The organism is Streptomyces sp. NPDC053513 (assembly GCF_044544765.1).
GTDB classification, from domain to species: Bacteria; Actinomycetota; Actinomycetes; order Streptomycetales; family Streptomycetaceae; genus Streptomyces; species Streptomyces litmocidini.
The window spans coordinates 170,984-227,574 of the sequence record NZ_JBITXP010000011.1; the positions used below are offsets into that span (position 1 = coordinate 170,984).

At 73.0% G+C, this 56,591-nt stretch carries 51 protein-coding genes (2 of these 51 running past the window's edge); 30 read left to right on the plus strand and 21 right to left on the minus strand.

Annotated elements, in window-relative coordinates:
• Positions 1–95, plus strand: the end of a protein-coding gene (locus ACIGW4_RS21160; RefSeq protein WP_399582247.1) for a dihydrofolate reductase family protein. Its footprint begins 553 nt before the window's first position; the window shows 95 of its 648 coding nt (coding positions 554–648); the start codon falls outside the window, past its left edge; its stop codon occupies positions 93–95.
• A 431-nt stretch (positions 96–526) separates the two neighbouring features.
• Here ACIGW4_RS21160 and ACIGW4_RS21165 read toward each other — a convergent pair whose 3' ends face one another.
• The 5 genes from ACIGW4_RS21165 to ACIGW4_RS21185 form a co-directional block, all read right to left on the minus strand.
• Positions 527–1,666, minus strand: coding sequence for an LOG family protein (locus tag ACIGW4_RS21165; RefSeq protein WP_399582249.1), 1,140 nt, complete (start codon positions 1,664–1,666; stop codon positions 527–529).
• A 49-nt stretch (positions 1,667–1,715) separates the two neighbouring features.
• A complete protein-coding gene (locus tag ACIGW4_RS21170; RefSeq protein WP_123455629.1) occupies positions 1,716–2,867 on the minus strand; it encodes a hypothetical protein in 1,152 nt (383 codons plus the stop codon).
• Complete coding sequence (locus ACIGW4_RS21175) at positions 2,849–3,577, minus strand: ABC transporter ATP-binding protein (protein WP_398713317.1); 729 nt, start codon at positions 3,575–3,577, stop codon at positions 2,849–2,851. Before ACIGW4_RS21175 ends, ACIGW4_RS21170 begins: the two co-directional genes overlap by 19 nt.
• Before the next feature lie 262 nt (positions 3,578–3,839).
• Positions 3,840–5,219, minus strand: a complete 1,380-nt coding sequence (locus ACIGW4_RS21180) for an aspartate aminotransferase family protein (protein ID WP_185094644.1) — start codon at positions 5,217–5,219, stop codon at positions 3,840–3,842.
• Positions 5,204–5,695: an Lrp/AsnC family transcriptional regulator gene (locus tag ACIGW4_RS21185; protein ID WP_030690618.1), complete on the minus strand. Its 492-nt coding sequence runs from the start codon at positions 5,693–5,695 to the stop codon at positions 5,204–5,206. Before ACIGW4_RS21185 ends, ACIGW4_RS21180 begins: the two co-directional genes overlap by 16 nt.
• A gap of 205 nt (positions 5,696–5,900) precedes the next feature.
• Between ACIGW4_RS21185 and ACIGW4_RS21190 the strand changes: the two genes are divergently transcribed.
• From ACIGW4_RS21190 to ACIGW4_RS21205, 4 genes are all read left to right on the plus strand, one after another.
• Entirely contained in the window at positions 5,901–7,337 is a 1,437-nt protein-coding gene (locus tag ACIGW4_RS21190; protein ID WP_123455632.1) for a gamma-aminobutyraldehyde dehydrogenase, read from the plus strand.
• Between the two features lie 142 nt (positions 7,338–7,479).
• A complete protein-coding gene (locus ACIGW4_RS21195; protein ID WP_399582253.1) occupies positions 7,480–8,643 on the plus strand; it encodes a spermidine/putrescine ABC transporter substrate-binding protein in 1,164 nt (387 codons plus the stop codon).
• A 12-nt stretch (positions 8,644–8,655) separates the two neighbouring features.
• Positions 8,656–9,186, plus strand: coding sequence for an HXXEE domain-containing protein (locus ACIGW4_RS21200; RefSeq protein WP_359589252.1), 531 nt, complete (start codon positions 8,656–8,658; stop codon positions 9,184–9,186).
• A 63-nt stretch (positions 9,187–9,249) separates the two neighbouring features.
• The gene (locus ACIGW4_RS21205) at positions 9,250–9,786 is read left to right on the plus strand and encodes a hypothetical protein (protein ID WP_359589251.1); all 537 of its coding nucleotides are present in this window, start codon (positions 9,250–9,252) and stop codon (positions 9,784–9,786) included.
• Here ACIGW4_RS21205 and ACIGW4_RS21210 read toward each other — a convergent pair.
• The 6 genes from ACIGW4_RS21210 to ACIGW4_RS21235 all read right to left on the minus strand — a co-directional run bounded on the left by ACIGW4_RS21210 (position 9,768) and on the right by ACIGW4_RS21235 (position 15,396).
• Positions 9,768–10,928, minus strand: a complete 1,161-nt coding sequence (locus tag ACIGW4_RS21210) for a serine hydrolase domain-containing protein (RefSeq protein ID WP_399582255.1) — start codon at positions 10,926–10,928, stop codon at positions 9,768–9,770. The two genes, ACIGW4_RS21205 and ACIGW4_RS21210, sit on opposite strands and share 19 nt — an antisense overlap.
• Positions 10,929–11,024: 96 nt before the next feature.
• Complete coding sequence (locus tag ACIGW4_RS21215; RefSeq protein WP_123455637.1) at positions 11,025–11,729, minus strand: response regulator transcription factor; 705 nt, start codon at positions 11,727–11,729, stop codon at positions 11,025–11,027.
• Positions 11,726–12,874: a sensor histidine kinase gene (locus ACIGW4_RS21220; protein WP_399582258.1), complete on the minus strand. Its 1,149-nt coding sequence runs from the start codon at positions 12,872–12,874 to the stop codon at positions 11,726–11,728. The genes ACIGW4_RS21215 and ACIGW4_RS21220 overlap by 4 nt, the downstream gene beginning before the upstream one ends.
• Positions 12,874–13,659 (minus strand): SAM-dependent methyltransferase, encoded by a 786-nt coding sequence (locus tag ACIGW4_RS21225; RefSeq protein ID WP_123455639.1) that lies wholly within the window; start codon positions 13,657–13,659, stop codon positions 12,874–12,876. Before ACIGW4_RS21225 ends, ACIGW4_RS21220 begins: the two co-directional genes overlap by 1 nt.
• Positions 13,656–14,345, minus strand: coding sequence for a glycerophosphodiester phosphodiesterase (locus ACIGW4_RS21230; RefSeq protein WP_398713328.1), 690 nt, complete (start codon positions 14,343–14,345; stop codon positions 13,656–13,658). The genes ACIGW4_RS21225 and ACIGW4_RS21230 overlap by 4 nt, the downstream gene beginning before the upstream one ends.
• Positions 14,346–14,364: 19 nt before the next feature.
• Positions 14,365–15,396: an adenosine deaminase gene (locus tag ACIGW4_RS21235; protein WP_123455641.1), complete on the minus strand. Its 1,032-nt coding sequence runs from the start codon at positions 15,394–15,396 to the stop codon at positions 14,365–14,367.
• A gap of 75 nt (positions 15,397–15,471) precedes the next feature.
• Here ACIGW4_RS21235 and ACIGW4_RS21240 point away from each other — a divergent pair, with 75 nt between their 5' ends.
• Entirely contained in the window at positions 15,472–16,152 is a 681-nt protein-coding gene (locus ACIGW4_RS21240; protein ID WP_123455642.1) for a DUF4190 domain-containing protein, read from the plus strand.
• Between the two features lie 132 nt (positions 16,153–16,284).
• On the opposite strand, the gene ACIGW4_RS21245 is transcribed toward ACIGW4_RS21240, so the two are convergent.
• Complete coding sequence (locus tag ACIGW4_RS21245; protein ID WP_123455643.1) at positions 16,285–16,833, minus strand: NADAR family protein; 549 nt, start codon at positions 16,831–16,833, stop codon at positions 16,285–16,287.
• Positions 16,834–17,008: 175 nt separating this feature from the next.
• Here ACIGW4_RS21245 and ACIGW4_RS21250 point away from each other — a divergent pair, with 175 nt between their 5' ends.
• The 8 genes from ACIGW4_RS21250 (at position 17,009) to ACIGW4_RS21285 (ending at position 26,672) form a co-directional block, all read left to right on the plus strand.
• Positions 17,009–18,523: a gamma-aminobutyraldehyde dehydrogenase gene (locus ACIGW4_RS21250; RefSeq protein WP_359589245.1), complete on the plus strand. Its 1,515-nt coding sequence runs from the start codon at positions 17,009–17,011 to the stop codon at positions 18,521–18,523.
• Between the two features lie 49 nt (positions 18,524–18,572).
• Positions 18,573–19,820, plus strand: a complete 1,248-nt coding sequence (locus tag ACIGW4_RS21255; RefSeq protein WP_123455645.1) for a PotD/PotF family extracellular solute-binding protein — start codon at positions 18,573–18,575, stop codon at positions 19,818–19,820.
• Positions 19,821–19,863: 43 nt separating this feature from the next.
• Entirely contained in the window at positions 19,864–21,012 is a 1,149-nt protein-coding gene (locus ACIGW4_RS21260; RefSeq protein WP_123455646.1) for an ABC transporter ATP-binding protein, read from the plus strand.
• Positions 21,009–21,935, plus strand: coding sequence for an ABC transporter permease (locus ACIGW4_RS21265; RefSeq protein ID WP_123455647.1), 927 nt, complete (start codon positions 21,009–21,011; stop codon positions 21,933–21,935). Before ACIGW4_RS21260 ends, ACIGW4_RS21265 begins: the two co-directional genes overlap by 4 nt.
• Positions 21,935–22,729 (plus strand): ABC transporter permease, encoded by a 795-nt coding sequence (locus tag ACIGW4_RS21270; RefSeq protein ID WP_123455648.1) that lies wholly within the window; start codon positions 21,935–21,937, stop codon positions 22,727–22,729. Before ACIGW4_RS21265 ends, ACIGW4_RS21270 begins: the two co-directional genes overlap by 1 nt.
• A 37-nt stretch (positions 22,730–22,766) precedes the next feature.
• On the plus strand, positions 22,767–24,185 hold the full coding sequence (locus tag ACIGW4_RS21275; RefSeq protein WP_123455649.1) for an FAD-binding oxidoreductase: 1,419 nt from the start codon (positions 22,767–22,769) through the stop codon (positions 24,183–24,185).
• 113 nt (positions 24,186–24,298) lie between these two features.
• Positions 24,299–24,769 carry a hypothetical protein gene (locus tag ACIGW4_RS21280; protein ID WP_399582268.1) on the plus strand — a complete coding sequence of 157 codons (471 nt, stop codon included), beginning with the start codon at positions 24,299–24,301 and terminating at the stop codon, positions 24,767–24,769.
• A 97-nt stretch (positions 24,770–24,866) separates the two neighbouring features.
• A complete protein-coding gene (locus tag ACIGW4_RS21285) occupies positions 24,867–26,672 on the plus strand; it encodes a chitinase (protein WP_399582271.1) in 1,806 nt (601 codons plus the stop codon).
• On the opposite strand, the gene ACIGW4_RS21290 is transcribed toward ACIGW4_RS21285, so the two are convergent.
• A complete protein-coding gene (locus ACIGW4_RS21290) occupies positions 26,638–27,372 on the minus strand; it encodes a phosphatase PAP2 family protein (RefSeq protein ID WP_399582272.1) in 735 nt (244 codons plus the stop codon). The genes ACIGW4_RS21285 and ACIGW4_RS21290 overlap by 35 nt on opposite strands.
• Positions 27,373–27,472: 100 nt before the next feature.
• Complete coding sequence (gene gabT, locus ACIGW4_RS21295; RefSeq protein ID WP_399582274.1) at positions 27,473–28,807, minus strand: 4-aminobutyrate--2-oxoglutarate transaminase; 1,335 nt, start codon at positions 28,805–28,807, stop codon at positions 27,473–27,475.
• Between the two features lie 650 nt (positions 28,808–29,457).
• Here gabT and ACIGW4_RS21300 point away from each other — a divergent pair.
• The gene (locus ACIGW4_RS21300; RefSeq protein ID WP_399582277.1) at positions 29,458–31,848 is read left to right on the plus strand and encodes an ATP/GTP-binding protein; all 2,391 of its coding nucleotides are present in this window, start codon (positions 29,458–29,460) and stop codon (positions 31,846–31,848) included.
• A gap of 342 nt (positions 31,849–32,190) precedes the next feature.
• Complete coding sequence (locus ACIGW4_RS21305; protein ID WP_123455654.1) at positions 32,191–33,744, plus strand: PucR family transcriptional regulator; 1,554 nt, start codon at positions 32,191–32,193, stop codon at positions 33,742–33,744.
• Between the two features lie 3 nt (positions 33,745–33,747).
• Here the strand turns inward: ACIGW4_RS21305 and ACIGW4_RS21310 are convergent, their stop codons facing one another.
• The gene (locus tag ACIGW4_RS21310) at positions 33,748–33,951 is read right to left on the minus strand and encodes a hypothetical protein (RefSeq protein ID WP_123455655.1); all 204 of its coding nucleotides are present in this window, start codon (positions 33,949–33,951) and stop codon (positions 33,748–33,750) included.
• Positions 33,952–34,295: 344 nt separating this feature from the next.
• Between ACIGW4_RS21310 and ACIGW4_RS21315 the strand changes: the two genes are divergently transcribed.
• The 3 genes from ACIGW4_RS21315 to ACIGW4_RS21325 all read left to right on the plus strand — a co-directional run bounded on the left by ACIGW4_RS21315 (position 34,296) and on the right by ACIGW4_RS21325 (position 38,202).
• Complete coding sequence (locus tag ACIGW4_RS21315; protein WP_398713341.1) at positions 34,296–35,273, plus strand: EamA family transporter; 978 nt, start codon at positions 34,296–34,298, stop codon at positions 35,271–35,273.
• Positions 35,274–35,332: 59 nt separating this feature from the next.
• Positions 35,333–36,598 carry a PQQ-binding-like beta-propeller repeat protein gene (locus tag ACIGW4_RS21320; RefSeq protein ID WP_398713343.1) on the plus strand — a complete coding sequence of 422 codons (1,266 nt, stop codon included), beginning with the start codon at positions 35,333–35,335 and terminating at the stop codon, positions 36,596–36,598.
• Positions 36,599–36,756: 158 nt separating this feature from the next.
• A complete protein-coding gene (locus tag ACIGW4_RS21325) occupies positions 36,757–38,202 on the plus strand; it encodes an aldehyde dehydrogenase family protein (RefSeq protein WP_398713344.1) in 1,446 nt (481 codons plus the stop codon).
• Between the two features lie 117 nt (positions 38,203–38,319).
• Here ACIGW4_RS21325 and ACIGW4_RS21330 read toward each other — a convergent pair whose 3' ends face one another.
• Positions 38,320–38,622 (minus strand): putative quinol monooxygenase, encoded by a 303-nt coding sequence (locus tag ACIGW4_RS21330; RefSeq protein WP_359589237.1) that lies wholly within the window; start codon positions 38,620–38,622, stop codon positions 38,320–38,322.
• A 132-nt stretch (positions 38,623–38,754) separates the two neighbouring features.
• Here ACIGW4_RS21330 and ACIGW4_RS21335 point away from each other — a divergent pair, with 132 nt between their 5' ends.
• A complete protein-coding gene (locus ACIGW4_RS21335; RefSeq protein WP_398713347.1) occupies positions 38,755–40,677 on the plus strand; it encodes an acyl-CoA dehydrogenase family protein in 1,923 nt (640 codons plus the stop codon).
• Between the two features lie 29 nt (positions 40,678–40,706).
• Here ACIGW4_RS21335 and ACIGW4_RS21340 read toward each other — a convergent pair whose 3' ends face one another.
• Positions 40,707–42,236, minus strand: a complete 1,530-nt coding sequence (locus tag ACIGW4_RS21340) for a DHA2 family efflux MFS transporter permease subunit (protein ID WP_399582284.1) — start codon at positions 42,234–42,236, stop codon at positions 40,707–40,709.
• Between the two features lie 117 nt (positions 42,237–42,353).
• Between ACIGW4_RS21340 and ACIGW4_RS21345 the strand changes: the two genes are divergently transcribed.
• From ACIGW4_RS21345 to ACIGW4_RS21380, 8 genes are all read left to right on the plus strand, one after another.
• Entirely contained in the window at positions 42,354–42,920 is a 567-nt protein-coding gene (locus ACIGW4_RS21345) for a TetR/AcrR family transcriptional regulator (RefSeq protein ID WP_123455662.1), read from the plus strand.
• A gap of 626 nt (positions 42,921–43,546) precedes the next feature.
• Entirely contained in the window at positions 43,547–44,782 is a 1,236-nt protein-coding gene (gene aroA / locus ACIGW4_RS21350; RefSeq protein ID WP_359589235.1) for a 3-phosphoshikimate 1-carboxyvinyltransferase, read from the plus strand.
• A 34-nt stretch (positions 44,783–44,816) separates the two neighbouring features.
• On the plus strand, positions 44,817–46,067 hold the full coding sequence (gene dxr / locus ACIGW4_RS21355) for a 1-deoxy-D-xylulose-5-phosphate reductoisomerase (protein ID WP_399582287.1): 1,251 nt from the start codon (positions 44,817–44,819) through the stop codon (positions 46,065–46,067).
• Positions 46,064–47,371 (plus strand): M50 family metallopeptidase, encoded by a 1,308-nt coding sequence (locus ACIGW4_RS21360; protein ID WP_399582289.1) that lies wholly within the window; start codon positions 46,064–46,066, stop codon positions 47,369–47,371. Before dxr ends, ACIGW4_RS21360 begins: the two co-directional genes overlap by 4 nt.
• 103 nt (positions 47,372–47,474) lie before the next feature.
• Entirely contained in the window at positions 47,475–48,632 is a 1,158-nt protein-coding gene (gene ispG, locus ACIGW4_RS21365; protein WP_123455666.1) for a flavodoxin-dependent (E)-4-hydroxy-3-methylbut-2-enyl-diphosphate synthase, read from the plus strand.
• Positions 48,633–48,762: 130 nt separating this feature from the next.
• Positions 48,763–49,608, plus strand: a complete 846-nt coding sequence (locus tag ACIGW4_RS21370; RefSeq protein WP_399582293.1) for a GNAT family N-acetyltransferase — start codon at positions 48,763–48,765, stop codon at positions 49,606–49,608.
• Positions 49,609–49,650: 42 nt separating this feature from the next.
• Positions 49,651–50,196, plus strand: a complete 546-nt coding sequence (locus tag ACIGW4_RS21375) for a GNAT family N-acetyltransferase (protein ID WP_123455667.1) — start codon at positions 49,651–49,653, stop codon at positions 50,194–50,196.
• Between the two features lie 71 nt (positions 50,197–50,267).
• The gene (locus ACIGW4_RS21380) at positions 50,268–51,971 is read left to right on the plus strand and encodes a proline--tRNA ligase (protein WP_123455668.1); all 1,704 of its coding nucleotides are present in this window, start codon (positions 50,268–50,270) and stop codon (positions 51,969–51,971) included.
• A gap of 567 nt (positions 51,972–52,538) precedes the next feature.
• Here ACIGW4_RS21380 and ACIGW4_RS21385 read toward each other — a convergent pair.
• The 4 genes from ACIGW4_RS21385 to ACIGW4_RS21400 are packed head-to-tail and all read right to left on the minus strand — an operon-like array spanning position 52,539 to position 55,554.
• On the minus strand, positions 52,539–53,498 hold the full coding sequence (locus ACIGW4_RS21385; protein ID WP_398713354.1) for an SPFH domain-containing protein: 960 nt from the start codon (positions 53,496–53,498) through the stop codon (positions 52,539–52,541).
• 45 nt (positions 53,499–53,543) lie between these two features.
• Entirely contained in the window at positions 53,544–54,443 is a 900-nt protein-coding gene (locus ACIGW4_RS21390) for an aminoglycoside phosphotransferase family protein (protein ID WP_399582297.1), read from the minus strand.
• 44 nt (positions 54,444–54,487) lie between these two features.
• Positions 54,488–54,904: a ferritin-like domain-containing protein gene (locus ACIGW4_RS21395; protein ID WP_123455671.1), complete on the minus strand. Its 417-nt coding sequence runs from the start codon at positions 54,902–54,904 to the stop codon at positions 54,488–54,490.
• Entirely contained in the window at positions 54,901–55,554 is a 654-nt protein-coding gene (locus tag ACIGW4_RS21400) for a hypothetical protein (RefSeq protein WP_399582300.1), read from the minus strand. The genes ACIGW4_RS21395 and ACIGW4_RS21400 overlap by 4 nt, the downstream gene beginning before the upstream one ends.
• Before the next feature lie 167 nt (positions 55,555–55,721).
• On the opposite strand from ACIGW4_RS21400, the gene rimP reads away from it, so the two are divergent.
• Positions 55,722–56,219, plus strand: a complete 498-nt coding sequence (gene rimP / locus ACIGW4_RS21405; RefSeq protein WP_398713361.1) for a ribosome maturation factor RimP — start codon at positions 55,722–55,724, stop codon at positions 56,217–56,219.
• Between the two features lie 2 nt (positions 56,220–56,221).
• Positions 56,222–56,591 carry the start of a transcription termination factor NusA gene (gene nusA, locus ACIGW4_RS21410; protein WP_123455674.1) on the plus strand. The gene runs 626 nt beyond the window's last position, so 370 of the gene's 996 nt are visible here — the first part of the coding sequence; its start codon is at positions 56,222–56,224; the stop codon falls past the right edge of the window.

Consider the following 56,591-nt stretch of genomic DNA (forward strand, 5'->3'; position numbering starts at 1 on the left):
GGGACTCGCCCGAGGAGCTGCTCGACCGCTTCCACTGTGATGTCGTGCCCAGCCCGAGCGGGAAGGTCACGCACCACCTGTACTGGCGGAAGTGACACCCCACCGGACCGTCGCCCTTGCCCGTGCGGGGCCCGCGTCCACCGGACCGGCGCCCCCGCCCGTGCGCGCCCGCGCCCTGTGGGGCGGCTCTCCCGCCCACCCCCCCCGTGTGGGCAATCGTCCCGCTGGGGCGGGACGGGTGGGCACACGGGACGGCGCCCTCCAGCGGCGCCTCCGCGTCCCGCGCCTGGACCCGCACCACCAGCGAGCTGTGCACGGGGTGCGGGTCCAGGCACAGCAGCCTCGGGCGCCGGCAGGGCGCGGGTCCGTTGTGCCCACCCGTTCCGCCCCAGCGGAACGATTGCCCACAACGGGGTGGGCGCCCGCGACGGGGGCGCGGGGGTGGGCACCGCACCGGTGGGACGACTGCCCGCAACGGGGGGCGTCGCCCGGTGGGTGTGGGGGCGTGAGGAGTGGTGGGGGACGGTTACTTGCCGAGGCGTTCCAGGGCCTCCGGGGCCTCGTCGATCGAGTCGACCAGAGCGATCCGGGCCGCCATCGGGCGGTCTGCGGCGAGGGCCTCCAGGAGGGGCCAGGCGGGGAGGCGGGTGGTCCAGTGGGCGCGGTTCACCAGGACCATCGGGGTCGGGGCGCCCCGGGACCCGTAGTAGTTCGGGGTCGCGTTGTCGAAGATCTCCTGGACCGTGCCCGCCGAGCCCGGCAGGAAGACGATGCCCGCCGTCGAGCGGGCCAGGAGGCCGTCCTCACGGGTGGCGTTGGCGAAGTACTTGGCGATGTGGCCGGCGAAGGGGTTCGGCGGCTCGTGGCCGTAGAACCAGGTGGGGATGCCGACCGAGTCCCCGCCGCCCGGCCACCGGGCCCGGACCGCGAAGGCCGCGCGGGCCCAGTCCGTCACCGACGGGGTGAAGGACGGGGCCCGGGCGAGCAGGTCGAGCGCCGAGGCGAAGGCCGCGTCGTCGAAGGGGGCGAGGTACGCGCCGAGGTTCGCGGCCTCCATCGCGCCCGGTCCGCCGCCGGTCGCCACGGTCAGCCCGGCGCGGGCCAGGGTCCTGCCGAGCCGGGCCGCGCCCGCGTACGCCTCCGTGCCCCGGCCCATCGCGTGTCCGCCCATGACGCCGACGACCCCGGCCCCGTCGAGGAGTTCGTCGAGGGCGTCGGAGACGGCGTCGTCGTGCAGGGAGCGGAGCATGGAGGAGAGGATGTCGCCGTCGGCCCTGGTCCGGCCGAACCAGGCGTACGCGAGGAAGTCGGGCGTCGCCTCGTACCCGGTCTCGGCGATCCCCTCGAAGAGTTCCTCGGGCGTGTAGAGCCGTGCCCGGTAGGGGTCGAAGGGCAGCTCGGGGACGGGCGGGAAGACGAGGGCCCCGTCGGCGCGGACCTTGGCGGCGGCCTCCGGCTCCATGGGGCAGCCGAGGAAGACGGCGTCGGCGGTGACGGCGGCGAGCAGGGCGAAGGTCCGGTCGGTGAGGTCGACGGACTGGATCCGCAGGCCGGCGAGCGAGCCGGACCGGGCGAGCGCCGCGTCGAACTCGGCCAGGGTGTGGACCTCGTGTCCGTGCCCGCGCGGTCCGGGGGGCGGGCGGTGTGCCGGGGGGAGCGTCGCCATGGGCCCACGATAGGGGCCGCCGCGGCGGGCGGCCCCTCGCGCGGGCGGTTCAGCCCGTCAGCGGCAGCGCCGCCAGTTCCGCGACCGCCCAGGTCAGGGGGAGGAAGACGGCGAGCAGGGCGGCGGCGCGCAGCAGGGCCGCCGTGCGGAGGACGGTGGGCGGGGCGCCGATGCGCAGGAGCGCCTCGGTGGTGTGGGCGCGGCCCTGCCGGGACTCCAGCGCGGCGGTCAGGAGGGTGGCGGTGGTGCAGGCCAGGATCAGGGCCGCGCCGAGGCCGGTGAGCGGGCCGAAGGCCTCGGGGTCCCCGTCCGACGCGTACAGTCGCGACGCCGCGAGGAGGCCCGAGAGCACCGCGCTGACCACCCCGAGCGGCCGGCCGATGCGGCGGGACTCGTCCATCAGGACGCGGCCGGCGAGCAGCCGGGTGGCGCCCGGCCGGACGGCCTGGAGGAGCCGGCCGCAGCCGTGTGCGAGGCCCGGCCCGGCCAGGGCGAGGCCCACGGCGGTGAGGACCCAGCCGGCGAGGACGCCCGCCGGGTTGCCGTCGAAGTCGCCCGGCAGCGGGAGGCCGTTCCCGGAGCCGCTCCGGCTCGCGTACGTCTCGGTCGCGAGGCCGACCGCGACCAGGGCGACCCCCCAGGGCAGGCCGGACGGCATCGTCTTCTCGACGCCCTCCGGCGCGGCGGGCGCGGTGCGGGGGCGCAGCGCCAGGCCGGCGGCCGTGGCGGCGGCGACCGGCAGGACGGCGAGCAGGGTGAGGGCGGCCGCGAGGGGGACCGGCTGGTCGGCGGCGAGGAGCCCGGCGGCCGCCCCGTCGAAGGGCAGGCCGGTGATGTCGCCGCGCAGGTGCAGGTAGAACAGGAGCGCGACCGTGGAGCCGAGGGTGCAGGCGACGGCCGTCGAGGCGGCGGCGATCGCGGTGAGCCGGGCGGGGCCGAGTCCGACGGCGGAGAGCCCGGGGCGCGGCCGGGTGCTGGGGTCGGTACGGGCGACGGCGACGGCGAACTGGACGGTGGCGGCGAGCGGCAGGGCGCACCAGAGCAGCCGCAGCACCGAGGCCGAGGACTGCTCGGGGTGCCCGACGGCGTATCCGAGGGTGCAGAGCAGGAGGAAGCCCACCCCCGCGGCCGCGGCGGCGACGAGGAGCCGGCGCGTCAGGACGAGGGGGTGGGTCCCGCGGGCTAGACGGAGAGCGAGCACGCGGCGACGCCCTCCGCCCCTGACGCCGGGGGTACGGCGGCGACTCTCCGCCCGTCGAGGAGGGTGACGGTGCGGTCGGCGAGTGCCGCGACCTCGCCGTCGTGGGTGGCGAGGAGCACGGTGATGTCGTGCGAGCGGGCCGCGGCCGTGAGGGTGCGCAGGACCTGCGCGCCGTCGGCCCGGTGCAGGGTGGCGGTCGGTTCGTCGGCGAAGAGGACCGACGGGGTGGTGACCAGGGCGCGGGCGATCGCGATGCGCTGGCGCTGGGACTGGGTGAGGGCGTGCGGCCGTTTGCGGGCGCAGCCGCCGATGTCGAGGCGTTCCAGCCATTCCAGGGCGGCGGTCTTCGCGGCCCGGTGGGAGGTGCCGCGGAGCAGCAGCGGCAGGGCGGTGTTCTCCCAGCCGGTGAGTTCGGGGACGAGGCCGGGTTCGGGGTCGATCCAGCCGAAGCGGTCGCGCCGGAGCCGTTCGCGCTGGGCGGGGCCCAGGGTGTGCACGGGGGCGCTGTTGAACCAGACCTCGCCCTGCTGGGCGACGAGCTGGCCGGAGAGGCAGCGCAGGAGGGTGGTCTTGCCGCTGCCGCGGGGGCCGACGACGGCGAGGATCTCGCCTTCGCGGACGCCGAGGGAGACGCCGCTGAGCGCGTCCGAACCGCCCAGGGCGCAGTGCAGGGAACGCGCCCAGAGCACGTCGTTGTCCGGTGGGGCCATCGCGTACACCTCGATGTCGGATCCGATACTCGCTCAGGGCCTGTCTCACGGATCAGGCCCTACCCCCGTCCGGGGGAACGAAGGGACGGGCCTGTCGGTCACTCGGCACCGTAAGGATCCATATCCGGTTGTACGGACAGCACACGGCCCGGGCCGCCGCCATCCACTCGGATGGCGGCACGCCCGGGCCGTGGGGGTCACGCCGTGAGGGCGGCGTGATGCTCTGGGGGACCGCCGTGGTTCGGTCCTCGCAGCTCCGTGTTTACAGCTTGGTCCACGCCTCGGTGAGCACGTTGCGCAGGATTCCCTCGATCTCGTCGAAGGTGCCCTGGTCGGCGATCAGCGGCGGGGCCAGCTGGATGACCGGGTCGCCACGGTCGTCGGCACGGCAGTACAGGCCGGCGTCGTACAGCGCCTTGGAGAGGAAGCCGTACAGGACGCGCTCCACCTCCTCGTCGTTGAAGGACTCCTTGGTGGCCTTGTCCTTGACGAGCTCGATGCCGTAGAAGAAGCCGTTGCCGCGGACGTCGCCGACGATCGGCAGGTCGTGCAGCTTCGACAGCGTCGAGAAGAAGGCGCCCTCGTTGTCCAGCACGTGCTGGTTGAGGCCTTCCTTGTCGAAGATGTCGAGGTTCGCCAGGGCCACGGCCGAGGAGACCGGGTGGCCGCCGAAGGTGTAGCCGTGCAGGAAGGTGTTGTCGCCCTTGTAGAACGGCTCCGCGATGCGGTCCGAGACGATGCAGGCGCCGATCGGGGAGTAGCCCGAGGTCATGCCCTTGGCGCAGGTGATCATGTCCGGCACGTAGCCGAACTTGTCACAGGCGAACATCGTGCCGAGGCGGCCGAAGGCGCAGATCGTCTCGTCGGAGACGAGCAGCACGTCGTACTGGTCGCAGATCTCGCGGACGCGCTGGAAGTAGCCGGGCGGCGGCGGGAAGCAGCCACCGGCGTTCTGCACCGGCTCCAGGAAGACGGCCGCGACGGTGTCGGGGCCCTCGAAGAGGATCTGCTGCTCGATCTGGTCGGCGGCCCAGCGGCCGAAGGCCTCGGGGTCGTCGCCGTGGATCGGGGCGCGGTAGAGGTTGGTGTTCGGCACCTTGTGCGCGCCGGGGACCAGCGGCTCGAAGGGGGCCTTGAGGGCCGGGAGGCCGGTGATGGACAGGGCGCCCTGCGGGGTGCCGTGGTAGGCGACCGCACGCGAGATGACCTTGTACTTGGTGTGCTTGCCCTGCAGCTTGAAGTACTGCTTGGCGAGCTTCCACGCGGTCTCGACGGCCTCGCCGCCACCGGTGGTGAAGAAGACCTTGTTGAGGTCGCCCGGGGCGTAGCCGGCCAGGCGCTCGGCGAGCTCGACGGCCTTGGGGTGCGCGTACGACCACACGGGGAAGAACGCGAGCTCCTGGGCCTGCTTGTACGCGACCTCGGCCAGCTCCTGGCGGCCGTGTCCGGCGTTGACCACGAAGAGACCCGCGAGACCGTCGAGGTAGCGCTTGCCCTTGTCGTCGAAGATGTAGGTGCCCTCACCGCGGACGATGGTCGGGACGGGGTTGTTCTCGTACGACGACATGCGGGTGAAGTGCATCCACAGGTGGTCGTAGGCGGTCTTGGAGAGGTCCTGGGTCACGGTTATCGAGTTCCCCACATATAGGTCTGCTTCTTGAGCTTGAGGTAGACGAAGCTCTCGGTGGAGCGAACGCCGGGGAGGGTGCGGATGCGCTTGTTGATCACATCCAGCAGGTGATCGTCGTCCTCACAGACGATCTCCACCATGAGGTCGAAGGAGCCCGCGGTCATCACCACGTACTCGCACTCGGCCATGGCCGTCAGTGCCTCCGCGACCGGATCCAGGTCACCCTCGACGTTGATGCCGACCATCGCCTGCCGTCGGAAACCCACGGTGAGGGGGTCGGTGACGGCGACGATCTGCATGACGCCCTGGTCGAGCAGCTTCTGGACGCGCTGCCGCACGGCCGCTTCGGAGAGGCCGACGGCCTTTCCGATGGCGGCGTAGGGGCGACGGCCGTCCTCCTGGAGCTGCTTGATGATCGCCAGGGAGACGGCGTCGATCGTCGGGGACGAACCGGTTCCGGTTCTGGGGTCTGTGCTTCGACTGGCCACGACTTCACTGTGCACCGAGATTGTCAGTCGTGCAAGCCCAGACTGATGAAATTCGTTGTGAAGCGCTCTGGATCTTACTGAATCCGAAGTTGAGGAGGGTCGGGGCTGTTGAAAGCGTCAGTGAACCGATTAGGCTGGGGTGTCTCGCCCATCGGGACACCGCACGAAGGTGTGCGAAGACAGAACGTGACAGGAGGGGTGGCAAGTGACCACCGAGCTGCGCCGGCTGCGTAACTACATCAACGGGGAGTTCCGCGACGCGGCCGACGGCCGCACCATCGACGTGGTCAACCCGGCCACCGGTGAGGTGTACGCCACCTCCCCGCTTTCGGGACAGGCCGACGTCGACGCCGCCATGGAGGCCGCCGCGACCGCCTTCCCCGCCTGGCGTGACAGCACGCCGTCCGAGCGCCAGAAGGTGCTCCTCAAGATCGCGGACGCCTTCGAGGAGCGCGCCGAGGACCTCATCGCCGCCGAGGTGCTGAACACCGGCAAGCCGACCGCCCTCGTCGCCAGCGAGGAGATCCCGCCGATGGTGGACCAGATCCGCTTCTTCGCCGGTGCCGCCCGGCTGCTGGAGGGCAAGTCCGCCGGCGAGTACATGGAGGGCATGACCTCCATCATCCGCCGCGAGCCGGTCGGCGTCTGCGCGCAGGTCGCGCCGTGGAACTACCCGATGATGATGGCCGTGTGGAAGTTCGCCCCGGCGCTCGCCGCGGGCAACACCGTCGTCCTCAAGCCCTCGGACACGACCCCCGCGTCGACCGTCCTGATGGCCGAGATCATCGGCCAGATCGTCCCCAAGGGCGTCTTCAACGTCGTCTGCGGCGACCGCGAGACGGGCAAGGCCATGGTCGAGCACCCGACCCCGGCGATGGCCTCCATCACCGGCTCGGTCCGCGCCGGCATGCAGGTCGCGGAGTCGGCGGCCAAGGACGTCAAGCGCGTCCACCTGGAGCTGGGCGGCAAGGCCCCGGTCGTCGTCTTCGAGGACACCGACATCGAGAAGGCCGTCGAGGACATCTCGGTCGCCGGCTTCTTCAACGCCGGCCAGGACTGTACGGCCGCGACCCGTGTCCTCGTGCACGAGTCCATCCACGACGAGTTCGTCGCCGCCCTCGCCAAGGCCGCCGCCGAGACGAAGACGGGTCAGCCGGACGACGAGGACGTGCTGTACGGCCCGCTCAACAACGCCAACCAGCTGAAGCAGGTCGCCGGCTTCATCGACCGCCTCCCGGCGCACGCCAAGGTCGAGGCCGGCGGTCACCGCGTCGGCGACAAGGGCTACTTCTACGCCCCGACCGTCGTCTCCGGCCTCAAGCAGGACGACGAGATCGTGCAGAACGAGGTCTTCGGCCCGGTCATCACCGTCCAGTCCTTCACGGACGAGGCCCAGGCCCTGGAGTTCGCGAACGGCGTCGAGTACGCCCTCGCCTCCTCCGTCTGGACCAAGGACCACGCGCGCGCGATGCGCATGTCCAAGGCCCTCGACTTCGGCTGCGTGTGGATCAACACCCACATCCCGCTCGTCGCCGAGATGCCCCACGGCGGCTACAAGAAGTCCGGTTACGGCAAGGACCTCTCCGCCTACGGCTTCGAGGACTACACCCGCATCAAGCACGTCATGACCTCCCTGGGCTGATCCGCCCCGGACCCCCGCGCGGCCCCGACACCTTGATCGACAGGGTGTCGGGGCCGCGCGCCGTCGCTCGACGGACCGTCCATTGCCGCAGGTCGCGGCGGGCCGGGATGCTGCCCGTGTGAGAGCGACAGCCAGGAAACACATGTCCCGCCGGTCCCTGCTGCGCGGCATCGGCGGTGCCGGGGCCGGGGCCCTGCTCGCCGGGTGCGGGGTTCCCGCCGCCTACGTCGAGGAGGGCGACCGGGCCGGCCGGGACCTCTCGGCGCGCGACCGGATCCTCGACTTCGCCAACTGGCCGCTGTACATCGACACCGATGACGACCACGCGTCGAAGCGGCCGACCCTCGACGCCTTCCGGAAGCGGACCGGGATCTCCGTGCGGTACACCGAGGAGATCAACGACAACGACGAGTTCTTCGGCAAGATCAGCCCGTCCCTGATGAACCACCAGGAGACCGGGCGCGACCTGATCGTCGTCAGCGACTGGATGGCCGCCCGCTTCGTCCGCCTCGGCTGGGTCCAGGAGATGGACCGCACCGCCCAGCCGCACGTCACGCGCCACCTCGACCCGCAGCTGAAGTCACCCGCCTTCGACCCCGGCCGGCTGCACAGCGTGCCCTGGCAGTCCGGGATCACCGGCATCGCGTACAACCGGAAGAAGCTCGGCCGCGAACTGCGCTCCACGAGGGAGCTGTGGGCCGACGACCTGCGCGGCAAGGTCACCCTGCTGTCCGGGCTCGACGAGTCCTTCGCCCTGCTCATGCTGGGCAGGGGCGTCGACGTGACCAGGTGGACCGGCGACGACTTCCACGGCCTGTGCGAGCAGATCGAGGGACTCGTCCGGAAGAAGCACATCCGGCGCTTCACCGGGAACGACTACATCAAGGACCTGTCCACCGGCGACGTCCTCGCCTGCCAGGCGTACTCCGGCGACGTCATCCAGCTCCAGGCCGACAATCCGGACATCGAGTTCGTCGTGCCCGAGGAGGGCGCCGAACTGTGGGCCGAGTCCCTCATGGTCCCCAACCTCGCGCAGCACAAGTCCAACGCCGAGAAGCTCGTCGACTACTACTACGAACCCGAGGTCGCCGCCGAACTCGCCGCCTGGGTCAACTACGTCTGCCCGGTGCCGGCCGCGCAGGCCGTCCTCGCGGACTCCGGCGACGAGGAGCTCGTGGCGCTCGCCGAGGACCCGCTGATCTTCCCGGACGCCGGCATGCGCGGCCGGCTCGCCATCGCCCGGGACATCACCACCGAGGAGCGCCAGGAGTTCGCGAAGCGGTGGAACTCGATCGTGGGCCTGTGAGTTGGACCGATCATGACGGACACGCGCCTCGATCCGCTGGTCACCTACGGTCTGTTCCTCGCCTGGGCCGTGCACGACGCCGAAGAACTCGTGCGTGGCCCGCGCTGGCTCCGGGAGAACCTGCCGGGACTGCGTGAACGCTTCCCCGGCGTGCCAGAACGGGTGTGGAAGGCCGTCGAGTCCGTCGACGAGCGTGAATTCACCGCCGCCGTCGGGGTGATGGCGGTGATCGTCGGCGCGGCGGCCGTGGCGGGCGCGCGCTCCGGCGGCCGGTCCGGCCTCTACCAGGGGGCGGTGACCGGCTTCGGGCTGCACGGGCTCGTGCACCTCGCGCAGGCCGCCGTGGCGCGGGGCGCGACGCCCGGCGCGCCGACCTCGCCGCTCGTCGTCATTCCCTTCTCCCTGTGGGCCCGCCGCCGGCTGCGGCGGGCCGGGGTGCTGCGGCCGGTCACGGCCGGGGGAGTGGCGGCGGGGCTCGCGGTGGCGGCGGGCGCGACGGTGGTGGCGCACGGGGTCGGCCGGAGGATCGCGGCGCGGTTCTGAACGCGCTCAAAAACATGGGGCCCTGACTTCTGAACGCGTTCAAGAGGAGCGTACGCTGGCCCCATGAGCGACCCGAACGGGCCGAGAGCCCTTCTCGCGCGCATCCGCGTCTGGCTGATCGTCTTCGTCGTCTGCCTGGTCCTGAGCGGGGCCACCGCCTTCCCGCTCGTCACCGAACTCCGCCTGCTCGACTCCGCCCTGACCGGGTGGGCCTCGCCCGTGGCCGACCTCCTCCCCGGCCTCGCCGAGTGGATCCACCGGGTGCGGGAGGGACTCGCGGCCGCCGACGCCCGGTCCCCGTACCTGCTCTACGGCACCGACTGGCTCGCCTTCGCGCACCTCGTCATCGCGGTCGCCTTCCACGGCCCGTACCGCGACCCGGTCCGCAACGTCTGGGTGATCGAGTTCGGCATGATCGCCTGCGTCGGCATAGTCCCACTGGCCCTGATCTGCGGACCGATCCGGGACATCCCCTTCTGGTGGTCGGTCGTCGACATGTCGTTCGGCGTCATCGGCATCCTGCCGCTGCTCCACGTACGCCGGCTGATCAAGCGGCTCGAAGCGGCCCGGCCCGAGACCGCTCACTCCGGCAGGCCGTAGGCCGCCACCATCAGGCGCAGGGCCGTCGGGTTCATGTCCTGGCCCTTGGCGTCCGTGGAGTTGACGCTGTAGACGAGCGTGCGGGCACCGTCGCGGGTCGACGCGATGGCCGCGTTGTAGCCCCAGCGGCCACCCGTCTTGCCCCACACCTCCCGGCCGCCGAGCCTCTTCATCGACAGCCCGACGGAGTACGCGGCCGGGTCGCCGGTCTTCAGGTCGGGGACCTTCGGGAGGGTGAACATCTCCTCCAGGAGCGGGCCCCGCACCACCCCGCCCGCGAACAGGGCCCGGGTGAATCGCTCCAGGTCGATGGTGGTCGAGAGGAGGTCCCCGGCCGCCCAGCCGTCCGTCGTCCCCCACACCGAGACGTCTCGCAGGCCCGTCGTGCCGTCGTCGAGCCGCATCGTCTGGTAGCCGTGGTTGTACGGGCCGGTGATCTCGGCCGCCCCGCGCGGGAAGTACGTGTCCCGCAGCCCCAGCGGCCGCAGGATCCGCCGCTCCACCTGGTGCTCGTACGAGTCGCCCGTGACCCGCTCCACGATCAGGCCCGCGATCGTGTACCCGATGTTCAGGTAGTGCTGCCTCGTGCCCGGCCGGAACTCGCGCGGCCGCGCCGTCGCCGAGCGGACCAGCTCCTCCGGGGTGTGGACGGCGAAGCGGTTCGCGTACCACTCCTCGACCGTCTCGCCCGGCATGTCGGCGGCCGGGATGCCGTGGGTGTGGTTCAGGAGCTGACGCACGGTCACCGTGGCGTAGCGGCCGGGGATCAGGTCCGGGAGGTACGCGCGGGCCGGCCGGTCCAGGTCGATCCGGCCCTCCGCGGCCAGCTGGAGGACGGTCGCCGCCGTGAACACCTTCGTCACCGAACCGGCCCGGAAGCGGGCGGCCGGGTCCGCCGGGGCGTTCGTCTCCAGGTCGTGCACGCCCGCGCTGCCCCGCCAGGAACCCTCGGTGCCGCCGACCCGGACCAGCGCCGCCGTCGCGTCGGCGCGGGGGAGGCCCGCGACGACCGCCGACAGGTCGGGCGTCGAGGCCTGTGCCACCGACGGGGTCGTGGCCGCGAAGGCGGGGGTGAGGGCCGGGCCGGCGGCGACGCCCAGGACCAGGGCGGCGGCGAGCAGGGCGCGGGTGGACTTCCGCATGGTCAACTCCGGTGGTGTGAGCCGTTGTTCTCGATGGCTCCATCCTGCTGACCGGGGACGATCGGCGGATCGCCCGCACCGGCGGTCTTCGGCGGGTCAGTTCCTCCCCGGCGCGGGGGAGGGGCCGGGCCCCGCGCCTCCCCCGGGCGGGGGAGAGCCCGCCGCGACCAGACCCGTCTCGTACGCGCAGATCACCGCCTGGACGCGGTCCCGCAGCCCCAGCTTGGCCAGCACGTTGCCCACGTGCGTCTTCACCGTGTGGTCGCTGACCACCAGCTCCGCCGCGATCTCCGCGTTCGACAGGCCCCGCGCGAGCAGCAGCAGGGTCTCCCGCTCCCGCCCGGTGAGGACGTCGAGCCGGGGATCGGTCCTGCGCGGCCCGCCCGTCGTGTACTGCTCCACGAGCCGCCGCGCCACGGACGGCGCGAGCAGCGAGTCGCCCGCCGCCACCACCCGCACCGCGTGCACGAGGTCGTCCCGCCGCACGTCCTTGAGGAGGAAACCGCTCGCGCCCGCGTGCAGCGCCTCGTACACGTACGCGTCGGTGTCGAAGGTCGTCAGCATCACCGTCCGGCAGCCGGACTCCGCGCTGATCACCCGGCAGGCCTCGATGCCGTCCGTCCGGGGCATCCGGATGTCGAGCAGCGCCACGTCCGGCGCGAGCCGCCGCACCGCCTCGACGGCCTCCGCCCCGTCCCCGGCCTCCGCCACCACCTCGATGTCCGGCTGCGCGTCCAGGATCATCGCGAAGCCGCTGCGCACCAGCTCCTGGTCGTCCGCGACCACCACCCGGATCGTCATCCCTTCCCCTCCCCCACGGGCAGCAGGGCCCGCACCTCGAACCCCCGGCCGCCCGGACCCGGGCCCGCCTCCGCCGTCCCGCCGTGCGCGGCGGCCCGCTCCCGGATGCCCACCAGGCCGTGCCCGCCCGGACCGCCCTGCGGGCCCCGCCCGTCGTCGGTCACCGTGACCCGCAGGACGCCGTCGGCGTGGGCGAGCCGGACGTCGACGGTGCGGGCCCGCGCGTGCTTCACCACGTTCGTCAGCGCCTCCTGCACGATCCGGTAGACGCTCGCCCCGGTCGCCGCGGGCAGCGCCCGCACCCCGCCCTCCGTCGCGTACCCGACGGTCAGACCGCCCGCCCGCACCCGCTCCAGGAGACCGGGAAGGTCCGCCAGGTCCGGCTGCGGCTCGCGCGGCGCCGCCGTCTCGCCGCCGTCGCGCAGCAGCCCCAGCATCTGCCGCAGCTGGACCATCGCCTCCCGGCCCGTCTCCGAGATCGCCTCGAACGCGGCCTCCGCGCGCTCCGGCGCGGCCCGCACCGCGACCGGACCCGCCTCCGCCTGCACCACCATCAGGCTCACCGCGTGCGACAGGACGTCGTGCATCTCCCGCGCGATCCTGGCCCGCTCCCGCGCCGCCGCCCGCTCGGCCTCCACCCGCTGCGTCCGCTGCCGGGCGTCCGTGAGCCGACCGAAGACGTAGGCGGCGCCGAACACGAAGAGGGAGAAGGTGAGTTCGCGCGCCGACTGGGTGTTGAGCCACACCGAGGCCGGCACCGCGACCAGCATGAGCCCCGCCGTCGCGAGCCGCTTCCACCCCGGCGACAGCGCGGCGATCGTGTAGACGCCGACGAGCCCGGTGTACGGCAGCGGCTGCCCGGGACCCTCCAGGGCCAGCCGGTACAGCGCGCTCGCCGCCAGGATCGCGAACAGCACGGCGAGCGGCGCCCGCCGCCGCCAGACCAGCGGCACCACCGTCAGCGTCGTCAGCCCGTACGCCGGCCAGGTCGCCGGTTCCAGCTCGGGCCCGCGCGGCACCACGAACGGCATCGTCATCGCCGCCTGCACCAGCAGCGCGATCCCGACGTCCACCGCCCACGGGTTCGCCGCGGCCCAGGCCCGCGCCCGCACCCACCCGCCGCGCACGTCCCCCCGTACGCCCATTACGGCTTGCGGCCCACCGCGCCGAACTGCGCCACCACGTGCGCCTCCCCGGAGGAGGGCCGCCAGCGCGAGCAGGAGACGATGCCCGGCTCCAGGAGGTCGAGGCCCTCGAAGAAGGAGGCGAACTCCTGCCGGGAGCGGGCGGTGATCGGCGGGGTCGCGTTCTCGTTCCAGAAGGCCATCGCGGCCTTGTTGCCCTCGCCGCCGAGCTCCGGCTCCAGCGTCGGATGGGTCACCACCAGATGGCTGCCGGAGGGCACGGCGGCCATCAGGGTCCGCACGATCGACCGGGCCTCGTCGGTGTCCAGGACGAAGTTGAGGATGCCGAGCATCATCACCGCGACCGGGCGGGACAGGTCCAGGGCCCCGGCCGCCGCCGCGACGATCCGCTCCGGGTCGTGGGCGTCGGCGTCCACGTACTCGGTGACGCCCTCCGGCGCGCCGGTCAGGAGCGCGCGGGCGTGCGTCAGGACGATCGGGTCGTTGTCGACGTAGACGATCCGGGCGTCGGGGGCGATCCGCTGCGCCACCTCGTGGGTGTTGTCCGCGGTCGGCAGGCCCGTACCGATGTCCAGGAACTGGCGGACGCCCGCCTCGGCGGCCAGATGGGTCACCGCCCGCCCGAGGAACGCCCGGTCCGCGCGCGCCACTTCGCCGATGCTCGGGTAGAAGCCGGTGACGGTGTCGCCGACCGCGCGGTCCACCGGATAGTTGTCCTTGCCGCCCAGCCAGTAGTTCCACACCCGGGCGTTGTGGGCGATGTCGGTCCTGATCCGGTCGTTCACGCGCGAGCCTTTCGCAACAGGGCGGCGAGGGTGTCGACCCGATTCGTGGTGATCGCGTCGACCCCGGTCAAGATCAGCTTACGCATGGTGCGCGCGGTGTCCGCCGTCCAGGTCGAGACGAGCAGCCCGTCCCGGTGGACCCGCTCGGTCAGCTCCCGACTCACCAGACCGAAACGGTAGTTGAGCCACCGCGGCCGCACGGCGTCGAGCAGCACCGGCCGGGGCGGGGCGAGCGTGGTCCAGGTCAGGGCGATCTCGGCGGCCGGATCGGCGGCCCGCACCTGGAGCATGGCGACGGCGCCCGCGCAGTAGTAGACGCGCTCCCCGGCCCCGCACTCGCGGACCGTGCCGACGATCCGGCGGACCGAGTCCTCGTTCCCGCCCGGCAGGTCCAGCATCAGCCGGTGGTCCCCCGCGACGAGCAGCGCGTCGCGGAGGGTCGGCACCTCGCCGCGCGTCAGCTCGCGCAACCGCTCGTGCGTGAGGCCGGCGAGCGGCCGGTCGTGCCCCCACAGGCGCTTCAGGGTGTCGTCGTGGAGCAGGACGGGCACCCCGTCCTGCGTCAGCCGGACGTCGACCTCGACGGCGTCCGCCCCCCGCTCGATCGCCGAGGCGATCGAGGGGAGCGTGTTCTCGCGGACGCGGTACGGGTCGCCGCGATGACCTACGACAGTGACGGAGCGCATGGCCCCATTCTCGCCGCCGTCAGCGCGCCAGCCAGTCGTTCGTGTACGTGTCGATCTCGGCGGCGATCCGGGCCTTGCCGGCCGCGTCGAGGAAGGAGGCCTCCACCGCGTTCTTGGCGAGGGCGGCGACACCGCGCTCGTCGAGGCCGAGGAGACGGGCGGCGACGGCGTACTCGGTGTTGAGGTCCGTGCCGAACATCGGCGGGTCGTCGCTGTTGACGGTGACGAGCACCCCGGCGTCGACCATCTGCCGGATCGGGTGCTCCTCCAGGGTGGCGACGGCCCGGGTCGCGATGTTCGACGTCGGGCAGACCTCCAGGGCGATCCGGTGCTCGGCGAGGTACGAGAGCAGCTCGGGGTCCTGGACGGAGCTGGTGCCGTGGCCGATGCGCTCGGCGCCCAGCTCGCGGATCGCGTCCCAGACGGTCCCGGGCCCGGTCGTCTCGCCCGCGTGCGGGACGGAGCGCAGGCCGGCCGCGCGGGCCAGGTCGAAGTACGGCTTGAACTGCGGGCGCGGCACGCCGATCTCCGGGCCGCCCAGACCGAAGGAGACCAGGCCCTCCGGGCGCAGCCCGTCGGTGGTGGCGAGCCGCGCGGTCTCCTCGGCGGCGACGAGGCCGGCCTCGCCGGGGATGTCGAAGCACCAGCGCAGGATCGTGCCGAACTCGGCCTCGGCCGCCTTGCGGGCGTCCTCGATCGCCGCCATGAAGGCGCGCTCGTCGATGCCGCGGCGGGTGGAGGAGTACGGGGTGATGGTCAGCTCGGCGTAGCGGATGTTCTGCCGGGCCATGTCACGGGCGACCTCGAAGGTCAGCAGCCGGACGTCCTCGGGCGTGCGGACCAGGTCGACGACCGACAGGTAGACGTCGATGAAGTGCGCGAAGTCCGTGAACGTGAAGTAGTCGGTGAGGGCCTCCGGGTCCGTGGGGACCTTGGAATCCGGGTGCCGGGCGGCGAGCTCGGCGACGATCCGGGGCGAGGCGGAGCCGACGTGGTGGACGTGCAGCTCGGCCTTGGGCAGGCCCGCGATGAAAGGGTGGAGATCGGTCATCCGGCCATCGTAGGCCGGGCGGTTCCCCCGTAGGGGTGAGGCCGTAGCATGACGTGACCACGATGGGGGAGGCCCATGTCTGACAACCGAGACCAGTCGCGGGGCGGGTACGACCCGACCGACCCGTGGGCTCCGCCGAACCGCGACGGGGTGGAACTGAGCAAGCCGGCGACGCCGTCGCCCTCGCCGGTGCACGACCAGCCGACCATGACGTCCTTCCCGGCCGCGCCGGGAGGTCCCGGCGGGGACGTCCCGCCGCCCCCGGTCGCCCCCGGCGGCCCGGCGGCCACGCCCGGGTACGGCTACCCGGCGGACACCTCCGGCGGCTACGGCTACCCGGCGGCGGCCACGACCCCGCCGGCCGCCTCGGGATACGGCTACCCCGGCTACTCGGGGTACGCCCAGCCGGGGCAGCCCGGCTGGCCGCAGGCCCCGTCCAACGGCATGGGCACGACGGCGATGGTGCTCGGCATCATCGCGGTCGCGGGCTTCTGCCTGTACGGACTGGGGGTGGTCCTCGGCATCCTGGCGCTGATCTTCGGCATCATCGGCATGAAGAAGGCGGGCCGGGGCGAGGCGACCAACCGGGGCATGGCGCTGGCCGGCGTCATCCTCGGCTCGATCGGCATCCTCGTCAGCGCCGTCTTCCTGGGCTTCGTGATCTGGGCGATCGCGAACGCCCCCTCCGGCTCCTCGGAGGACGGCTACGACGAGGACCCGTTCGCGTCGAGCCTGGTGGTCGAGAGCGGCCGCTGACGGCCGTACGCGCACGCTAGGGCCCCGCACCCGTCTGAGGGGGGTGCGGGGCCCCTGCGCGTCCCGGGCCCCCTGTGCGTCTCGGGGCCCCTGCGCGTCTCGGCCCCCTGCACGTTTCGGGCCCCTGTCGTCTCAGGCGGTCCGCAGCCGCTCCCGGGCCTCCATCAGGGCGAAGCCCAGCAGGTTGAGGCCGCGCCAGCGGGCCGGGTCGTGGGCGCGGGGGTCGTCGGCGGCGAGCCCGATGCCCCAGACGCGGTCCAGCGGGCTGGCCTCGACGAGGACGCGCCCGCCCGTGCCCAGGAGGTACGCGCGCAGCGCCTCGTCCGAGGAGAACTTGTGGACGCTGCCCTCCACGACGATCCCGAAGCGCTCCCGCTCCCAGACGGCCTCGTCGAAGCCGCGCACCAGCCGGCCCGCCTTCTTCGCCTCCGCGGGCGTGGGGGCGGTCAGCGCGGCCCGCTCGGCGTCCGCGTCCCGGAAGAGGCGGGCCTTGGCGGCCATCATCCAGTGCTCGGCGGTCGCGTACGTCACGCCGTCGACCGCGAAGGGCGACGGCCACCACTGGCTCAGACAGCTCGCCGACAGTCGCCCGTCGGGGTGCGGACGGTGCCCCCAGAAGTGCAGCCACTTCACCCGGTCACCACGTGTGACCTGCTGCGTCAGCTCTTCGATCTTGCTCATACATGCGAGTCTGGCATCCGCCACGGACACTCCGTACGGAGATTTTCCGGCCTCCTCGACACATGGTCGACCGATTCCGTCGCGTAACCAAAAGGCAACAACGGAATCACTTGTTGGGTAGTCGCCCCTCTGTCAGGATCGGCACTCAATTCGAGCTGGGACAACGGAGAGCGTCATGACCAACCGCTTCCAGGTGACGGACCGCTTCGCGGACGGCGCGCAGTACATCGGCGGAAGGCTCCGCGCCGGAACCTCAGGTCGGGAACACAGCGTGATCGACCCGGCGACGGGCAAGAGCGTCTACACCTACGCCCTCGCCTCCACCGCCGACGTGGACGAGGCCGTCGCCGCCGCCAAGGCCGCCTTCCCCGCCTGGGCGGCGGCCACCCCGGGCGAGCGCTCCGACGCGCTCCACCGCCTCGCCGGCGTCCTCGCCGAGTGGGCGGAGGACCTCGCCCGGGTCGAGTCCCTCCAGTGCGGCAAGCCGCTCAAGCTCACCACCGAGTTCGACGTGCCCGGCACCGTCGACAACACGGCCTTCTTCGCGGGGGCCGCCCGCCACCTCCAGGGCCAGTCGGCCGCCGAGTACACCGGCGACCACACCTCGTACATCCGGCGCGAGCCGATCGGCGTCATCGGCTCCATCGCCCCCTGGAACTACCCGCTCCAGATGGCCGCCTGGAAGATCCTCCCGGCGATTGCCGCCGGCAACACCATCGTCCTGAAGCCGGCCGAGCTCACCCCGCTGACCTCGCTGATGTTCGCGCAGGCGGCGAAGGAGGCCGGCATCCCCGACGGGGTGATCAACATCGTCAGCGGCTCCGGACGGGTCGTCGGTGAGCACCTCGTCGGCCACCCGGACGTCGTCATGACCTCCTTCACCGGCTCCACCCCCGTCGGCAAGCGGGTCGCCGAGATCGCCACCACCACCGTGAAGCGGCTCCACCTCGAACTCGGCGGCAAGGCCCCCTTCCTCGTCTTCGACGACGCCGACCTGGAGGCCGCCGCCCACGGCGCCGTCGCCGCCTCCCTGATCAACAGCGGCCAGGACTGCACCGCCGCCACGCGCGCGTACGTCCAGCGGCCGCTCTTCGACGCCTTCGTCGCCCGGGTCGCCGAGCTCATGGAGACCGTCCGCGTCGGCGACCCCTTCGCGCCGGACACCGACCTCGGCCCGCTCGTCAGCCACCGCCACCGCGACGGCGTCGCCGGCTTCGTCGAGCGCGCCCGCGGCTACGCCACGGTCGTCACCGGCGGTGAAGCCCCTGGTGGAGAGCTCGAGAACGGCGCATACTACCGTCCCACCCTGATCACCGGCGCCGCGCAGGACAGCGAGGTCGTGCAGTCGGAGATCTTCGGTCCGGTCCTGGTGGCCCTGCCCTTCGACGGCGACGACGAGGGCATCCGGCTCGCCAACGACACCCCCTACGGCCTCGCCGCCTCCGCGTGGAGCCGTGACGTCTACCGGGCCAACCGTGCCACGCGGGAGATCAAGGCGGGATGTGTGTGGGTCAACGACCACATCCCGATCATCAGCGAGATGCCCCACGGCGGCACCAAGGCCTCCGGTTACGGAAAGGACATGTCGGCGTACTCCTTCGAGGAGTACACGCAGGTCAAGCACGTGATGTTCGACAACACCGCGGTGGCGGCCAAGGACTGGCACCGCACGATCTTCGGGGACCGATAGCAATTCGCCGCCCGACCAGCGGCCCACCCATCCCGAAAGGGCACAGCGCATGGAGCAGTACGAGCCCGACAGCCTGTCCGCCGCGCAGCTGGCGGCGATACGGCGCAGCCTGACGAGCGGCCGGGGCGCCCTCAGCCGCCGTTCGATGCTGCGCGCGGGCGGCGTCGGCGCGCTCACGGTCGGCGGCCTCGCCGGCCTGAGCGCCTGTGGCATCCCGCCGGCCAAGCGGGAGGGCAACGGCCCCGCGTCCATCGACGTCTCGGCCAAGGAGAAGACCGTCGCCTTCTCCAACTGGACCGAGTACATGGACGTCAGCGAGGACGAGAAGTCCCGCCCGACCCTGGAGGCGTTCGCGAAGCGCACCGGGATCAAGGTCAAGTACACCGAGGACATCAACGACAACGTCGAGTTCTTCGGCAAGATCAAGCCGCAGCTCGCGGCCGGCCAGGACACCGGCCGCGACCTGATCTGCGTCACCGACTGGCTCGCCGCCCGCATCATCCGGCTCGGCTGGGCGCAGAAGCTCGACCCGGCCAACCTGCCCAACGCGTACGCGAACCTCTCCGCCCAGTTCCGCCGCCCCGACTGGGACCCGGGCCGCTCCTACTCGTACCCGTGGACGGGCATCTCGACCGTCATCGCGTACAACTCCAAGGCGACCGGCGGCAAGAAGGTCGACTCCGTCACCCAGCTCCTCGACGACCCCTCCCTCAAGGGCCGCGTCGGCTTCCTCACCGAGATGCGCGACTCCGTCGGCATGACCCTGCTCGACATGGGCAAGGACCCGGGGAACTTCACCGACGCCGACTACGACGCGGCGATCGGGCGGCTCCAGAAGGGCGTCGACAAGAAGCAGATCCGCCGCTTCACCGGCAACGACTACACCTCCGACCTGGACAAGGGCGACATCGCGGCCTGCCTCGCCTGGGCCGGCGACATCATCCAGCTCCAGGCGGACAACCCGGACATCAAGTACTCCATCCCGTCCGCCGGTTACATCACCTCCAGCGACAACCTGCTCGTCCCCGCACAGGCCCGGCACAAGACGAACGCCGAGAAGCTCATCGACTACTACTACGAGCTTCCCGTCGCCGCCCAGCTCGCCGCGTACATCAACTACGTCTGCCCCGTCGACGGGGTGAAGGACGAGCTCGCCAAGATCGACCCCGAGCTCGCGAACAACACGCTGATCCTCCCGGACAAGGCCATGGCCAAGAAGTCCCACGCCTTCCGCTCGCTCACCAGCGCGGAGGAGACGGCGTACGAGGAGAAGTTCGCCAAGCTCATCGGCGCCTGAGTCCGGCCTCGTCCACCTCTCTCACTCCCTGGGACCGCAACCCATGACTGACAACACCACCGGCGGCGACGTCCGTCTCACCGGGATCAGCAAGTCGTACGGCTCTTTCCACGCCGTCCACCCGCTCGACCTGACCGTCCCGCAGGGCTCCTTCTTCGCCCTGCTCGGCGCCTCCGGCTGCGGCAAGACCACCACCCTGCGCATGATCGCCGGCCTGGAGGACCCGACGACGGGCACCGTCTTCCTCGGCGACCAGGACGTCACCGACCTCCCGCCCTACAAGCGGCCGGTCAACACCGTCTTCCAGTCCTACGCGCTCTTCCCGCACATGGACATCTCCGAGAACATCGCCTTCGGCCTGCGCCGCCGCGGCATCAAGTCGGTGAAGCCGCAGGTCGACGAGATGATCGACCTGGTCCAGCTCGGCGAGCACGCCCACAAGAAGCCGCACCAGCTCTCCGGCGGCCAGCAGCAGCGCGTCGCCGTGGCCCGCGCGCTCATCAACCACCCGCAGGTCCTCCTCCTCGACGAGCCGCTCGGCGCCCTCGACCTCAAGCTGCGCCGCCAGATGCAGCTGGAGCTCAAGCGGATCCAGACCGAGGTCGGCATCACCTTCGTGCACGTCACCCACGACCAGGAGGAGGCCATGACGATGGCCGACCAGGTCGCGGTGATGAACGGCGGCCGGGTCGAGCAGCTCGGCGCCCCCGCCGACCTGTACGAGAACCCGAGGACCACCTTCGTCGCCAACTTCCTGGGCACCTCGAACCTGATCGAGGCCGAGGTCCTGGAGACCGGCGCCGACGTGCTCGTCACGGCCGGCGGCGGCAAGCTCCGCGTCCCCGGGGACCGCTGTACCTCCGCCGTCCGCCAGGGCGGCAAGGTCCTCGTGGGCGTCCGTCCGGAGAAGATCTCGCTCGCGCACGCCGACGACGCGGGAGAGATCGCCGACGGCCGCAACCGGGTGACCGGCCGGATCGTCGACTCCTCCTTCATCGGCGTCTCCACCCAGTACGTGGTGAACTCGCCGGCCGGCGCGGAGCTCCAGGTGTACGAGCAGAACATCGAGCGCGACACGCGGCTCGTCCCGGGGGCGGAGGTCGTCCTGCACTGGAACCCGGCCCACACCTTCGGCCTCGACGCGGCCCAGGACATCGACGCGGGTGTCGAGACGGTGGAGGACGCCTCGTGACCGCGACCCTGGCGAAAGAGGTTCCCCCGATAGAGGAACCGGTTCTGCGCAAGCCCTCCGCCCGCAAGCGGCTCGTCCCGTACTGGCTGCTGCTGCCCGGCATCATCTGGCTGCTCGTCTTCTTCGCGCTGCCGATGGTCTACCAGGCCTCGACCTCGGTGCAGACCGGCTCCCTGGAGAAGGGCTTCGAGGTCACCTGGCACTTCCAGACCTACTGGGACGCCTTCCAGGAGTACTGGCCGCAGTTCGTCCGCTCCCTGCTGTACGCCGGGACCGCGACCCTGCTCTGCCTGCTGCTCGGCTACCCGCTCGCGTACCTCATCGCCTTCAAGGCCGGCCGCTGGCGCAACCTGCTCCTCGTCCTCGTCATCGCGCCGTTCTTCACCAGCTTCCTCATCCGCACGCTCGCGTGGAAGACGATCCTGGCCGACGACAGCGTGGTGGTGCAGGCGCTCAACGCCCTGCACTTCCTGGACGTCACCGACTGGCTCGGCTGGACCGAGGGCGACCGCGTCCTCGCCACCCCGATGGCCGTGGTCTGCGGCCTCACGTACAACTTCCTGCCCTTCATGATCCTGCCCCTCTACACCTCCCTGGAGCGGATCGACGGCCGGCTGCACGAGGCCGCGCAGGACCTGTACGCCTCCCCGGCGACCACCTTCCGCAAGGTGACCTTCCCGCTGTCGATGCCCGGCGTCGTCTCCGGCACCCTGCTCACCTTCATCCCGGCGAGCGGCGACTACGTCAACGCCGAACTGCTCGGCTCGACCGACACCAAGATGGTCGGAAACGTCATCCAGTCGCAGTTCCTGCGGGTGCTCGACTACCCGACGGCCGCCGCGCTCTCCTTCATCCTCATGGCGATCGTGCTCGGCATGGTCACCGTGTACATCCGCCGCGCCGGAACGGAGGACCTGGTCTGATGCGCTGGATCCGCAAGAACCTCGTCGTCGTCGCGGGCCTGCTGACGCTCGCGTACATGATCCTGCCGAACCTCGTGGTGATGGCGTTCTCCTTCAACCGGCCGAAGGGACGCTTCAACTACTCCTGGCAGGAGTTCTCGCTCGACGCCTGGAAGGACCCCTGCGGCGTCGCGGACATGTGCGAGTCGCTCTCGCTCTCGCTCCAGCTCGCCGCCTGGGCGACGCTCGGCGCGGTCCTCCTCGGCACGATGATCGCCTTCGCGCTGGTCCGCTACCGCTTCCGGGCGCGCGGCGCGATCAACTCGCTGATCTTCCTGCCGATGGCGATGCCCGAGGTCGTCATGGCCGCCTCGCTGCTCACGCTCTTCCTCAACATGGGGATCGAGCTGGGCTTCTGGACGGTCCTGATCGCCCACATCATGTTCTGCCTGTCGTTCGTCGTGACGGCGGTCAAGGCCCGGGTCATGTCCATGGACCCGCGCCTGGAGGAGGCCGCGCGCGACCTCTACGCGGGACCGGCGCAGACCTTCCTGCGCGTCACCCTGCCGATCGCCGCGCCCGGCATCGCGGCCGGCGCGCTGCTCGCCTTCGCGCTCTCGTTCGACGACTTCATCATCACCAACTTCAACGCGGGCTCCACCGTCACCTTCCCCATGTTCGTCTGGGGATCGGCGCAGCGCGGAACCCCCGTTCAGATCAACGTCATCGGCACCGCGATGTTCGTCCTCGCGGTACTGATGGTCGCGGCCGGGCAGATCATCGCGAACCGGCGCAAGAAGACAGCAACCGCCTGAGCGAGAAGCGTCTCAGGCACCGAAGGAGTTGGAAACCATGGCCCCAGTCGCCATGCGTCTCGCTGCACAATCTCTCTCCGACGCCCAGCCCGTCCCCTTCTGGCTGGAAGACCCCGGCAAGCCCGGAGCCCTGCCCGCCCTCACCGGCACCGAGAAGTGCGACCTCCTCGTGGTCGGCGGCGGATACAGCGGACTGTGGACCGCGCTCCTCGCCAAGGAGCGCGACCCCTCCCGGGACGTCGTACTGATCGAGGGCCGCGAGGTGGGCTGGGCCGCCTCGGGCCGCAACGGAGGCTTCTGCGCTGCCTCCCTCACCCACGGCTTCGGCAACGGGCTCGCCCGCTGGCCGGGCGAGCTGCCGAAGCTGGAGCGGCTCGGCGAGCGGAACCTCGACGCCATCGAGGAGACCGTCGCCCGCTACGGGATCGACTGCGACTTCGAGCGCACCGGCGAGATCGACGTCGCCACCGAGCCGTACCAGGTCGAGGAACTGGCCGAGGTGTACGCGGAGCTCGACCGGCTCGGGCTCGCGGACGGCGTCGAGTTCCTCGACCGGGACGCCGTACGGGCCGAGGTCGACTCCCCGACCTTCCTCGGCGGCATGTGGGACAGGCGCGGCGTCGCCATGCTCCACCCGGCCAAGCTGGCCTGGGGCCTGAAGCGGGCCTGCCTCGACCTGGGCGTCCGGATCTTCGAGAACACCCCCGGGCTCCAGCTGGTGTCGCTCGGCGCCGGGATGGGCGTCCGCACCCCGTACGGCAAGGTCGTCGCCGGTCGGGTCGCGCTCGGCACCAACGTCTTCCCGTCGCTGGTCAAGCGCGTCCGCGCGTACACGGTCCCGGTCTACGACTACGCCCTGATGACCGAGCCGCTCAGCCCCGGGCAGCTCGCCTCGATCGGCTGGAAGAACCGGCAGGGCCTCGGCGACTCCGCGAACCAGTTCCACTACTTCCGGATCACCGCGGACCACCGCATCCTGTGGGGCGGCTACGACGCGATCTATCCGTTCGGCGGCAAGGTCAGCGCCGAGATGGACCACCGCCCGGAGACGTACCTCAAGCTGGCCGAGCACTTCTTCCGCTGCTTCCCGCAGCTGGAGGGGCTCCGCTTCAGCCACGCCTGGGGCGGCGCGATCGACACCTGCTCGCGCTTCTCGGCCTTCTTCGGCACGGCGCACCAGGGGAAGGTGGCGTACGCGGCCGGGTTCACCGGCCTCGGCGTCGGCGCCACCCGCTTCGGCGGGGACGTGATGCTCGACCTGCTCGCGGGGGAGCGCACCGAGCGCACCGACCTGGAGATGGTCCGCTCCAAGCCGCTGCCGTTCCCGCCCGAGCCGGTCGCCTGGGCCGGCATCGGCATCACCAAGTGGTCGCTCGCCCGCGCCGACGAGAACGGCGGGCGGCGCAACCTGTGGCTGAAGGCCATGGACCGGCTCGGCCTCGGCTTCGACAGCTGAGCCCCCATGTGACGCAGGTCACTTTCGACGCGTAGGCGAAGCCGCGTAAGAGAAGCCCCCGTACCCGCTCTCTCCGTGTGGACACCGTGTCCACACGGAAGGAGATCGTCGCGATGACTGGTACGGGGGCTTCCGGCGTCAAGGCCGCGGTCGAATGGCTGGTCTCGGTCGCACCGGACCCCGGCGCCTGCCGCTGGGAATGGGAGCGCAACCCCCACGGGGTCGCGCTGCTGCCCGCCGGCAGGCGCTGGGACGTGCTGATCCTGCCGGGGGAGCTCGGCCACCCCACCCTCGACGTGCTGACCCGGCTCGTGGACCGGCCGGGCCCGGTCCTGGCCGACTTCGGCGAGTCCCGGACGGGCTTCTTCGTCCCGCCGGGAACGGCCGCCCGCTGGCTCGGCACCGGAGTGCGCGGCGCGGGCGCGGGGACCTGGATCGTCGCCCCGTACCCCGGGCGGGTCACGGGGCGGGTGCGCTGGCTGGTGGCACCGGACGGCCTGGGCACCCTCACCGACGCCTCCCTCCTGGAGCTGGCGATGCACGAGGCGGCGGGCCGGCTGGCCAGGGGGGAGGGAGGGGGCTGAACGAAGTCCCGGTCCGTACAGAGGTCTTGACCACTCGATTGGTCTGGACCATGCTGTGGCGCGCTCCACCTCGATTCCCCCACATCCGGAGGCAGCTGTGGACCGCGCCAGACCCCTCACCCTGCTCCTCGCGGGCTCCCTCGCCGCCGGCGGGCTCCTCGCACTCACCCCCGCGGCCCAGGCCGCCGACACCGAACTCGCCCGCAACGGAGGCTTCGAGGCGGGCCTCGACGGCTGGACCTGCACCGCGGGCAGCGGCGCCGTCGTCCCGTCACCCGTGCACGGCGGGACGAAGGCGCTCCAGGCCACCCCGGCCGGCAGCGACAACGCCCGCTGCTCCCAGACCGTCACCGTCAAACCCGGCTCCACCTACACCCTCAGCGGCTGGGTCCGCGGCAGCTACGTCTACCTGGGCGCCACCGGCACCGGCACCACCGACGTCTCCACCTGGACCGGCTCCGCCCCCGACTGGCAGAAGCTCTCGACCTCCTTCACCACGGGCCCCTCGACCACCTCGGTCACGATCTACACCCACGGCTGGTACGGCACCCCCGCCTACCAGGCCGACGACCTCTCCCTGTACGGCCCCGGCGGCGACCCCGTCCAGCTCCCCGCCGCCCCCACCGGCCTCACCGCGGGCTCCCCGACCTCCACCTCCGTGCCCCTGAGCTGGACCGCGGTCCCCGGCGCCACCTCGTACAAGGTCTACCGCGGCGGCGCCCCCGTCGCGACCGTCACCGGCACCTCGTACACCGCCACCGGGCTCGCGCCCGGCACCTCGTACAGCTTCCAGGTCTCGGCGGCGAACAGCGCGGGCGAGTCGGGGAGGTCCACGGCCCTGACCGTCACGACGACGCCCGGAGGCGGTGGCGACCCCGGCGGCTCCCTGCCCGCGCACGCCCTCGTCGGCTACCTCCACGCGAGCTTCGCCAACGGCTCCGGCTACACCCGCATGGCCGACGTCCCCGACTCCTGGGACGTCATCGACCTCGCCTTCGGCGAACCGACCTCGGTGACCTCGGGCGACATCCGCTTCAGCCCGTGCCCCGCGACGGAATGCCCGAACGCCGAGTCACCCGCGGAGTTCAAGGCGGCGATCAAGGCCAAGCAGGCCGCCGGCAAGAAGGTCCTCATCTCCATCGGCGGCCAGAACGGCCAGGTGCAGCTCGCCACCACCGCGGCCCGCGACACCTTCGTCTCCTCCGTCTCGAAGATCATCGACGAGTACGGCCTCGACGGCCTCGACATCGACTTCGAAGGCCACTCGCTCTCGCTCCAGACCGGCGACACCGACTTCCGGAACCCGACCAGCCCCGTGATCGTCAACCTGATCCAGGCGGTCAAGACCCTCAAGGCCAAGTACGGCGCGAAGTTCGTCCTGACGATGGCCCCGGAGACCTTCTTCGTCCAACTCGGCCACCAGTACTACGGCTCCGGCCCCTGGGGCGGCCAGGACCCGCGCGCCGGCGCCTACCTGCCCGTCATCCACGCCCTGCGCGACGACCTGACCCTGCTCCACGTCCAGGACTACAACTCGGGCTCGATCATGGGCCTCGACGGCCAGTACCACTCGATGGGCGGCGCCGACTTCCACATCGCCATGACCGACATGCTGCTCACCGGCTTCCCGGTCGCCGGCAACGCCGACCGCTTCTTCCCGCCGCTCCGCCCCGAGCAGGTCGCCATCGGCCTCCCCGCCTCCACCCAGGCGGGCAACGGCCACACCACCCCGACCGAGGTGAACAAGGCCCTGGACTGCCTCACGAAGAAGGCGAACTGCGGCACCTACCAGACCCACGGCACCTGGCCGGCCCTGCGCGGCCTGATGACCTGGTCGATCAACTGGGACCGCTACAACCAGTGGGAGTTCAGCCGGAACTTCGACGCGTACAGCTGGAGCTGACGCCCAGTACGAGCAACGAGAGGCAGAGACTGGCGAACACGTCCAGCGGCCAGTGGAAGCCCCGCAGGACCAGCCCGGCCCCCGTCACCGCCGTCAGCACGGCGGCGACGGGGACCAGCCGGTTCGACACGAGGAGGGCCGCGCCGAAGTAGGCGACCGCGGCCGTCGCCGTGTGGCCCGAGGGGAAGTAGCCCTGGGCCCAGGGTTCCAGGGGGCCGGGGCGGGCCGTCCACTCCTTCAGCGGGACCACCAGGAGGGGTACCGCCGCCATCGCGAGGCCCGCGTGCAGGGCGGCGGCGCGGCGGCCGCGCCACACCGCGTACGCCATGGCGCAGGCCAGGACCGGAAGGGCGACCGTCATGTTGCCGAGGTCGGAGGCGAGTTCGCTCAGGGGGCGGGGGACCGCGTCCACCAGGGAGCGGGACACCCGCTCGTCGAGCCTGGCCAAGGGGCCGTGGACGAGCACCTGCCAGGTCACGACGGCGAGGGCGACGAGCGCCGAGAAGAGAGCCGGCCGCCCTGGAACAGGGGGGGTGGTTCCAGGGCGGCCGAGGGGATCGGGCTGCCGCGCGCCCCGGGGGGTGTGGGGCGGGCGGCCATCCGATCGGTGAGGAGTCCCGGAGCACGAGGCGCCGGTGGTGTGCTCGGAGGCACGGTGTGGGCGGGGCTGGGGAGGCTCCGCCCGGGGTGTTTCTCTCATCTGCGGAAACCGTACGCCACGGAACGGGGGGCCGACAGCGGGAAACGCGTCCCGCCATCGGCCCCCCACAGAGTCTTCACACCGTGTGCCGGATCGGTCCTCAGACGGTCGCGAGCGCGGCCTCGATGACGTCCAGGCCCTCGTTGAGCAGGTCCTCGCCGATGACCAGCGGCGGCAGGAAGCGCAGCACGTTGCCGTAGGTGCCACAGGTCAGGACGAGCACGCCCTCGTTGTGGCAGTACTTGGCGAGCGCGGCGGCGGCCTCGGCGTGCGGCTCCTTCGTCGCCGGGTCCTTCACCAGCTCGATGGCGATCATGGCGCCGCGGCCGCGGATGTCGCCGATGACCGGGAACTTCTCCTGCATGGCGATGAGGCGGCCCTTCATGACCTCCTCGATGCGCTTGGCCTTGCCGTTGAGGTCGAGCTCCTTCATCGTCTCGATGGCGCCGAGCGCACCGGCGCAGGCCACCGGGTTGCCGCCGTAGGTGCCGCCCAGACCGCCGCCGTGGACGGAGTCCATGATCTCGGCGCGGCCGGTGACGGCGGCGAGCGGCAGACCGCCCGCGATGCCCTTGGCGGTGGTGATGAGGTCCGGGACGATGCCCTCGTCCTCGCAGGCGAACCACTGGCCGGTGCGGCAGAAGCCGGCCTGGATCTCGTCCGCGACGAAGACGATGCCGTTGTCGTTGGCGAACTTCACGATCGCCGGCAGGAAGCCCTTGGCCGGCTCGATGAAGCCGCCCTCGCCGAGGACCGGCTCGATGACGATCGCGGCGACGTTCTCGGGGCCGATCTGCTTGGTGATGTTGTCGATCGCCTGGGCGGCGGCCTCGGGGCCGGCGTTCTCGGCGCCCGTGGGCCAGCGGTAGCCGTAGGCGACCGGCACGCGGTAGACCTCGGGCGCGAACGGACCGAAGCCCTGCTTGTACGGCATGTTCTTCGCCGTCATGCCCATGGTGAGGTTGGTACGGCCGTGGTAGCCGTGGTCGAAGACGACGACGGCCTGGCGCTTGGTGTACGAGCGGGCGATCTTCACCGCGTTCTCGACGGCCTCGGCGCCCGAGTTGAACAGCGCGGACTTCTTGGCGTGGTCGCCCGGGGTCAGCTCGGCCAGCGCCTCGCAGACCTCCACGTAACCCTCGTACGGCGTCACCATGAAACAGGTGTGGGTGAAGTCCTGGAGCTGCGCGGAGGCGCGGCGCACGACGGCCTCGGCGGAGGCGCCGACGGAGGTCACGGCGATGCCGGAACCGAAGTCGATCAGCAGGTTGCCGTCGACGTCCTCGATGATGCCGCCGCCCGCACGCTTGGTGAACACGGGCAGCGTGGAGCCCACGCCCCCGGCGACGGTGTCCAGTCGGCGAGCCTGAAGCTCCTGCGACTTCGGACCGGGAATGGCGGTGACGACGCGCCGCTCCTGCGGGACAGCGTTCATGCGGGGCTCCTGGGGGTGGTTCTGGACGCACTTTTGCGGGTTTCCTCCGCAGGCTAGGCGTGGGGGAGGGGGTCGGGCATGCGCCGATCGGGAGTAGTGGCGGGTGTGTCGTTGTCCGGGATGGACATGGCGGCTCCGCTTCCGCGGCACGGGCCCGCCCCGGACGCGCCGGGGCGGCCCCCGGCCGTACGGGTGGTCGAATCCCCTCCCGGGGGCTCCGGGCCCACTAGATTGACGGTGGCACAGACGCGGCGACCTGGCTGGTCAGGGGGCAGGGGTTCATGGAGACCGACGGCACGTACGAGTCACGCGACACCAAGGGGGGCGCGGTACCGCGCCCGGCGGGGCCGCCGACCGACGGCCGGGGTGCCGCTTCCGTCGGCGGGGCCGTCCGTCCCGGGGGGCGGGCCGGGGCCTCCGACGACGGGGCCGCGCACCCCGACGGCCGGGGTGCCGCTTCCGCCGACGGTGCCGTCCGTCCCGGCGCTCCCTCGCAGGTGCCGGCTCCGCCGCATGCGGCGGGCTCGCCGGGCGACGGCCGAGGTGCCCGTCCCGATGGCGGAACCGTTCGCCCCGACGGGCGAGCCGCCGCTTCCGGCGGCCGGGCCGCGGGGCCCGGCGCTCCCGCGCACGCACCGGTTCCGCCGTCCGTGCCGCCGCGGCCGACGGTGGCTCCGGGGGCGGCGGCGGCGCCCGGCGCGGGCGGGCCCGGCGCCCCCCGCCCGCCCCACGAGGCGACCGGCGGCGCCGGGGCCGTTCCCGGTGGGGCCCCCGTCCCACCGGTCGTCGCCTGGCTGGACGCCCCGCGGCCCGAGGCCGCGCCCGGGATCTGGCGGTTCCGGCACGTGCCACCGCCGCCGCCCCGGGAGACGCGGAAGCTCGCGCCCGTCACGGTGGCCGGGCTGCTGATCCCCCTCGTGGTGGGGCTCCTGCTCTGGTCGGCCTGGCGGCGCGGCGTCGTCCCCTACGAGTGGATCCCGCTCGCCACCTTCACCCCCGCCGACTGGTGGTACGCCGGGGGCACCTCGCCCCGCGACTGGCACGGCGCCGAGGCCCACGTCGTCTACGACGGCCTCTTCTTCGCCGTCCTGCTCTACGCGATGGCCCGCCTCGGAGCCTGGGCCGAACTCGCCCGCCACCTCCTCGCCGACCGCCGCCCGCCCGCCCGCGCCGCGCTCACCGCCGGCGCCGCGCTGATCGCCCTGACCTTCGTCTGGCCGGAGGCCTTCCCCGGCGTCGGCTGGGACCCGCTGCCGGTCGTCGCACCCCTGCTGTCCCTCGTCGTGCTCATCGGCGGCGGGTACGACGTCCTCGCCTCGCCCGTCCTCGTCTACACCCTGTACGCCCTGATCACGGCCGTCGTCCTCTGGCCCTTCGCGCGCCTCGGCGACTGGCCCGGCCTGGTCCGCGCCCGGCTGAGGGCCCGCGCCGCGGAGGGCGGCACCCCGGCGCCCCTCGACCCGGCGGCACCCGCCCCCCTCTCGCACTGGCCCGAACTGCGGGCCGCCGGGGAGCGGCAGGCGGCGGACCTGCTCGCCGCCGAGCTGTTCGCCGGACGCATGAACGACGTGGACTGCGCCCGGATCCGCCGGAGCCTGGAGCGGGGACGGACACACGCGGACGGCCTCGCCTCCTTCGTCGACACCGTGCTCCGGCAGGGCGCCGCCGCCGGGGCGCACCCCTCGGGCGCCCGCGACCTGCCGGGCCGGGCCGCCACCCACGACCTCCTCCTCGGGCAGGTCCGCCTCGGCCGTTGCACCGCCGAGGAGCGGAACCCGGCCGCCTACCGGGGCGCGGGCCTCGCCCTCGAACCGGCCGCGCTCGCCACCTCCCTGCTGGTCGTCGGCCCCTCCGGCGCCGGAAAGACCACCCGCCTGACCGGACCGGTCGTCGAATCCCTCACCCTGCAGGCCCTCACCGGCACCGCCGCGGTCGTCGCCGTGGGCGCGGCGGACGCGCCGCTCGGCCCGGACGCCGCCTACGACGTCGTGGTCCGGCCGGGCGACCCGGCCTCGCCGTACGACCTCGACCTCTACGCCGGCCTCGCCGACCCCGACGAGGCGGCGGCGCTGCTCGCGGAGGGCCTGGTCGGCGACGTCGAGAACCTCGACGCCCGGCGGGCCGCCACCGTCCTCGCCCAGCTCATCGGCCCCTACCGGGCGGCCCACGGACGCTTCCCGTCCGTACCGGTGCTGCGCGAACTGCTGGAAGCCGGCCCGGAGACGCTGACGGCGCTCCTCGACCGGCTCCCCGCCGACGCGGCGGCCATGCGCCGCGAGCTGGAGGCCCGCATCCGGCAGGCCGGCACCGCCGCCGACGCCGGGCCGCTCCTCGCGGACCGCCTGTCGCCGCTCGACCGGCCTGCCTTCGCCGAGTTCTTCGGCGCCGACGGGAGCGACGTGCGGCCCTTCTCGCTGAAGTCCGTCGTCCACCACCCGCTGCGGGTCCGGATCAAGCTGCCGGAGCGCGGCCACGAGGAGGCCTCGCGGCTCCTCGCCCGACTGGTCCTCGCCCAGTTCCTGGCGGCGGCCCGGACCGGCACCGGACGCCCGCACTTCGCCGCCCTCGTCCTCGACGACGCCACCGGGGCGCTCACCACGGGCACCGTCCGCTCCCTCCAGCGGCTGCGCCCGCACAACGCGGGCGTCGTCCTCGGGCTCCGCACCCTCGGCGAGGTGCCCGAGGCGCTGCACGGCCCGCTGTTCGGCGCCGTCGGCTGCCGGGTGGCGCTCTCCGGCATCACGACCTGGGACGGCCGGGGCTTCGCCGAGACCTGGGGCAAGGAGTGGGTGGAGACCACCGAGGTGGCGCACCACACGGTCTTCGCCGACCAGCCGATGACCCGGTTCCTCCACGCCCTGCGCAAGAAGATCACCGGCAAGGCCGTCACCACCGACGCGGTCACGACCCGGAAGGTCGAGCGCGAGCGGTGGTCGGCCTCCGAACTCGCGCACTCCGTGCCGCCCGGCCACGCCGTCGTCTCCCTGACCACGGCCCAGGGCACGCACACCCCGCCGGTCCTGGTGGACCTGCGCGGCTGAGCCACCGCCGGTACGGTCGCGCCGGAGCCCGGAGCCCGGAGCCCGGAGCCCGGAGCCCGGTCCCGGACGGCTCGGGCCGCGCTGGCGGTCCCGTGCGGCCGGGCCCGGACGGATGGCGTCGCGCGGCCCGTCGCGCACGGCTGGTCCCGGACGGCTCGCCCCGCCCGGACGGCGCCGCTCCGCCCGTCCCGTGTGCCCCTCCGTCTCACCCCTCGCGCGCCCGAGCGGGCTCCCGGCGGCCCTGGCACAATCGGGGGCGCCGCTCAGCTGAGCGGCGCCTCCCCGCTTCCGTGCACGGCTCCCCCCGCGCGCGGTCCTCGCTCAAAGGTCCGACGGTCCCCAATGCCGCCCACCCTCGCCTCGCTCGTCCAGCACTCCTCCCTCAAGCTCATCGTCCGCGCGGGTGAGGACCGCCTCGACACCCCCGTCCGCTGGGCCCACGTCAGCGAGCTCGCCGACCCCGTCCCGTACATGGAGGGCGGCGAGCTCCTCCTCACGACCGCGCTCACGCTCGACGCCGAGGACCTGGCGGCGATGCGCCGCTACGTGCGGCGGCTGCTCGGCGCCGGGGTGGTCGGCCTCGGCTTCGCGGTGGGCGTCAACTACGAGGAGATCCCGCCGGCCCTGCTCGACGCGGCGCGCGAGGAACACCTGCCGCTGCTCGAGGTGCCGCGCCGGACGCCTTTCCTCGCCATCAGCAAGGCCGTCTCGGCGGCCATCTCCGCCGACCAGTACCGGGCCGTCACGGCCGGTTTCGAGGCCCAGCGCGAGCTGACCCGCGCCGCGCTGGCCGAGGGCCCGGAGGCCGTCGTCGCCCGGCTCGCCGCGCACGTCGACGGCTGGGCCGCGCTGTACGACGCCTCCGGCACCGTCGTCGCCGTCTCGCCCGAGTGGGCGGCGCGCCGGGCCGCCCGGCTCACCCCGGACGTGGAGCGGCTGCGCGAGCGGCCCGCGCCCGCCAGCGCGGTCGTCGGCGGTACGGACGACCGCGTCGAGCTCCAGTCGCTCGGCACCGGCCGCCGGGTGCGCGGCGCCCTCGCCGTCGGCACGGGCGCACCCCTCGGCACGGCCGAGCGGTACGCGGTGCACTCGGCGATCGCCCTGCTCACCCTCACGACCGAACGTTCCCGCTCGCTCCAGGCGGCGGAGCAGCGGCTCGGCGCGGCGGTGCTGCGCCTGATGCTCGCGGGCCAGCCGGAGCCCGCTCGCGCGGTGGCCGGGGACCTGTACGGAGGGCTGCTCGACGCCCCCTACCGGCTGCTCGTCGCCGAGCCCGCCGGGGGAGAGCCGGCCGGGGAGCCGCCGCTGCCGGTGCTCGCCGAGGCCCTGGAGGCCGCCGCCGCCCGCGCGGGCGAGGCGGTGCTCACCGTCGCCGAGAGCGGGCAGCGGCTCGTCGTCCTTGCCGGGGACGGCGGCGCGGTCGTCGCCGCCTGCGAGGGGTACGCGGAGCGGGAGGCCGAGGAGGCGGGCGTCGTCGTCGGCCTGTCGGCCCCGGCGGGCCCGGCCGCCGCGGCGGCCGCGTACAAGCAGGCCGAACAGGCCCTCTCGGTCGCCCGGCGGCGGGGAAAGGCACTCGTCGAGCACGAGGACCTGGCGGCGGGCTCGGTGCTTCCGCTCCTCGCCGACGACGCCGTCCGGGCCTTCGCCGACGGGATGCTGCGCGCGCTGCGGGAGCACGACGCGACCGGCCGCGGCGACCTGGTGGCCTCGCTGCGCGCCTGGCTCTCCCGGCACGGCCAGTGGGACGCGGCGGCGGCGGACCTGGGCGTCCACCGGCACACGCTGCGCTACCGGATGCGGCGGGTGGAGGAGATCCTCGGCCGTTCGCTGGACGATCCGGATGTCCGGATGGAGCTGTGGCTGGCCCTGAAGGCGACGGGCGAGGACGAACGTTAGCTCCTAGTCGGAGCCGAGGGCGCTCGCGTCGTCGCCCCCGCCGCGCTTCGCGCTCCGGCGCTGCCCGGCGCGGACCGCCTCGCCGCCCAGCAGGGTCACGGTGGCGATCGCGCGGACCCAGCGGGGGCCACCGCGTGCCGCCCAGATCACGGAGGCGCAGCCCGCGACGGCGAGGACCAGGACGCCGATCAGTACGTAAAGGATCATGCCTACCCCCTGAGGTCATGCGGTCCCGGACATCCTCCCACCCTTCCGGAACACCCCGGGAGACCCGCCGACACATCTCAGGGAGGGCCCGCCCGGCCCCCTCGGGAGGCCCACCTGCACCCCCAGGAGGCTCCCTGCGCCCTCGGGAGGCTCACCTGCGCCCCCGAGGGGGGCCCTGTGCCCCTCAGGAGGGCTCCCTGTACCCCTCAGGAAGCCCACCCGCACCCCCAGGAGGCTCACCGCCCCCCTCCCGAAGCCTCCCCGCCGTCCGAATTCCGCTGACCCTGCCCGGATTCGGGCAGTTTTCTTGGTCATCGGGGCGCTCACTCCCTACTCTCCTGCTCATGACAAGCCCCGCCGTCGACCCGGCCCCCGAGACCCGCCCGGCCGCCCCCGGACCCGGACCCCGTACTCCCGCCGCCCCCGCCCCCGCCCGCCGGATCAGCGGTGCCGTCTGGGCCGCCCTCGGCATCGTGTACGTCGTCTGGGGGTCCACGTACCTCGGGATCCGGATCGTCGTCGAGACCCTCCCGCCGTTCCTCTCCGGCGGCGCCCGCTTCGTCACCGCCGGCCTGCTCCTCGCCGCGATCGTCGCCTGGCGGCAGGGCCCCGCCGCCCTCAGGGTCACCCGCCGGGAGCTCGGCTCCGCCGTCCTCGTCGGTCTGCTCCTGATCCTCGGCGGCAACGGCCTCGTCGTCCTCGCCGAGACCTCCATACCCTCCGGCCTCGCCGCCCTCCTCGTCGCCGCCGTCCCCGTCTGGGTCGTCCTGCTCCGCACGGTCCTCGGCGACCGCCCCGGCCCCGGCGCCTACGGCGGTGTCCTGCTCGGCTTCGCCGGCCTCGGCGTCCTCACCGTTCCCGGCCTCAGCGGCGAGGTGAAGATCGGCGGCGTCCTGCTCGTCCTCGTCGCCGCCCTGCTGTGGTCCGTCGGCTCCGTCTCCTCCGCCCGGCTGTCCATGCCCGCCAACCCCTTCACGGCGAGCGCGTACGAGATGCTGGCCGGCGGCCTCGCCGCGCTCGCCCTCGGTCTCCTGCGCGGCGAGCACCACGGCCTCGACCTGGGAGCCGTCTCCGGCCGCTCCTGGGCCGCCCTCGCGTACCTCGTCGTCTTCGGCTCGCTCGTCGCCTTCACCGCGTACGCCTGGCTCCTCCAGACCGCCCCGGTCTCCCTCGCCGCCACCTACGCCTACGTGAACCCGGTCGTCGCCGTCCTGCTCGGCGCCCTCGTCCTGAACGAGGCCCTGACCTGGCCGATCCTCCTCGGCGGCGCGATCGTCGTCGGCGGGGTCTGCCTCATCGTCTCGACCGAGCGACGCGGATGATCTTCGATCCCCTACCCTGACGGGGTTCCGGCGGTTTCGAGCCAGGGGTGGGGATCCGGATGGCGGCGCGTACGAACGACGGCGACGGCAGAGGTACGGTCCCGCTGACCGGCCGGCGGAGGACGCTCGGCTGCCTGGTCGCGGCCGTCGTCGCGCTCGGGGCGGTCGGCGGCATCGTCTTCGCCTTCCTGGCCGACTCGGGCTACATGCCGTGGTTCTCCATGAGGACCGTCTGGGAGGCCCCCCACGACCGGGGCACCTCCGCGCAGGGCAACCGCGCCTGGCTCGCCGGCGACACCCTGGCCCGCAGCCGCTTCGACGGCGTCACCGGCTACGACGCCGCCTCCGGGAAGAAGCGCTGGGAGTACGTCCCGCCCCGCCGGACCGACGTCTGCGCCACCACCGCGCGGCCCGACGGCCCGGTCGTCCTCATCGGCTACGGCGAGAAGGGCGGGCCCTGCGCCACCCGCGCCGCGCTCGACCTCACCGACGGCCGCGAACTGTGGCACACCACCGCGAAGACCGGGTACGGGTCCGCCGCCGTCGGCGGCGGGCTCGTCGTGCTCGCCGACAGCGGTGCCCGGGGCGGGCTCCGCGCCCTCGACGCGCGGACCGGCGCCCCGCGCTGGACGGCCGCCGTGCCCCGGGGCTGCGCCCCCGGCGACGTGGACGCCGCCAGGAAGCAGGTCGTCGCCCTCCTCCGCTGCGGCGAGGAGGCGAGGCTCACCGCCCTCGACCCGGCCGACGGGCGCGCGCGGTGGACCGTGCCGCTCGACGCCCGGCGGGGCGTGGCCGCCGACGCGACCGCGTACGTGCTGTCCGCCGACCCCGCCGTCGTGTCCGTCGCCGAGGAGAAGTCCGGGGACGGCATGCGGGCCACCCTCGCCTTCGGCCCCGACGGCCGCCCCCGGGGACGGATCGACGACGTCGGCGACTACGGCTCCATCGAGGAGGTCGAGGTCGAGGGCGGCCGCCTCTTCGCCATCGCCTCGTACGAAGGCTCGCAGAGCACCTGGGAGCGGCTCGTCGCCTTCGACCTGGCCACGGGCGACCAGGTGTGGCGGGCGGACCTCGGCGACGCCGACCTCGACGAGATCGACGTGACGGACGGCCGGGTGACGACCCTCGCCTTCGACTGGAAATACGGCGACCGCCTCCACGTCTTCGACGCCGCCACCGGCGACGAGGAGGACGACCGCGCCTTCCGCGACCACGTGGCCGGCTACGCGACCGAGGTCGGGGACATGTTCACGTACGAGGACGGAGTCATCGCCGTGCGCTGGGGCAGCGGCGAGCGGCCCCTCTCGGCGTACGAACGCTGGTGACGCCGTCGGAGCGGACGCGGGCGACCCCGCTTCGGCCGAAGCGGACAGAGCCGCCACCCCCACTACTCCATACCGGACAAGCCCGCGCCCGCCGTCCCGGCCCTACGGTGTCACCAGAGCAACCGCTCGCACCCCGAAACGGAAAGGGCCGGGACGCAATGACGACCACCCACGCCTTCTGGCTCGCCGGCCGCGAGGCCACCGGCGACGCCACCTTCGACGTCACGAACTCGTACGACGGACGTCTGGTCGGCAAGGTCAGCGTGCCCACCGAGGCCCAGGTCGAGGAGGCCGTCGCCGCCGCGCACGCCGTCGTCGACGAGTTCGCCGCGACCCCTGCGCACGTCCGCGCCGCCGCCCTCGACCACGTGTCGAAGCGGCTCGCCGAGCGCACCGAGGAGATCGCCCAGCTGATCTCCGCCGAGAACGGCAAGCCCATCAAGTGGGCCCGCGGCGAGGTCGGCCGCGCCGTCTCCGTCTTCCGTTTCGCCGCCGAGGAGGCCCGCCGCTGGAACGCCGGCGAGGCCCAGCGCCTGGACACCGAGGCCGGCGGCGCGGGCCGCCTCGCCCTCACCCGCCGCATCCCCAAGGGCGTCGTCCTCGGCATCGCGCCGTTCAACTTCCCGCTGAACCTCAGCGCCCACAAGGTCGCCCCGGCCATCGCCGTCGGCGCCCCCATCATCCTCAAGCCGGCCCCGTCGACCCCGATCTCCTCCCTGATCCTGGGCGAGATCCTGGCCGAGACCGACCTGCCGGCCGGCTCCTGGTCGATCCTGACCGTGCCGAACGACCGCATGCCCGCCCTCGTCCAGGACGAGCGCCTCCCGGTCATCTCCTTCACCGGCTCCGACAAGGTCGGCTACGCCATCCAGCAGTCGGTGCCGCACAAGCACTGCACCCTGGAGCTCGGCGGCAACGCCGCGGCCGTCGTCCTGCCCGACTGGTCCTCCGAGGCCGACCTGGACTGGGCCGCGAGCCGCATCGCGACCTTCTCCAACTACCAGGGCGGCCAGTCCTGCATCTCCGTGCAGCGCGTGATCGCCGACGTCTCGGTCTACGACCGCCTGGTGCCGAAGATCGTCGCCGCCGTCGAGGCGCAGGTCACCGGCGACCCGGCGGACGACGCCACCGACGTCGGCCCGCTCGTCGACGAGGCCGCCGCCCAGCGCGTCGAGTCCTGGGTCGACGAGGCCGTCGCGGCCGGCGCCAAGCTCCTCGCCGGTGGCAAGCGCGAGGGCGCGACCTACGCCCCGACCGTCCTCACCGACCTCCCGGCCGACGTCACCCTGGCCCGCGCCGAGGTCTTCGGCCCGGTCCTGACCATCGCCAAGGTCGACGGCGAGGCCGAGGCCTTCGCCGCGGTCAACGACTCGGACTTCGGCCTCCAGGCCGGTGTCTTCACCCACGACCTGCAGACCGCCTTCCGCGCCCACCGCGCCCTGGAGGTCGGCGGCGTGATCGTCGGCGACGTCCCCTCGTACCGCGCCGACCAGATGCCGTACGGCGGTGCCAAGCGCTCCGGCGTCGGCCGCGAGGGCGTCAAGTACGCGATGGACGACTACACCTACGAGCGCGTGCTCGTCCTGACGGGCCTCGCCCTCTAAGGGGCCCTCCAAGGGGTACGCCCCACCCGGATCAGGCGGTCCGAGCCCACTGTGCGGGGGCTCGGACCGCCTTTCTTCCCGTTCCTCGCGGTGTCTTCACGTTCCTCACGGTGTTCCTCACGCGACGGGGGCGTCCACGAGGCGGATCACCTCGGCGGGCCCCGCGCGGAACGCCTTGTTCGCCGCGCCGGCCGCGACCATGTGCGGGGCGGCGTCGTGCGCCGCGAGCGCCTCGGCCGAGGCCCAGCGCTCGATCAGGGCGAAGCGGTCGGGATCGTCGGCCACCCGGTGGAGGTCGTACTGCAGACAGCCGTCCTCCGCCCGCACCAGGGGCGCGAGCGCCTCGAAGGAGGCGATCTGTTCCGCGCCCCGGCCGGGCAGCGTGGCGACGAGGACGATGAGCTTGATCGGCTGAGACATGCCGCGGACCCTACGCGCGGCCGTCCCGTACGGGCGGAGCGTCTCACCAGGAGGACATACCCGGAAGGATCGCCTCCTCTTTCCGGACCCGCCGGTATCGGGTACGACGGACAGGAGCCCAAGGAGGCGTCCATGTCCGCACCCACGCAGCGGCCCAAGGTCACCGAGCGCGAGGCCCGGCAGGTCGCCGAGGCCGCGCGCGAGCGGGACTGGCACAGGCCCAGCTTCGCGAAGGAGCTGTTCCTCGGCCGGTTCCGCCTCGACCTCGTCCACCCGCATCCGCTCCCCGCCGCCGAGGACGTACGGCGCGGCGAGGCCTTCCTCGCCGTCCTCCGCGACTTCTGCGAGAACCGGATCGACGGAGCCCGCATCGAACGCGAGGCCCGCATCCCCGACGAGACGATCACCGGACTCAAGGAGATCGGCGCCCTCGGGATGAAGATCGACCCGAAGTACGGCGGGCTCGGACTCACCCAGCTGTACTACAACCGCGCCCTCGCCCTCGTCGGCTCCGCCAGCCCCGCCGTCGGCGCCCTGCTCTCCGCGCATCAGTCGATCGGCGTACCGCAGCCGCTGAAACTCTTCGGCACCCGGGAGCAGAAGGACGCCTTCCTGCCCCGGCTCGCCCGCACCGACCTCTCCGCCTTCCTGCTCACCGAGCCCGATGTCGGCTCCGACCCGGCCCGCCTCGCCACCACCGCCGTGCCCGACGGGGACGCATACGTCCTCGACGGCGTGAAGCTGTGGACCACCAACGGCGTCGTCGCCGACCTCCTCGTCGTCATGGCCCGCGTCCCCGCCTCCGCGGGACACCCCGGCGGCATCACCGCCTTCGTCGTCGAGGCCGACGCGCCCGGCATCACCGTCGAGCACCGCAACGCCTTCATGGGCCTGCGCGGCCTGGAGAACGGCGTCACCCGCTTCCACCGCGTCCGCGTCCCCGCGGGCAACCGCATCGGCCCCGAGGGCGCCGGCCTCAAGATCGCCCTCACCACCCTCAACACCGGTCGGCTCTCCCTCCCCGCGGCCTGCGCGGGCGCCGCCAAATGGTGTCTGAAGATCGCCCGCGAATGGTCCGGGGAGCGCGAGCAGTGGGGCAGGCCGATCGGCCGCCACGAAGCCGTCTCGACCAAGATCTCCTTCATCGCGGCCACCGCCTTCGCCCTGGAGGCCGTCGTCGACCTCGCCTCCCAGATGGCCGACGAGGACCGCAACGACATCCGCATCGAGGCCGCCCTCGCCAAGCTGTACGGCTCCGAGAAGGCCTGGCTCATCGCCGACGAACTCGTCCAGATCCGGGGCGGCCGCGGCTACGAGACCGCCGACTCCCTGGCCGCCCGCGGCGAACGGGCCGTACCTGCCGAGCAGTTGCTCCGCGACCTCCGCATCAACCGCATCTTCGAGGGCTCGACCGAGATCATGCACCTGCTGATCGCCCGCGAGGCCGTCGACGCGCACCTGTCCGTCGCCGGCGACCTCATCGACCCCGACAAGTCCCTCGCCGACAAGGCGAGGGCCGGCGCCCGGGCGGGCGGCTTCTACGCCCGCTGGTTCCCGGGACTGGTCACCGGCCCGGGGCAGCTCCCCGGTTCGTACGGAGAGTTCGGCGCCCTCGCGGGCCACCTCCGGTACGTCGAGCGGACCTCCCGCAAGCTCGCCCGGTCCACCTTCTACGCGATGTCCCGCTGGCAGGGCCGCATGGAGCTCAAGCAGGCCTTCCTCGGACGGATCGTCGACATCGGCGCGGAACTCTTCGCGATGAGCGCGGCGTGCGTCCGCGCGGAACTCCTCCGCACCACCACCGACCACGGCCACGAGGCCCGCCAACTCGCCGACGCCTTCTGCCGGCAGGCCCGCCTCCGCGTCGAGGAACTCTTCACCCGCCTCTGGTCCAACACGGACGACCTCGACCGGCGGATCGTCGACGCGGTCCTCGGGGGACGGTACGTCTGGCTGGAGGAGGGCGTCATCGACCCGAGCGGCTCGGGCCCCTGGATCGCGGACACGCCCCCGGGCCCGTCCCAGGAGGAGAACGTCCACCGCCGCCTCCCCTGACCGGTCCGTCACGCGCCTCCGGCGGGGTGTCAACGGCCGTTCGCGGGCGCCTCGTTCGCGGCGGGGACCGCCGCTGGGGCGGTGGAGCGCCGCGGGGCCGCGGGGTCTTCCGCCGGCCTGGGCTTCGCGGGCTCGGGCTTCGCGGGCCTGGACTGCGCGGGCTCGGACTGCGCGGGCTTGGGCCCCGCCAGCCCCAGGCCGGTGAACACGGCGGTGACCAGGGTGAGGGCACCGGCCACGAGGAAGGCGCTGTCGAGGCCGGCCTCGAAGGAGGCGCCGCCGGACTGCCGGGTGCGGACGACGGCTCCGAGCACCGCCACGCCCAGCACCGCGCCGATCTGCCGGGTGGTGCTGCTGATGCCGGAGGCGAGACCGCCTTCCTGCGGTCCGACCGCCTGGACGGCGGCCCCCGTCAGCGGGGACAGGGTCAGGGCGAAGCCGGTGCCGACGACCGCCAGCCGCCACCACACGTTCCCGTAACCGGTGTCGGCGTGCACCGTGCCGAGCGCCAGGAGCCCCGGGCCGGCCAGGGCCAGGCCGGCGGTGACCACGACGCGGAAGCCGTACCGGGCGGCGAGCCGGCCCGCGTACGGGCTGACGGCCACCATGGCGAGGGACATCGGCAGGGTCTGCAGGCCGGCGCGCAGGATCGAGCTGCCCTGGACGTACACGAAGAACTGGGAGAAGAAGAACGACGACCCCATGAGGGCGAACCCCACCACGGTCATGGTGGTGTTGGACACGGTGAAGAGCCGCTGCCGGAACAGCCGCGGCGGCAGCATCGGTGCGGAGCGGCGTGCTTCGACGGCGACGAAGGCGGCGAGGAGGACCGCCGCGGCGGTGAAGCTGCCCAGGATCACCGGCGAGGTCCAGCCGCGGGCGCCACCCTCGATCAGCCCGTACGTGAGCACGCCCACGCCGAGGACGGACAGCACCGTGCCGGGGACGTCGATCGCGGGGGCGCTCGGATTGCGGGTCTCTTCGAGGCCGCGCAGACCGGCCAGCAGCAGGACCGCGCCGATGGGCAGGTTGACCAGGAAGATGGCGGGCCAGCCGAAGGCGTCCGTCAGCACGCCGCCGGCCACGGGGCCCGCGGCCAGACCGATTCCGCTGAATCCGGCCCACAGCCCGATCGCCTTGATCCGTTCCTGCGGCACGGGATGGGCGGCGGTGAGCAGGGCCAGCGAGGCGGGGCTCAGCGCCGCGGCCCCGACGCCCTGCAGCACCCGGCCGGCGACCAGCCAGCCGAGCGAGGGCGCGAGGCTGCACAGCACCGACGCGGCGGTGAACACCACCACTCCGGTCAGGTACACCCGCTTGCGGCCGAACCGGTCGGCGAAGACGCCGCCGGACAGCAGCAGCATGGCGACCAGCAGGACGTACGCGTCGACGATCCACTGCAGACCGGTCAACCCGGTGTGCAGCCGCTGCTGCATGTCGGGCAGCGCCGCTCCGACGATCGTGTTGTCGAGCAGGACCATGAACTGGCCCAGGCAGGTCACCGCGAGCAGCACGGCCCGGTTCGATCGACCGCCTGAGGCCGCGTGGGGTGCAGCCATGGGGATTCCTCTCGGTTCAGTCGTGGGTCGCGCACTAACGCAGTGAGCGACTGCGTTAGGTGACTGTAGGGAGGGTCGCCGCGTAAACGCAAGTCCTGACTGCGTTAAGGTGGGGGCATGAACGAACGACAGCCGGCCCGGCGGCCCGGCGGGCGCAGCGCCCGCGTCGGCGCGGAGGTGCACCAGGCCGTCACCGACCTGATCCGCGAGCGCGGCTACGGCAACTTCACCGTCCGCGAGGTCGCGGCCCGCGCGGGCGTGGCCGACAGCAGCATCTACCGCCGGTGGGGCAACCTGGAGACCCTGCTCACCGACGTGGCGCTCACCCGTCTCAACGCGCGGTCGCCGATGCCCGACACCGGGAGCATCGCCGGCGACCTGCGCACGTACGCGGCCCAGGTGGCCCGCGAGATCACCGGGCCCGACGGTCCGGCGGTGCTGCACCTGGCCCTCGCCCTGTCGAGCAGCGGCCGGCAGGGGCTGCGGGCCGGTGCCGACCTCCGCGCCGAACGCACCCGGCAACTGCAGTCCATGCTCGACCGCGCCCGCGAACGCGGCGAGGCCGCGCCCGACGCGCTCGACGTGCTGGACCACGTCCTGGCCCCGATGTACATCCGCGTCCTGTTCGGCATGGGCCCGCTCACCCCGGACTACGTCGACGGCCTGGTCGACCGCTTGCTGTAACCCGCCCTACCTCGGGTCCCGTTGCGGGCGTCCACCCGCCGAACGGCGCCCACTCGCCGGGCGGCGCCCACCCCTGCGCCCCCGTTGTGGGCACCCGCCGCAGGACGGTGCCCACCCCTCGCGCCCCCCCGTTGTGGGCAGTCGTTCCGCTGGGGCGGAACGGGTGGGCACAACGGACCCGCGCCCTGCCGGCGCCCGAGGCTCCTGTGCCTGGACCCGCACCCCGTGCACAGCGCACCAGTGGTGCGGGTCAGGGCGCGGGACGCGGAGGCGCCGCTGATGGGCGCCGTCCCGTGTGCCCACCCGTCCCGCCCCAGCGGGACGATTGCCCACACGGCGGGTGGGAACCGCCCAGGCGGGCGCGGGCCCCGCACGGGCAGGGGGCAACGCCCAGCACGGGCGCGGGCACACGGCGGGTGGGCAATCGTCCCAGCGGGCGCGGGCCCCACACGGGGGTGCGGGAGGGGCGCCGCCCCGCAGGGCGCGGGCCCCGCACGAGGAAGCGGCAGGGGCGTCGCCCCGCAGGGTGTGGGCTCGCGTGGGGCAGGGGTGTCGTCCCGGCGGGTGCGAGGTCCACGTGGCGGACCGGCCCGCAGGGGTGGCGGGGCGCGCGGCAGGATGGCCCCGTGACCGTCATCGACATCCCCGGCTCCAAGTCCGTCACCGCCCGCGCGCTCTTCCTCGCCGCCGCCGCGGAGGGCACCACCACCCTCCTGCGCCCGCTCGTCTCCGACGACACCGAGGGTTTCGCGGAGGGCCTCACCGCCCTCGGCTACGGCGTCCGCCGCGAGCCCGGCGCCTGGCACATCGAGGGCCGCCCCGCCGGGCCGGGCGCGGCAGAGGCCGACGTGTACTGCCGGGACGGGGCGACCACCGCCCGCTTCCTGCCGACCCTCGCCGCCGCGGGCCACGGCACGTACCGCTTCGACGCCTCCGCGCAGATGCGCCGCCGCCCCCTCGGCCCGCTCAGCACCGCCCTGCGCGACCTCGGCGTCGACCTCCGGCACGGCGAGAAGGACGGCCACCATCCGCTCGACGTCCATGCCGCCGGGGTCAAGGGCGGGGCGCTCACCCTGGACGCCGGGCAGTCCTCCCAGTACCTGACCGCCCTGCTCATGCTGGGCCCGCTCACGGCCGAGGGCCTCGACGTCACCGTCACGGACCTGGTCTCGGAGCCGTACGTCGAGATCACCCTGGAGATGATGCGGGCCTTCGGCGCGGAGGTCCGCCGGGAGGGGCGGACGTACCGCGTCGCCCCCACCGGCTACCGCGCGCGGACGTACGGCATCGAGCCCGACGCCTCCACGGCCAGTTACTTCTTCGCCGCCGCCGCCCTCCAGCCGGGCCGTTCCGTCACCGTCCCCGGCCTCGGGACCGGCGCCCTCCAGGGCGATCTGGCCTTCGTCGACGTGCTGCGCCGCATGGGCGCCGACGTCGAGGTCACCGACTCCGCCACCACCGTCCGCTCCACCGGCACCCTGCGCGGCCTCACCGTCAACATGCGGGACATCTCGGACACGATGCCGACCCTCGCCGCGATCGCGCCGTTCGCCGACGGGCCCGTCCGCATCGAGGACGTCGCCAACACCCGGGTCAAGGAGTGCGACCGGCTCGACGCCTGCGCCGAGAACCTCCGCCGCCTCGGCGTCACCGTCGCCACCGGCCCCGACTGGATCGAGATCCGCCCCGGCACCCCCGCCGGGCCCGTGGAGATCGCCACCCACGGCGACCACCGGATCGTCATGTCCTTCGCGGTCACCGCGCTGCGCACCCCCGGGATCACCTTCGACGACCCCGGCTGCGTGAAGAAGACCTTCCCCGACTTCCACCGCGTCTTCGACGCGTTCGTCCGTACCCCGTGAAGGCCGCGCGGTCTTTGCGGCAAGAATGGGGGGCATGAGCGACCGCCCCTCTCCTCTCGCCGACCCGCACATCGCCTTCGACGTGTCCGAAGGCCGCCGGGACATCGTCGTCCTCGGCTCGACCGGGTCCATCGGCACGCAGGCCATCGATCTGGTGCTGCGCAACCCCGACCGTTTCCGGGTCACCGCCCTGGCCGCCTCCGGCGGCCGGATCGGGCTGCTCGCCGAGCAGGCGCACCGGCTGGGGGTCCGGGCGGTCGCGGTCGCCCGCGAGGACGCGGTCGAGGAGCTGCGCACGGCCCTGAAGGCGCTGTACGGCTCCGAGCCGCTGCCCGAGCTGCTCGCGGGGCCGGACGCCGCCACGCAGCTGGCCGCGTCGCCGTGCCACACCGTCCTCAACGGCATCACCGGCTCCATCGGCCTCGCGCCGACCCTCGCCGCCCTCGAAGCGGGCCGCACCCTCGCCCTCGCCAACAAGGAGTCGCTGATCGTCGGCGGCCCCCTGGTGAAGGCGCTCGCCAAGCCGGGCCAGATCATCCCGGTCGACTCCGAGCACGCGGCCCTCTTCCAGGCCCTCGCCGCCGGCACCCGCGCCGACGTCCGCAAGCTGGTCGTCACGGCCTCCGGCGGCCCCTTCCGCGGTCGTACGCGCGAGCAGCTGGCCCACGTCACCCGCGAGGACGCGCTCGCCCACCCCACCTGGGCCATGGGCCCGGTGATCACGGTCAACAGCGCGACCCTGGTGAACAAGGGCCTGGAGGTCATCGAGGCCCACCTGCTCTACGACATCCCGTTCGACCGCATCGAGGTCGTCGTCCACCCGCAGTCGTACGTCCACTCGATGGTCGAGTTCACGGACGGCTCCACGCTCGCCCAGGCCACCCCGCCGGACATGCGCGGCCCGATCGCCATCGGCATCGGCTGGCCCGAGCGGGTCCCGGACGCGGCCCCCGCCTTCGACTGGTCCAAGGCCTCCACCTGGGAGTTCTTCCCGCTCGACACCGAGGCCTTCCCGTCCGTCGGCCTGGCCCGGCACGTGGGCGAGCTGGGCGGCACCGCCCCCGCCGTCTTCAACGCCGCGAACGAGGAGTGCGTCGAGGCGTTTCTCGCCGGACGGCTGCCGTTCAACGGAATCATGGATACGGTCACTGCGGTCGTCACGGAGCACGGCACCCCCGCCCGGGGAACCTCGCTGACCGTCCCGGACGTCCTCGAAGCGGAGACCTGGGCACGGGCCCGGGCCCGAGAGCTCGCAGCGAAGGCAACAGCGGAGGCCCGCGCATGACCGAAATGCTCCTGTACGCCCTGGGCATCGTGCTGTTCGCCCTCGGCCTCCTCGTCTCCATCGCGTGGCACGAGCTCGGCCACCTCTCCACGGCCAAGCTCTTCGGCATCCGCGTGCCGCAGTACATGGTCGGCTTCGGCCCCACGATCTGGTCGAGGAAGCGCGGCGAGACCGAGTACGGCATCAAGGCCATCCCGGCCGGCGGCTACATCCGCATGATCGGCATGTTCCCGCCGGGCAAGGACGGCAGGATCGAGGCCCGCTCCACCTCGCCCTGGCGCTCGATGATCGAGGACGCCCGCGAGGCCTCGTACGAGGAGATCCAGCCGGGCGACGAGACGCGGCTGTTCTACACGCGCAAGCCGTGGAAGCGCGTGATCGTGATGTTCGCCGGACCGTTCATGAACCTGGTCCTGGCGGCGGTGCTGTTCTTCGGCTCGATGATGACGCTGGGCGTCCAGGGGCCGACGACCGAGGTCGCGGGCGTCCAGAAGTGCGTCATCAAGCTCAGCGACAAGCGGCAGAAGTGCGCGGCGGGGGACCCCGTCTCCCCGGCGTTCGCGGCCGGCCTCAGGAACGGGGACAAGATCCTCGCCCTGAACGGGAAGGCGGTGGCCGACTGGGACGCCCTCTCCGACAGCATCCGCTCCACCATCGGCCCGGCCACCCTGACCATCGAGCGGGACGGACAGCGCGTCGACCTCCACCCGAACCTGGTCACCAACAAGGTCGAGAAGAAGGACTCCCACGGCAACGTCGTCCGGCCGGTCCGGTACGTCGACGCCGGCTACCTCGGCTTCCAGCCGAAGTCCGAGGTCGCCCCGCTCAGCTTCGGCGAGACCACCGAGCGCATGACCGACCTCGTCGAGAACGGCGTCCACTCGGTCATCGCCCTGCCCGGCAAGATCCCCGGCCTCTGGGACGCCACCTTCGGCGACGGCAAGCGCGCCGAGGACTCGCCCGTCGGCGTCCTGGGCGCCGCCCGCATCACCGGCGAACTGATGACCGTCGAGGCCCCGAAGACGACGATCCTCGTCAACTTCATGAGCCTGCTCGTGTACTTCAACGTCTCGCTGTTCCTGTTCAACATGCTCCCGCTGCTGCCGCTCGACGGCGGTCACATCGCGGGCGCCCTGTGGGAGTCCGTCCGCCGCCACGCGGCCCGGATCTTCAAGCGCCCCGACCCCGGCCCGTTCGACGTGGCCAAGCTGATGCCCGCCGCCTACGTGGTGGCCGGCGTCTTCGTCTGCTTCACGCTGCTCGTCCTCGCCGCCGACATCGTCAATCCGGTGAAACTGACGTAGCACCCAGGGGGGCCGCACCCGGTGGTGTCCGGCCCCCCGCCCCCGGGGCGGTAACCTCGGAACCCTGAGCCCGCCGACGCACAACCTTGAGGTTGCACTTCAGATGACCGCGATTTCTCTCGGTATCCCGACCGTTCCGACCCGGCTCGCCGAGCGGCGCAAGAGCCGCCAGATCCAGGTCGGCAGCGTGGCCGTCGGCGGTGACGCTCCCGTCTCCGTCCAGTCGATGACGACGACCCGCACCTCCGACATCGGCGCCACGCTCCAGCAGATCGCCGAGCTGACCGCCTCCGGCTGCCAGATCGTCCGCGTGGCCTGCCCCACCCAGGACGACGCCGACGCGCTCGCCGTGATCGCCCGGAAGTCCTCCATCCCGGTCATCGCCGACATCCACTTCCAGCCGAAGTACGTCTTCGCCGCGATCGACGCCGGCTGCGCCGCCGTCCGCGTCAACCCGGGCAACATCAAGCAGTTCGACGACAAGGTCAAGGAGATCGCCAGGGCCGCGAAGGACGCGGGCACCCCGATCCGCATCGGCGTCAACGCCGGTTCGCTCGACGCCCGCCTCCTGAAGAAGTACGGCAAGGCCACCCCCGAGGCGCTCGTCGAGTCCGCCCTCTGGGAGGCCTCCCTCTTCGAGGAGCACGACTTCCGCGACATCAAGATCTCGGTCAAGCACAACGACCCGGTCGTCATGGTCGAGGCCTACCGCCAGCTCGCCGCCCAGTGCGACTACCCGCTGCACCTCGGCGTCACCGAGGCGGGCCCGGCCTTCCAGGGCACCATCAAGTCGGCCGTCGCCTTCGGCGCCCTGCTCTCCCAGGGCATCGGCGACACCATCCGCGTCTCGCTCTCCGCGCCGCCGGCCGAGGAGATCAAGGTCGGCATCCAGATCCTGGAGTCGCTCAACCTGCGCCAGCGCCGCCTGGAGATCGTCTCCTGCCCGTCCTGCGGCCGCGCCCAGGTCGACGTCTACAAGCTCGCCGAGGAGGTCACCGCCGGCCTCGACGGCATGACCGTCCCGCTGCGCGTCGCCGTCATGGGCTGCGTCGTCAACGGCCCCGGCGAGGCCCGCGAGGCCGACCTCGGCGTCGCCTCCGGCAACGGCAAGGGCCAGATCTTCGTCAAGGGCGAGGTCATCAAGACCGTCCCCGAGTCGAAGATCGTCGAGACCCTCATCGAAGAGGCCCTCAAGATCGCCGAGCAGATGGAGAAGGACGGCGTCGCCAGCGGCGAGCCGACGGTCGCCATCGCCGGCTGACCCTCCCGACAGCAGACGCGAAGCCCCTCCGCCCCACCCGGCGGAGGGGCTTCACGGGCATGACGGGCCCCGCCACAGGGCGCAGGGGTACAGTGCGGAGACCAGCAGATCCGTCCCGTGAGGCCCCCTCGTGCTGACAGAGAACACCACTCGGGTCCTCGAACCCGCCGACCTCGGCGCCGCCCTCGCCGTCCTGGAGAGCGCCCCCGTCGAGAACGCCTTCGTGACCGCCCGCGTCCAGGTCGCCGGGCTCGACCCCTGGCGCCTCGGCGGCGAGATGTGGGGCTGGTACACCGAGGGCAGACTGCGCTCGCTCTGCTACTCCGGCGCCAACCTGGTCCCCATCTGCGCCACCCCCCAGGCCGTCCGCGCCTTCGCCGACCGGGCCCGCCGGATCGGCCGCCGCTGCTCCTCGATCGTCGGCCCCGCCGAGGCCACCGGCGAGCTGTGGCGGCTCCTGGAGCCCAGCTGGGGCCCCGCCAGGGACGTCAGGGCCCACCAGCCGCTGATGGTCGCCGAGGAACCCTCCGCCACGGTCGCGCCCGATCCGCTGGTCCGCCGCGTCCGCAAGGACGAGATGGAGGTGATCATGCCCGCCTGCGTGGCCATGTTCACCGAGGAGGTCGGCGTCTCCCCGCTCGCCAACGACGGCGGACTGCTCTACCAGGCCCGCGTCGCCGAACTCGTCGGCTCCGGCCGCTCCTTCGCCCGCATCGAGGACGGCAAGGTCGTCTTCAAGGCCGAGATCGGCGCCGCCACCCGCCAGGCCTGCCAGATCCAGGGCGTCTGGGTCGCCCCCGAACACCGCGGCAAGGGCCTCTCCGAGACGGGCATGGCCGCCGTCCTCCGGTACGCCCTCGCCGACGTCGCCCCCGTCGTCAGCCTGTACGTCAACGACTACAACACCCCGGCGAGGGCCGCGTACCGCCGCGTCGGCTTCCGCGAGACCGGCGCCTTCATGAGCGTCCTGTTCTGACGCGCTGTCCCGAGACGGGCGGGCGCTTGTAGGGTGCGCCGCATGGATGACGCAGAGATCGAGATCGGTCCGGTCAATCTCGCCGCCCGGGTGGACGAGGCCCTCGCCGTGCAGGCCGTCGCCTTCGGCCTGGACGCGGGCGAGGTCGCCGTACGCCGCCACATCGTGCTGCGCCACCTCCTCTGCCCCGGCGCCCGCGCCTACGGGGCCACCACCCCCGACGGACGGCTCGTCGGCTTCGTGTACGGGATGCCCAACGACCGCGCCCACTGGTGGTCCACCGTCGTCGAGACGTACCTGCGGGCCACCGGCACCGCCGACTGGCTCGACGACTCCTTCGTCATCACCGAACTCCACGTGCACCCCGACTTCCAGGGTCGGGGCGTCGGCCGCGCGCTGATCACCACCATCACCGACACCGCCGCCGAACCGCGCTCCATCCTCTCCGCGATCGACACCGAGAGCCCCGCCCGCGGCCTCTACCGGGCCCTCGGCTACGTCGACCTCGCCCGCCAGGTCCACTTCCCGAGCGCCCCCCGCCCCTACGCCGTCATGGGCGCCCCGCTGCCGCTCAGGCGCCGGAACTGATTTCACCTGCCAGGGGCGGCCCGGCTAACCTCGGGGCCATCACTGTCCGTCCCTTCAGGAGTACGAGAACCATGGCCAACGCACCGGTCCAGCGCATGTCCCAGTTGATGGCGAAGACGCTGCGCGACGACCCGGCGGACGCCGAGGTCCTCAGCCACAAGCTCCTCGTCCGCGCCGGCTACGTCCGCCGCACCGCCGCCGGCATCTGGAGCTGGCTGCCCCTGGGCAAGAAGGTCCTCTCCAACATCGAGCGCATCGTCCGCGAGGAGATGGACGCCATCGGCGCCCAGGAGGTCTCCCTGCCCGCGCTGCTGCCCCGAGAGCCCTACGAGGCCACCGGCCGCTGGGACGAGTACGGCGCCGAGCTCTTCCGCCTCCAGGACCGCAAGGGCGGCGACTACCTCCTCGGCCCCACCCACGAGGAGATCTTCACCCTCCTGGTCAAGGACCAGTGCTCGTCCTACAAGGACCTGCCGGTCATCCTGTACCAGATCCAGAACAAGTTCCGCGACGAGGCCCGCCCCCGCGCCGGCATCCTGCGCGGCCGCGAGTTCCTCATGAAGGACTCCTACTCCTTCGACACCGAGGACGAGGGCCTCGCGCAGTCCTACGCCCTGCACCGCCAGGCCTACCAGCGCGTCTTCGAGCGCCTCGGCCTCGACTACCGCATCGTGGCCGCCACCGCCGGCGCCATGGGCGGCTCGAAGTCCGAGGAGTTCCTCGCCCCCGCCGAGGCCGGCGAGGACACCTTCGCCGACTGCCCGAACTGCGACTTCGCGGCCAACACCGAAGCGGTGTACCAGACGGTGAAGCCGGTCGACGGCTCGGCCGTCCCCGCCGCCGAGGACATCCCCACCCCCGACACCCCGACGATCGAGACCCTCGCGGCCTCCCTCGGCGTGCCGGCCTCCGCCACCCTGAAGAACCTCCTCGTGAAGGTCGACGGCGAGATCGTCGCGATCGGCGTCCCCGGCGACCGCGAGGTCGACATGGACAAGGTCGAGGAGCACTTCGGCCCGACGGCCACGGTCGAGCTGGTGACCGAGGAGGACTTCGCGCAGCGCACCGACCTCGTCCGCGGCTACGTCGGCCCCCAGGGCCTGGAGAAGGTCACCTACATCGCCGACCCGCGCGTGGCGCCCGGCACCGCGTGGATCACGGGTGCCAACAAGGAGGGCACGCACACGAAGAACGTCGTCGCGGGCCGTGACTTCGAGGTCTCCGAGTACGTCGACGTCGTCGTCGTCCAGGAGGGCGACCCGTGCCCCAAGTGCGGCACCGGCCTCAAGCTGGACCGTGCCATCGAGATCGGCCACATCTTCCAGCTGGGCCGCAAGTACGCCGACGCCCTCAAGCTCGACGTCCTCGGCCAGAACGGCAAGCCGGTCCGCGTGACCATGGGCTCGTACGGCATCGGCGTCTCCCGCGCGGTCGCGGCCCTCGCCGAGCAGACCGCCGACGAGAAGGGCCTGTGCTGGCCGGCCGAGGTCGCCCCCGCCGACGTCCACGTGGTGGCGGCGGGCAAGGCGCTCCAGACGGAACTGGCCCTGGAGGTCTCGGAGAAGCTCTCCGCGGCCGGCCTCCGCGTCCTGGTCGACGACCGCGCGGGCGTCTCGCCGGGCGTCAAGTTCACCGACGCGGAGCTCATGGGCGTCCCGAAGATCCTGGTGGCGGGGCGCCGGGCGGGCGAGGGCGTGGTGGAGCTCAAGGACCGCCGCACGGGGGAGCGCGAGGAACTGACGATCGCCGAGGCCCTCACCCGCCTCACGCCCTGACACCCACCCCGCCGGACGCCCCCGCCATGCCGCGGGGGGCGCCCTGCGGGACGGCGCCCCGGGCCCGCGCGAGCCCGCGCCTGCCGGGACGGCGCCCCCGCCCTGGGGGACCCGCGCCCTGGCGGGCGGTCCGCCCTGCCCGTGTGGGCAATCGTCCCGCTGGGGCGGGACGGGTGGGCACACGGGACGGCGCCCTTAAGCGGCGCCTCCGCGTTCCGCGCCTGAACCCGCACCACGAGCCGGGTGCACCAAGGGGTGCGGGTTCAGGCACCACAGCCTCGGGCGCCGGCAGGGCGCGGGTCCGTTGTGCCCACCCGTTCCGCCCCAGCGGAACGATTGCCCACAACGGGGGTGGGCGGGGCACCGCCCCGGTGGGCCCGCCCACAACGGGGGCGCGGGGGCGGGCACCGCGCCGGCGGGGCGACCGCTCGCAGCGGCGGATGGGCGCCGTCCCAGCGGAACGGCTGCCCACAGCGGGGGCACCGCCCCGGCGGGCGCGTGCCCGCAGCGGGGACGGGGCAGGCACCAGTGGGCGCCGCCCGCAGGGGGCGGCGGGCCCGGGGGGTGTCAGGGGTCGGGGTCTCTGTGGGTGGGTTCCACCGAGGAGCCCGTCAGGTCCTCGACCGCCTCCTCCGCCGCCGCCCGCCCCCTCAGATACGCCTCGCTCAACGGCGGCACCGGAGCAGACGACCCCGGCGACACCGGCGGCAGCGGAGCGGACGACCCCGGCGGCACCGGCGAAGCCTGTCCCGTCTCCGGCGCGGCCTCCGGCGTCGCCCGTTCCAGGAACCGCAGCAGTTCCACCGGAATCGGCAGGACCAGCGTCGAGTTCTTCTCCGCGGACACCGCCATCACCGTCTGCAGCAGCCGCAGCTGCAGCGCCGCCGGCTGGTCGGACATCACGCCCGCCGCCTCGGCCAGCTTCTTCGAGGCCTGGAGCTCCGCGTCCGCGTTGATCACGCGCGCCCGCCGTTCCCGGTCCGCCTCCGCCTGCCGGGCCATGGAGCGCTTCATCGTCTCGGGCAGGGAGACGTCCTTGATCTCGACGCGGTCGATGGCGACGCCCCAGCCCATCGCCGGGCTGTCGAGCATCAGCTCGAGGCCCTGGTTGAGCTTCTCCCGGTTGGACAGCAGGTCGTCGAGGTCGCTCTTGCCGATGATGGACCGGAGCGAGGTCTGCGCCATCTGGGAGACCGCGAACTTGTAGTCCTCGACGCGGACCAGCGCGTCGGCCGCGTCGACGACCTTGAAGTAGACGACCGCGTCGACCCGTACCGTCACGTTGTCGCGGGTGATGCCCTCCTGCGCCGGCACGGGCATGGTGACGATCTGCATGTTCACCTTGTGCAGGCGGTCGACGAGCGGAACGATCATCGTGAAGCCGGGGGAGCGGATGTCGTCGCGCAGCCGGCCGAAGCGGAAGACGACGCCGCGCTCGTACTGCTTGACCACGCGCGCCGCCGCGCCCGCGTACACCGCGGCCGCCGCGGCCGCGCCGGCCGCCGCCATCACCAGCTCTTGCATCATCGCGGCCCCCTGGATCGAGCCGAACAGTACAAAAAGGGTATTCCCCTAGAGCCAGCTCGCGAACTCGAGGAGCAGCTCGGCGTCCTGCCGCCGCCCCGCCGCCAGCGCCCGCGTCCCGGACTCGACCGCGCGGAACAGGCTCCAGCCGCGCAGCCGCTCCCGGTCCAGGTCCAGGGAGTCCGCCAGCTTGTTGACCCGCCGCCGGGCCGCCGAGGCCCCCGAGGAGGCGGCCACCAGGTCCTCGACCCGGTCCCGTACGAGCCGGGCGAGGTCGTAGGCCCGCTCGCCGACCAGCGGCTCGGGGCCGACGGCCAGCCAGGGCGTCCGGTCGCCGGCGAGGACCTTGCCCTGCCGGAAGTTCCCGTGCAGCAGCACCGTCTCCGCTTCGGCGGCGACCAGCTCCTCGCGGGCCGTGAGCGCCGCCGCGGTCAGTTCCCCGGCGGCGGCGTCGGCGCGGTGGAGCTCCATGGCGGAGGCCTGCGCCGCCGTCCGCTCCGTCACCGTCTCGAAGCCGTGCCCCGCAGGCGGCTCGACCCAGAGCCTGCGCACGGTGCCCGCCGCCTCCAGGAGCGCCTTCGCCTCCGGCAGGGAGCGCAGCGAGACCTCGGGGTGGAGCCGTTCGAGGACGAGCGCGCCCTCCCCGGCCTCGTCGAGGAGCTGGACCGCGCCCCAGCCGTTCCAGTGCGCGAGCGCGTCCCGCTCCAGGTCCGGACGGGTGAACGGCGGCGCGATCTTGAGCGCGGCGGGGGAGCCGTCGGCGCGCCGGACGAGCACGACCAGGCTGCTCCGTCCGCCGGGGGCCATCACCCGCTCGGTGTCCAGGGAGGCCCGGTCGAGCGCCCGGCCGGCGAGCTCCGGCAGCTCCCCGAGCCACTCGGCCGCCGCGGCGTCCCCGTACGTCTCACCGAGCGTCCTGACCAGTCGCTGCGGCGGTTCGAAACCCATGCGTACGTTGTTCCTTCGGTCGGGGCGGGACTCGGTCGGGGGGACTACACCCGCTCGGCGAGCCCAGGAAAGGTTACGTCGCTGCCGCGCCAGCGGACGGCGCGTACCGCGGCCTCGCGGAGCGCGGCGGCCGCCTCCGCGCGCGCCCGGCCCCCGGTGGCCCGGACGAGGTCGGAGTACACGCCGGCCACCCGGTCCTCCAGGACCGCCGCGAGCCGCACCGCGTCGGCCGGGGCCGCGACCCGGAACGGCAGCTCGTACGCGGCCTCCGCCGCCACCGGCGCCCCGCCGAGGTCCCGCACGGTCCGGCGCAGCGCGTCCCGCCGCGCCCGGTGCGCCTCGTACGCGGCGGTCGCCTCCGCCCGCCGCTCGGGGCCGATCCGGCCGCCGACGACCCCGTACCCGTACACCGCGGCGTGTTCGGCGGCCAGCGCGGCCTGGGTCGCGTCGAGGGCGCTCATGCCCGTGCTCCTTCGGTCAGCAGGTAGGCGTGGGCGGCGCCGGCCGCCGCGACGGAGGCGAGCAGCCGGGCGTACTCGGGCGGGGCCGTGAGCAGGGCGGCGGAGTGGCCGTCGGAGGCCGCGCGCTCGGCGGCGGCGAGCTCCCGGAGGGCGGCCCGGGGATCGGCCGCCACCCGTACGGGCGAGGGAGAGGCGGTGGGCTTCGCGGAGACGGTCGCGGCTGCGGAGCCGGTGGCCCCCGCGGGCTTCGCGGAGGCGGTCGTGGTCGCGGAGCCGGTGGCCCCGTCGGGCCCCGCCGTCGCGCCGTCCCCGCCCGCCGTCGCGCCGTCCCCGCCCGCCGCCTCCGCCTGCGTCCCGCCCTCGCCGAGGGCCTTCGCGTGGGCCGCCACCGCGCGCCGCAGCGGGGTCAGCCGGGGGGCCAGGGCAGGGTGGGCGGCGAGCGTCGCGTCGTAACGTTCCAGCAGGTCGCGCGCGGCGGTCACCGACCGCAGTCGCAGGGCCGCCTCGGCGCGCGCCACCCGTTCGGCCTCACGCTCGGTGGCGCTCGGCCGCCGGGGCCGCCCGCCGGGGGAGGAGGTGCAGCCCGCCAGGGCGGCCGCGCCCGCCGCCGCGCCCGCCACGAGGAGCGCGCGCCTGCCCGTCGTCGTCACGCCTTCTCCCCGTCTGCCGTCCGCCGTCGAAGATCGTCGAGATCACCGCAGGCGAGCGTACCCGCGGGCCCCGGGGCGATGGACGGCAACACCCTCCCGGACCGGATACCCTTTGGTCTGACACGCGACGAACCCACAACAGCACACGCGGCCGAGGAGTCACCCGGATGAGCACCACCCAGAGCGACAGGCTGCGCGGACTCGTGGAGCCGCTCGTCGCCGCGAAGGACCTGGATCTGGAAGAGATCGAGGTGTCCCGGGCCGGCCGCCGCGGGCTGCTGCGGATCGTCGTCGACTCGGACGAGGGCGTGGAGCTGGACGTCTGCGCCGAGCTGAGCCGCGAGATCTCCGAGAAGCTCGACGAGACCGACGTGATGGGCGACGGCGAGTACGTCCTCGAGGTCAGCTCCCCCGGCGCCGAGCGCCCCCTCACCGAGCACCGCCACTACGTGCGCGCCACCGGCCGCCTGGTGAAGCTGCAGCTCGCCGAGGGCGGGGACCTGGTCGCCCGCATCCTGGCCGTGGACGAGGACGGCCTCGACATGGAGGTACCGGGCGTGAAGGGGCGCAAGCCCACCGCCCGCCGGGTCGCTTTCGCCGACATCGCCAAGGCGCGTGTCGAGATCGAGTTCAACCGCAAGGACAAGAAGGAAGAGGAGGCGTAGCCGTGGACATCGACGTGAAGCTCCTGAAGGGCTTGGCACAGGAGAAGGAAATCTCCTTCGAGATGCTGGTCGAGGCGATCGAGTCGGCCCTCCTCATCGCGTACCACCGCACCCCCGACGCCCGCCGCCACGCGCGCGTGGAGCTGAACCGGGCCACCGGTCACGTGACGGTGTGGGCGAAGGAGGACCCCTCCGACCTGGAGGAGGGCCAGGAGCCCAAGGACTTCGACGACACCCCGTCGGACTTCGGCCGGATCGCGGCGAGCACCGCCCGCCAGGTCATCCAGCAGCGGCTGCGGGACGCCGAGAACGACGTGACCTTCGGCGAGTACGCCCGCCGCGAGGGCGATGTCGTCGCCGGTGTGGTGCAGC

Bases quoted from the DNA above. Each gene is read 5' to 3' on its own strand.
- ACIGW4_RS21195 (WP_399582253.1), top strand. From the start codon at position 7,480: ATGTCCCGCCGGTCCCTGCTGCGCGGCATCGGCGGTGCCGGGGCCGGG.
- ACIGW4_RS21270 (WP_123455648.1), top strand. From the start codon at position 21,935: ATGCGCTGGATCCGCAAGAACCTCGTCGTCGTCGCGGGCCTGCTGACG.
- ACIGW4_RS21250 (WP_359589245.1), top strand. From the start codon at position 17,009: ATGACCAACCGCTTCCAGGTGACGGACCGCTTCGCGGACGGCGCGCAG.
- ACIGW4_RS21200 (WP_359589252.1), top strand. From the start codon at position 8,656: ATGACGGACACGCGCCTCGATCCGCTGGTCACCTACGGTCTGTTCCTC.
- ACIGW4_RS21220 (WP_399582258.1), bottom strand. From the start codon at position 12,874: ATGGGCGTACGGGGGGACGTGCGCGGCGGGTGGGTGCGGGCGCGGGCC.
- ACIGW4_RS21335 (WP_398713347.1), top strand. From the start codon at position 38,755: ATGTCCGCACCCACGCAGCGGCCCAAGGTCACCGAGCGCGAGGCCCGG.
- ACIGW4_RS21310 (WP_123455655.1), bottom strand. From the start codon at position 33,951: ATGATCCTTTACGTACTGATCGGCGTCCTGGTCCTCGCCGTCGCGGGC.
- ACIGW4_RS21175 (WP_398713317.1), bottom strand. From the start codon at position 3,577: ATGGCCCCACCGGACAACGACGTGCTCTGGGCGCGTTCCCTGCACTGC.
- ACIGW4_RS21255 (WP_123455645.1), top strand. From the start codon at position 18,573: ATGGAGCAGTACGAGCCCGACAGCCTGTCCGCCGCGCAGCTGGCGGCG.
- ACIGW4_RS21380 (WP_123455668.1), top strand. From the start codon at position 50,268: ATGGCCAACGCACCGGTCCAGCGCATGTCCCAGTTGATGGCGAAGACG.
- ACIGW4_RS21210 (WP_399582255.1), bottom strand. From the start codon at position 10,928: ATGCGGAAGTCCACCCGCGCCCTGCTCGCCGCCGCCCTGGTCCTGGGC.
- ACIGW4_RS21205 (WP_359589251.1), top strand. From the start codon at position 9,250: ATGAGCGACCCGAACGGGCCGAGAGCCCTTCTCGCGCGCATCCGCGTC.
- ACIGW4_RS21260 (WP_123455646.1), top strand. From the start codon at position 19,864: ATGACTGACAACACCACCGGCGGCGACGTCCGTCTCACCGGGATCAGC.
- rimP (WP_398713361.1), top strand. From the start codon at position 55,722: ATGAGCACCACCCAGAGCGACAGGCTGCGCGGACTCGTGGAGCCGCTC.
- ACIGW4_RS21290 (WP_399582272.1), bottom strand. From the start codon at position 27,372: ATGAGAGAAACACCCCGGGCGGAGCCTCCCCAGCCCCGCCCACACCGT.
- ACIGW4_RS21280 (WP_399582268.1), top strand. From the start codon at position 24,299: ATGACTGGTACGGGGGCTTCCGGCGTCAAGGCCGCGGTCGAATGGCTG.
- ACIGW4_RS21230 (WP_398713328.1), bottom strand. From the start codon at position 14,345: ATGCGCTCCGTCACTGTCGTAGGTCATCGCGGCGACCCGTACCGCGTC.
- ACIGW4_RS21245 (WP_123455643.1), bottom strand. From the start codon at position 16,833: ATGAGCAAGATCGAAGAGCTGACGCAGCAGGTCACACGTGGTGACCGG.
- ACIGW4_RS21330 (WP_359589237.1), bottom strand. From the start codon at position 38,622: ATGTCTCAGCCGATCAAGCTCATCGTCCTCGTCGCCACGCTGCCCGGC.
- ACIGW4_RS21235 (WP_123455641.1), bottom strand. From the start codon at position 15,396: ATGACCGATCTCCACCCTTTCATCGCGGGCCTGCCCAAGGCCGAGCTG.
- ACIGW4_RS21345 (WP_123455662.1), top strand. From the start codon at position 42,354: ATGAACGAACGACAGCCGGCCCGGCGGCCCGGCGGGCGCAGCGCCCGC.
- ACIGW4_RS21320 (WP_398713343.1), top strand. From the start codon at position 35,333: ATGGCGGCGCGTACGAACGACGGCGACGGCAGAGGTACGGTCCCGCTG.
- ACIGW4_RS21305 (WP_123455654.1), top strand. From the start codon at position 32,191: ATGCCGCCCACCCTCGCCTCGCTCGTCCAGCACTCCTCCCTCAAGCTC.
- gabT (WP_399582274.1), bottom strand. From the start codon at position 28,807: ATGAACGCTGTCCCGCAGGAGCGGCGCGTCGTCACCGCCATTCCCGGT.
- ACIGW4_RS21215 (WP_123455637.1), bottom strand. From the start codon at position 11,729: ATGACGATCCGGGTGGTGGTCGCGGACGACCAGGAGCTGGTGCGCAGC.
- ACIGW4_RS21165 (WP_399582249.1), bottom strand. From the start codon at position 1,666: ATGGCGACGCTCCCCCCGGCACACCGCCCGCCCCCCGGACCGCGCGGG.
- ispG (WP_123455666.1), top strand. From the start codon at position 47,475: ATGACCGCGATTTCTCTCGGTATCCCGACCGTTCCGACCCGGCTCGCC.
- ACIGW4_RS21395 (WP_123455671.1), bottom strand. From the start codon at position 54,904: ATGAGCGCCCTCGACGCGACCCAGGCCGCGCTGGCCGCCGAACACGCC.
- dxr (WP_399582287.1), top strand. From the start codon at position 44,817: ATGAGCGACCGCCCCTCTCCTCTCGCCGACCCGCACATCGCCTTCGAC.
- ACIGW4_RS21340 (WP_399582284.1), bottom strand. From the start codon at position 42,236: ATGGCTGCACCCCACGCGGCCTCAGGCGGTCGATCGAACCGGGCCGTG.
- ACIGW4_RS21240 (WP_123455642.1), top strand. From the start codon at position 15,472: ATGTCTGACAACCGAGACCAGTCGCGGGGCGGGTACGACCCGACCGAC.
- ACIGW4_RS21275 (WP_123455649.1), top strand. From the start codon at position 22,767: ATGGCCCCAGTCGCCATGCGTCTCGCTGCACAATCTCTCTCCGACGCC.
- ACIGW4_RS21390 (WP_399582297.1), bottom strand. From the start codon at position 54,443: ATGGGTTTCGAACCGCCGCAGCGACTGGTCAGGACGCTCGGTGAGACG.
- ACIGW4_RS21375 (WP_123455667.1), top strand. From the start codon at position 49,651: ATGGATGACGCAGAGATCGAGATCGGTCCGGTCAATCTCGCCGCCCGG.
- ACIGW4_RS21385 (WP_398713354.1), bottom strand. From the start codon at position 53,498: ATGATGCAAGAGCTGGTGATGGCGGCGGCCGGCGCGGCCGCGGCGGCC.
- ACIGW4_RS21325 (WP_398713344.1), top strand. From the start codon at position 36,757: ATGACGACCACCCACGCCTTCTGGCTCGCCGGCCGCGAGGCCACCGGC.
- ACIGW4_RS21315 (WP_398713341.1), top strand. From the start codon at position 34,296: ATGACAAGCCCCGCCGTCGACCCGGCCCCCGAGACCCGCCCGGCCGCC.
- ACIGW4_RS21360 (WP_399582289.1), top strand. From the start codon at position 46,064: ATGACCGAAATGCTCCTGTACGCCCTGGGCATCGTGCTGTTCGCCCTC.